This is a genomic window from Cupriavidus sp. SK-4 (genome assembly GCF_000611125.1).
GTDB classification, from domain to species: Bacteria; Pseudomonadota; Gammaproteobacteria; order Burkholderiales; family Burkholderiaceae; genus Cupriavidus; species Cupriavidus necator.
Genome location: NZ_JFJW01000068.1, coordinates 28,060 through 84,638, shown reverse-complemented (window position 1 = coordinate 84,638; position 56,579 = coordinate 28,060). Strand labels below are relative to the sequence as shown.

General features: G+C 65.1%; 58 protein-coding genes and 1 tRNA gene (1 of these 59 running past the window's edge). 6 read left to right on the top strand and 53 right to left on the bottom strand.

The window, feature by feature from the left end; all coding sequences use genetic code 11:
• Positions 1–363: the 3' portion of a glutathione binding-like protein gene (locus CF68_RS14875; protein ID WP_035819997.1), read on the top strand. Its footprint begins 330 nt before the window's first position; 363 of the gene's 693 nt are visible here — the last part of the coding sequence; its start codon lies beyond the left edge, outside the window; it ends in the stop codon at positions 361–363.
• A 50-nt stretch (positions 364–413) separates the two neighbouring features.
• Here CF68_RS14875 and CF68_RS14870 read toward each other — a convergent pair whose 3' ends face one another.
• Positions 414–1,259 (bottom strand): hypothetical protein, encoded by an 846-nt coding sequence (locus CF68_RS14870; RefSeq protein ID WP_035820045.1) that lies wholly within the window; start codon positions 1,257–1,259, stop codon positions 414–416.
• A gap of 302 nt (positions 1,260–1,561) precedes the next feature.
• Here CF68_RS14870 and CF68_RS14860 point away from each other — a divergent pair, with 302 nt between their 5' ends.
• Entirely contained in the window at positions 1,562–1,819 is a 258-nt protein-coding gene (locus CF68_RS14860; protein WP_235205771.1) for a hypothetical protein, read from the top strand.
• Here the strand turns inward: CF68_RS14860 and ureG are convergent.
• The 45 genes from ureG to CF68_RS14635 form a co-directional block, all read right to left on the bottom strand.
• On the bottom strand, positions 1,816–2,445 hold the full coding sequence (gene ureG / locus CF68_RS14855; RefSeq protein WP_013956047.1) for an urease accessory protein UreG: 630 nt from the start codon (positions 2,443–2,445) through the stop codon (positions 1,816–1,818). The genes CF68_RS14860 and ureG overlap by 4 nt on opposite strands.
• A gap of 14 nt (positions 2,446–2,459) precedes the next feature.
• Positions 2,460–3,152, bottom strand: a complete 693-nt coding sequence (locus CF68_RS14850; protein ID WP_035819995.1) for an urease accessory protein UreF — start codon at positions 3,150–3,152, stop codon at positions 2,460–2,462.
• A gap of 9 nt (positions 3,153–3,161) precedes the next feature.
• Positions 3,162–3,785, bottom strand: coding sequence for an urease accessory protein UreE (gene ureE / locus CF68_RS14845; RefSeq protein WP_035819993.1), 624 nt, complete (start codon positions 3,783–3,785; stop codon positions 3,162–3,164).
• 30 nt (positions 3,786–3,815) lie between these two features.
• Positions 3,816–5,534: an urease subunit alpha gene (gene ureC, locus CF68_RS14840; RefSeq protein ID WP_304413116.1), complete on the bottom strand. Its 1,719-nt coding sequence runs from the start codon at positions 5,532–5,534 to the stop codon at positions 3,816–3,818.
• Entirely contained in the window at positions 5,531–5,836 is a 306-nt protein-coding gene (locus CF68_RS14835; RefSeq protein WP_035819990.1) for an urease subunit beta, read from the bottom strand. The genes ureC and CF68_RS14835 overlap by 4 nt, the downstream gene beginning before the upstream one ends.
• 11 nt (positions 5,837–5,847) lie before the next feature.
• Positions 5,848–6,459, bottom strand: coding sequence for a HupE/UreJ family protein (locus CF68_RS14830; protein ID WP_035819989.1), 612 nt, complete (start codon positions 6,457–6,459; stop codon positions 5,848–5,850).
• Positions 6,460–6,513: 54 nt separating this feature from the next.
• On the bottom strand, positions 6,514–6,816 hold the full coding sequence (locus CF68_RS14825; RefSeq protein ID WP_013956041.1) for an urease subunit gamma: 303 nt from the start codon (positions 6,814–6,816) through the stop codon (positions 6,514–6,516).
• Between the two features lie 44 nt (positions 6,817–6,860).
• On the bottom strand, positions 6,861–7,730 hold the full coding sequence (locus CF68_RS14820; protein WP_035819988.1) for an urease accessory protein UreD: 870 nt from the start codon (positions 7,728–7,730) through the stop codon (positions 6,861–6,863).
• Between the two features lie 122 nt (positions 7,731–7,852).
• Positions 7,853–8,545 carry an urea ABC transporter ATP-binding subunit UrtE gene (gene urtE, locus CF68_RS14815; protein WP_035819987.1) on the bottom strand — a complete coding sequence of 231 codons (693 nt, stop codon included), beginning with the start codon at positions 8,543–8,545 and terminating at the stop codon, positions 7,853–7,855.
• Positions 8,546–8,547: 2 nt separating this feature from the next.
• Positions 8,548–9,396, bottom strand: coding sequence for an urea ABC transporter ATP-binding protein UrtD (urtD, locus tag CF68_RS14810; protein WP_010809104.1), 849 nt, complete (start codon positions 9,394–9,396; stop codon positions 8,548–8,550).
• The gene (urtC, locus tag CF68_RS14805) at positions 9,393–10,598 is read right to left on the bottom strand and encodes an urea ABC transporter permease subunit UrtC (protein WP_035819985.1); all 1,206 of its coding nucleotides are present in this window, start codon (positions 10,596–10,598) and stop codon (positions 9,393–9,395) included. The genes urtD and urtC overlap by 4 nt, the downstream gene beginning before the upstream one ends.
• Complete coding sequence (gene urtB / locus CF68_RS14800) at positions 10,598–12,241, bottom strand: urea ABC transporter permease subunit UrtB (protein ID WP_035819983.1); 1,644 nt, start codon at positions 12,239–12,241, stop codon at positions 10,598–10,600. The genes urtC and urtB overlap by 1 nt, the downstream gene beginning before the upstream one ends.
• 151 nt (positions 12,242–12,392) lie before the next feature.
• Positions 12,393–13,649, bottom strand: coding sequence for an urea ABC transporter substrate-binding protein (gene urtA, locus CF68_RS14795; protein ID WP_035819981.1), 1,257 nt, complete (start codon positions 13,647–13,649; stop codon positions 12,393–12,395).
• A 355-nt stretch (positions 13,650–14,004) separates the two neighbouring features.
• Complete coding sequence (gene cyoD / locus CF68_RS14790; protein WP_013956035.1) at positions 14,005–14,373, bottom strand: cytochrome o ubiquinol oxidase subunit IV; 369 nt, start codon at positions 14,371–14,373, stop codon at positions 14,005–14,007.
• Positions 14,373–15,017 (bottom strand): cytochrome o ubiquinol oxidase subunit III, encoded by a 645-nt coding sequence (gene cyoC, locus CF68_RS14785; RefSeq protein WP_035819979.1) that lies wholly within the window; start codon positions 15,015–15,017, stop codon positions 14,373–14,375. The genes cyoD and cyoC overlap by 1 nt, the downstream gene beginning before the upstream one ends.
• Before the next feature lie 5 nt (positions 15,018–15,022).
• Entirely contained in the window at positions 15,023–16,996 is a 1,974-nt protein-coding gene (gene cyoB / locus CF68_RS14780) for a cytochrome o ubiquinol oxidase subunit I (RefSeq protein ID WP_035820039.1), read from the bottom strand.
• A gap of 8 nt (positions 16,997–17,004) precedes the next feature.
• A complete protein-coding gene (gene cyoA / locus CF68_RS14775; protein ID WP_035819977.1) occupies positions 17,005–17,973 on the bottom strand; it encodes a ubiquinol oxidase subunit II in 969 nt (322 codons plus the stop codon).
• Between the two features lie 601 nt (positions 17,974–18,574).
• Positions 18,575–19,051 (bottom strand): MaoC family dehydratase, encoded by a 477-nt coding sequence (locus CF68_RS14770; RefSeq protein WP_010809112.1) that lies wholly within the window; start codon positions 19,049–19,051, stop codon positions 18,575–18,577.
• Between the two features lie 32 nt (positions 19,052–19,083).
• Positions 19,084–19,527 (bottom strand): MaoC family dehydratase, encoded by a 444-nt coding sequence (locus CF68_RS14765; protein WP_035819974.1) that lies wholly within the window; start codon positions 19,525–19,527, stop codon positions 19,084–19,086.
• 166 nt (positions 19,528–19,693) lie between these two features.
• Entirely contained in the window at positions 19,694–20,812 is a 1,119-nt protein-coding gene (locus tag CF68_RS14760; RefSeq protein ID WP_035819972.1) for an acyl-CoA dehydrogenase family protein, read from the bottom strand.
• A 13-nt stretch (positions 20,813–20,825) separates the two neighbouring features.
• On the bottom strand, positions 20,826–22,028 hold the full coding sequence (locus CF68_RS14755) for an acyl-CoA dehydrogenase family protein (RefSeq protein WP_035819970.1): 1,203 nt from the start codon (positions 22,026–22,028) through the stop codon (positions 20,826–20,828).
• A gap of 94 nt (positions 22,029–22,122) precedes the next feature.
• The gene (locus CF68_RS14750) at positions 22,123–22,569 is read right to left on the bottom strand and encodes a DUF1178 family protein (protein ID WP_035819968.1); all 447 of its coding nucleotides are present in this window, start codon (positions 22,567–22,569) and stop codon (positions 22,123–22,125) included.
• 128 nt (positions 22,570–22,697) lie between these two features.
• Complete coding sequence (locus CF68_RS14745; protein ID WP_035819966.1) at positions 22,698–23,333, bottom strand: NUDIX domain-containing protein; 636 nt, start codon at positions 23,331–23,333, stop codon at positions 22,698–22,700.
• A gap of 44 nt (positions 23,334–23,377) precedes the next feature.
• The gene (locus CF68_RS14740; protein WP_013956025.1) at positions 23,378–23,686 is read right to left on the bottom strand and encodes a DUF2818 family protein; all 309 of its coding nucleotides are present in this window, start codon (positions 23,684–23,686) and stop codon (positions 23,378–23,380) included.
• A gap of 13 nt (positions 23,687–23,699) precedes the next feature.
• On the bottom strand, positions 23,700–25,175 hold the full coding sequence (gene nuoN / locus CF68_RS14735; RefSeq protein WP_035819964.1) for an NADH-quinone oxidoreductase subunit NuoN: 1,476 nt from the start codon (positions 25,173–25,175) through the stop codon (positions 23,700–23,702).
• An 18-nt stretch (positions 25,176–25,193) separates the two neighbouring features.
• On the bottom strand, positions 25,194–26,660 hold the full coding sequence (locus CF68_RS14730) for an NADH-quinone oxidoreductase subunit M (protein ID WP_035819962.1): 1,467 nt from the start codon (positions 26,658–26,660) through the stop codon (positions 25,194–25,196).
• A 27-nt stretch (positions 26,661–26,687) separates the two neighbouring features.
• A complete protein-coding gene (nuoL, locus tag CF68_RS14725) occupies positions 26,688–28,775 on the bottom strand; it encodes an NADH-quinone oxidoreductase subunit L (RefSeq protein ID WP_035819960.1) in 2,088 nt (695 codons plus the stop codon).
• Positions 28,776–28,833: 58 nt separating this feature from the next.
• The gene (nuoK, locus tag CF68_RS14720) at positions 28,834–29,139 is read right to left on the bottom strand and encodes an NADH-quinone oxidoreductase subunit NuoK (protein WP_006156828.1); all 306 of its coding nucleotides are present in this window, start codon (positions 29,137–29,139) and stop codon (positions 28,834–28,836) included.
• A gap of 17 nt (positions 29,140–29,156) precedes the next feature.
• Complete coding sequence (locus CF68_RS14715; protein WP_035819957.1) at positions 29,157–29,801, bottom strand: NADH-quinone oxidoreductase subunit J; 645 nt, start codon at positions 29,799–29,801, stop codon at positions 29,157–29,159.
• 185 nt (positions 29,802–29,986) lie between these two features.
• The gene (gene nuoI / locus CF68_RS14710) at positions 29,987–30,478 is read right to left on the bottom strand and encodes an NADH-quinone oxidoreductase subunit NuoI (protein WP_010809124.1); all 492 of its coding nucleotides are present in this window, start codon (positions 30,476–30,478) and stop codon (positions 29,987–29,989) included.
• Between the two features lie 58 nt (positions 30,479–30,536).
• Positions 30,537–31,601 carry an NADH-quinone oxidoreductase subunit NuoH gene (nuoH, locus tag CF68_RS14705; protein ID WP_010809125.1) on the bottom strand — a complete coding sequence of 355 codons (1,065 nt, stop codon included), beginning with the start codon at positions 31,599–31,601 and terminating at the stop codon, positions 30,537–30,539.
• A gap of 21 nt (positions 31,602–31,622) precedes the next feature.
• Entirely contained in the window at positions 31,623–33,989 is a 2,367-nt protein-coding gene (gene nuoG / locus CF68_RS14700) for an NADH-quinone oxidoreductase subunit NuoG (RefSeq protein WP_035819955.1), read from the bottom strand.
• Between the two features lie 12 nt (positions 33,990–34,001).
• The gene (gene nuoF / locus CF68_RS14695; RefSeq protein ID WP_018313199.1) at positions 34,002–35,297 is read right to left on the bottom strand and encodes an NADH-quinone oxidoreductase subunit NuoF; all 1,296 of its coding nucleotides are present in this window, start codon (positions 35,295–35,297) and stop codon (positions 34,002–34,004) included.
• 1 nt (position 35,298) lies between these two features.
• Complete coding sequence (gene nuoE / locus CF68_RS14690; RefSeq protein WP_035820037.1) at positions 35,299–35,796, bottom strand: NADH-quinone oxidoreductase subunit NuoE; 498 nt, start codon at positions 35,794–35,796, stop codon at positions 35,299–35,301.
• 185 nt (positions 35,797–35,981) lie between these two features.
• Positions 35,982–37,235, bottom strand: coding sequence for an NADH-quinone oxidoreductase subunit D (locus tag CF68_RS14685; protein WP_035819953.1), 1,254 nt, complete (start codon positions 37,233–37,235; stop codon positions 35,982–35,984).
• Positions 37,236–37,244: 9 nt separating this feature from the next.
• Positions 37,245–37,841 carry an NADH-quinone oxidoreductase subunit C gene (locus tag CF68_RS14680; RefSeq protein ID WP_013956013.1) on the bottom strand — a complete coding sequence of 199 codons (597 nt, stop codon included), beginning with the start codon at positions 37,839–37,841 and terminating at the stop codon, positions 37,245–37,247.
• Position 37,842: 1 nt separating this feature from the next.
• Positions 37,843–38,325, bottom strand: coding sequence for an NADH-quinone oxidoreductase subunit B family protein (locus CF68_RS14675; protein ID WP_008643342.1), 483 nt, complete (start codon positions 38,323–38,325; stop codon positions 37,843–37,845).
• Positions 38,326–38,331: 6 nt separating this feature from the next.
• On the bottom strand, positions 38,332–38,691 hold the full coding sequence (locus tag CF68_RS14670) for an NADH-quinone oxidoreductase subunit A (RefSeq protein ID WP_010809131.1): 360 nt from the start codon (positions 38,689–38,691) through the stop codon (positions 38,332–38,334).
• A gap of 166 nt (positions 38,692–38,857) precedes the next feature.
• Positions 38,858–38,942 (bottom strand) — tRNA-Leu (locus CF68_RS14665).
• A gap of 187 nt (positions 38,943–39,129) precedes the next feature.
• Positions 39,130–39,504, bottom strand: a complete 375-nt coding sequence (secG, locus tag CF68_RS14660) for a preprotein translocase subunit SecG (RefSeq protein WP_035819951.1) — start codon at positions 39,502–39,504, stop codon at positions 39,130–39,132.
• Positions 39,505–39,565: 61 nt separating this feature from the next.
• A complete protein-coding gene (tpiA, locus tag CF68_RS14655) occupies positions 39,566–40,303 on the bottom strand; it encodes a triose-phosphate isomerase (protein WP_035819950.1) in 738 nt (245 codons plus the stop codon).
• A 113-nt stretch (positions 40,304–40,416) separates the two neighbouring features.
• On the bottom strand, positions 40,417–41,421 hold the full coding sequence (locus tag CF68_RS14650) for an NAD(P)H-quinone oxidoreductase (RefSeq protein ID WP_035819948.1): 1,005 nt from the start codon (positions 41,419–41,421) through the stop codon (positions 40,417–40,419).
• Positions 41,422–41,604: 183 nt separating this feature from the next.
• Complete coding sequence (gene pnp, locus CF68_RS14645; RefSeq protein WP_035819947.1) at positions 41,605–43,776, bottom strand: polyribonucleotide nucleotidyltransferase; 2,172 nt, start codon at positions 43,774–43,776, stop codon at positions 41,605–41,607.
• Between the two features lie 451 nt (positions 43,777–44,227).
• On the bottom strand, positions 44,228–44,497 hold the full coding sequence (gene rpsO / locus CF68_RS14640) for a 30S ribosomal protein S15 (RefSeq protein WP_010809136.1): 270 nt from the start codon (positions 44,495–44,497) through the stop codon (positions 44,228–44,230).
• Positions 44,498–44,670: 173 nt separating this feature from the next.
• Entirely contained in the window at positions 44,671–45,927 is a 1,257-nt protein-coding gene (locus CF68_RS14635) for a branched-chain amino acid ABC transporter substrate-binding protein (RefSeq protein WP_035819945.1), read from the bottom strand.
• A 203-nt stretch (positions 45,928–46,130) separates the two neighbouring features.
• Here CF68_RS14635 and CF68_RS14630 point away from each other — a divergent pair, with 203 nt between their 5' ends.
• Complete coding sequence (locus CF68_RS14630; protein ID WP_035819943.1) at positions 46,131–46,658, top strand: hypothetical protein; 528 nt, start codon at positions 46,131–46,133, stop codon at positions 46,656–46,658.
• A gap of 98 nt (positions 46,659–46,756) precedes the next feature.
• On the opposite strand, the gene CF68_RS14625 is transcribed toward CF68_RS14630, so the two are convergent.
• From CF68_RS14625 to CF68_RS14595, 7 genes are all read right to left on the bottom strand, one after another.
• Positions 46,757–48,298: a 2-isopropylmalate synthase gene (locus CF68_RS14625; RefSeq protein ID WP_013956006.1), complete on the bottom strand. Its 1,542-nt coding sequence runs from the start codon at positions 48,296–48,298 to the stop codon at positions 46,757–46,759.
• Positions 48,299–48,631: 333 nt separating this feature from the next.
• On the bottom strand, positions 48,632–49,135 hold the full coding sequence (gene lysM / locus CF68_RS14620) for a peptidoglycan-binding protein LysM (RefSeq protein ID WP_035819942.1): 504 nt from the start codon (positions 49,133–49,135) through the stop codon (positions 48,632–48,634).
• 124 nt (positions 49,136–49,259) lie between these two features.
• On the bottom strand, positions 49,260–50,159 hold the full coding sequence (gene pssA / locus CF68_RS14615) for a CDP-diacylglycerol--serine O-phosphatidyltransferase (RefSeq protein ID WP_035819940.1): 900 nt from the start codon (positions 50,157–50,159) through the stop codon (positions 49,260–49,262).
• Between the two features lie 25 nt (positions 50,160–50,184).
• Entirely contained in the window at positions 50,185–50,835 is a 651-nt protein-coding gene (locus CF68_RS14610) for a phosphatidylserine decarboxylase (RefSeq protein WP_035819939.1), read from the bottom strand.
• Positions 50,836–51,080: 245 nt separating this feature from the next.
• Entirely contained in the window at positions 51,081–52,097 is a 1,017-nt protein-coding gene (ilvC, locus tag CF68_RS14605) for a ketol-acid reductoisomerase (RefSeq protein ID WP_013956003.1), read from the bottom strand.
• 123 nt (positions 52,098–52,220) lie between these two features.
• A complete protein-coding gene (ilvN, locus tag CF68_RS14600) occupies positions 52,221–52,712 on the bottom strand; it encodes an acetolactate synthase small subunit (protein WP_010809144.1) in 492 nt (163 codons plus the stop codon).
• Positions 52,712–54,475 carry an acetolactate synthase 3 catalytic subunit gene (locus CF68_RS14595; protein ID WP_035819937.1) on the bottom strand — a complete coding sequence of 588 codons (1,764 nt, stop codon included), beginning with the start codon at positions 54,473–54,475 and terminating at the stop codon, positions 52,712–52,714. Before CF68_RS14595 ends, ilvN begins: the two co-directional genes overlap by 1 nt.
• 378 nt (positions 54,476–54,853) lie before the next feature.
• On the opposite strand from CF68_RS14595, the gene CF68_RS14590 reads away from it, so the two are divergent.
• The 3 genes from CF68_RS14590 to CF68_RS14580 all read left to right on the top strand — a co-directional run.
• Entirely contained in the window at positions 54,854–55,420 is a 567-nt protein-coding gene (locus CF68_RS14590) for an RNA polymerase sigma factor (RefSeq protein WP_010809146.1), read from the top strand.
• Complete coding sequence (locus CF68_RS14585) at positions 55,417–55,848, top strand: DUF3619 family protein (protein WP_035819935.1); 432 nt, start codon at positions 55,417–55,419, stop codon at positions 55,846–55,848. Before CF68_RS14590 ends, CF68_RS14585 begins: the two co-directional genes overlap by 4 nt.
• A 1-nt stretch (position 55,849) precedes the next feature.
• Positions 55,850–56,579, top strand: a 730-nt coding sequence (locus tag CF68_RS14580; protein ID WP_035819932.1) for a DUF3106 domain-containing protein, incomplete at its 3' end; no start/stop codon positions are given.

Sequence of the window (56,579 nt, the reverse complement as noted above, 5' to 3'; positions counted from 1 at the left end):
CTGGGCCAGGCGCACCACTTCCGCATGTACGCGCCCGAGAAGATCGAGTACGCGGTCAACCGCTACACCAACGAGGCCAAGCGCCTGTACGGCGTGATCGACACGCAGTTGTCAAGGCACGCCTACCTCGCCGGCGAGCAGTACACCATCGCCGACATCGCCACCTTCCCGTGGCTGCGCAGCTGGCAGAACCAGGGCGTGGACCTGGACGACTACCCGAACCTGAAGCGCTGGTTCAACGAGATCGCCGAGCGCCCCGCGGTCAAGCGCGGCGTGGAAGTGCTGGCCAGCGCGCGCAAGGCGCTGCAGGACGACAAGGCGCGCGAGGTCCTGTTCGGCGCCACGCAATACAAGCGGCACTGAGCACGGCACTGCGGCAGCCGGGGCCCTGGCCCCGGCCGACCCGCCTGGCATCAGGCCGGCGCCAGCGCGTGGCACGCAAGGACATACCCGTCCGCGCGCCGGCCGCCGCGGGCCGCAACACCAATGTCGACGTCATCGCCCGGCCCGAAGCAGCACAGCAGGCCGGTGCCCGGCAACAGCACGTCGAGCCGGCATGACTCGTGCGGGTCCGGCGCGTAGAGCGTGCCGGGCTGCAGGAAGGCCATGTCCCCACCGGCCCGCACCAGCGCGCCATGCCAGTGCAGGCCGATGGCGCCGCGGTAGCACAGCGCCCAGCGCAGCCCGCGCGCCTGCAGCCGCTGCGCCCAGTCATCGCCCGACTGGTCGAGCTGGATGAACTCCGGCCGCATGCCCTGCTCCGGCTGCGGGCCCTCTGCCCGCACCACCTCGGCCGGCAATACGTGCATACCGGCCATCCCCTCTGCGCCATTGGCCTCGACCGCGGCAATGCCGCCCAGCGCGCAGTGCCATCCGCCCGCAGGCAGCGCCACCGGCCGCGAGGCATCGGCCGGCCCTTGCGGCACGGTGCGCACCAGGATGGTGTCGACCATCGCCTGCACCTGCATCGGCACGCCTGGCGCCGGCGCAAACAGCTCGCCGCCGCCCAGCAGCAGGCAGCCGCGCCCGGGCGACCACAGCCGCAGCCCCCCGCGCAGGCAGCCCCACCATTCATGGCGGTCCGCGGCAAATTCAGCCTGGGTCTCGCCGGCGCAGAGAAAGACGTAGTCGCAGGTGCTGCCGAGGCCGGCAGCAGCGGCAAGCAAGCGTGACTGGAACCCGGGAATGAAGTCCGACGGCGCGTGGCGGTCGGCATGGAGGGCGCGCATCCGCGCCTCGAACAGCGTGAAGATCTGCATGGCAATCCCCCTGCAGGGCGACAGGCCGCACGGCGGCTGTCCGCGCACGCGGCGCACGCATGACAGCGTTGCGCGCAGCATTGCGCAGTGGCCCGTTTGGCTCGGCCATGCAGGCCGTCCGGTTGATGCCATCGTGTCGCGCCATTTTGCCTGGCGCACCCCTCAATTTGCGGATCGGACACCGATAGTGAGGATGAGGATATGCAGATGTTGGCGAGCGCCAGGTTGCGCTTGCCGCTTTCGATGCCGCTCAGGTATGAGCGCGACAGTCCGCTTTCAAGGGGCTGGCCGAGACGCTCGCCGTGCCGACCCTGGAGATGCTCGACTTCAGCCGCCATGACGCCAGCCAGCTGCAGGTGGAACAATCCCGCGCGCCCTTCGGCAACCGCCAGCGCGCGGCGATCGAGGCCACCGTGCGCCATATGGCGGAGCTGACCGAGCCCGAGCTGAACCTGGTGGCCGCGGTGGCACGTGCGCTGGCGGGCAAGGGCAGCTTCCGCCCGTCGCTGACTCACGCTCCTAACACCGCCTCCGATGCCAACGGCGACAACGCAGACTAGACGCCCAGCATGCCCTGCCGTTCGATAAAGCGGATCACCTCGTCCAGGCCCTGCCCGGACTTGACGCTGCCCATCACGAACGGCCGGGCGCCGCGCATCTTGCGCGCATCGCTCTCCATCACTTCCAGCGATGCGCCGACGTATGGCGCCAGGTCCGTCTTGTTGATCACCAGCAAGTCGGACTTGGTGATGCCCGGCCCGCCCTTTCTCGGAATCTTCTCACCGCCGGCTACGTCGATGACGTAGATCGTCAAATCAGAAAGTTCTGGGCTGAAGGTGGCGGCGAGGTTGTCGCCGCCGGACTCGATGAAGACCACGTCAGCATCCGGGAAGCGCGCCAGCATGCGGTCCACCGCCTCTAGGTTGATCGAGGCGTCCTCGCGGATCGCGGTGTGCGGGCAGCCGCCTGTTTCCACGCCCATGATGCGTTCCGCCGGCAGCGCGCCGGAGATCGTCAAGAGGCGCTGGTCTTCCTTGGTGTAGATGTCGTTGGTGATGGCAACCAGGTCATAGCGGTCGCGCATCGCCTTGCACAGCATTTCCAGCAGCGTGGTCTTGCCGGAGCCAACCGGGCCGCCGACGCCGACGCGCAGCGGAGGATTCTTCTTGGTACGGGCCTGGGTCATGGTGCGATATGGGTTCAGGATCGGAACAGCCGGGAGTACTGCGTTTCGTGGCGCGCGGAAAGCAGGCCCAGCATCGGGGAAAAGGTGGAGAGTTGCGGCGGCGTGGCTTCGGCGCGGCGCGCGGCTTCATCGACCGTGTCGAGCACCGCGCCGTGCAGGCGCCGCAGCATGTGCTGCCCCGCCACCTGGCCCAGCGGCACCGCCTTGATCGCCGCGGCGACCTGGTTCTCGGACCAGTTGAAGCAATAGGCGGCGAGGCCGTCGCGCGCCTCGACCTGAAGCGCCACGCATGCCGCAGTGAACGCCGTCGGCAGGCACACCGGCGACAGCGCCGCCAGCGTCTCGCGCAGCACGGGCGCGCCCCACTCCATCTGCGCAATCAGCCTGGACAGCGACCAGCCCATCTGCTCGGTCTCAAGCCGCAACTCGGAAGTCTCGCGCGTGGCGCGGAACCAGTCGTTCCACGTCCGTACTTGCCCAGCATCGCCTGCCAGCCAGTGGCGATGCAGCAGCAGCCACAGCGGCGCTTCGCATTGCGCCTGCACATGCAGCAGGTTGTCGCGAATCCATCGTTCCGCGCTCGGCGCATCGTGCACGCTGCCACAATCGATCGCAGCTTCCAGGCCTTGCGAATAGCTGAAGCCGCCGATCGGAAGGGATGGCGATGCCAGATGGAGCAGCGAGATCAGTTGGGGGAGGCCGGTCATGACACGCAATCAATGCTTGTGTCCGCCATGCTCGTCGTGGACATGGTGCGGATCACCGTGATCGTGGGAATGACCATGTCCGTGCGAAGGCCCATGCGAATGCCCGTGGTCGTGCCCATGATGCTCATGAAACACCGCCTGCGCCGCCGCATAGTCCTCCGCAAACGTCGCATCGTGCCCATGCTTGTGCCCACCGCCATAGGCCCCCGCCTCCGGCTCGAACGGCAGCTCGGCACGTTCGGCGCGTACGCCCAGGCGCTGCAGCATGTCGGCCAGCACCGGGTCGTATTCCAGCCGCAGGTAGTCGCGCCCGATCTCCACCGGCGTATGGCGGTTGCCGAGGTGATAGGCCGCACGCATCAGCGCATGCGGGTCTTCCGCGCGCACTTCCAGCACCGCCTCGGTAGCGGCCTGCACTTCCACGAAGCTGCCGTCTTCGGCCACCAACAGGTCTCCGCCGCGCAGTACGGTGCCGCGCGGCAGGAACAGCGCGGCTTCGTCGCCGTTGTCGAGCACCGCGCGCAGGCGGCTCTTGCTGCGTTCGGCGAAGGGCAGGACCAGCTTGGGCGCGCTGCGCACCAGCACGGGCGCGATACCGTGCGGGGCGCTCAGGAGTTTATCGATCTTCAGCATGGGCGATGCGGGGCGCGGGGCCCCGGCCAGTCAAAACAGGAAATAGCGCTGCGCCATGGGCAGCTCGGTGGCGGGCTCGCAGGTCAGCAACTGGCCGTCGGCAACGACCTGGTAGGTCTCCGGATCGACCGTGACATGCGGTTGCCAGTCATTGTGCACCATGTCGCGCTTGCTTACCGTGCGCGTGCCGCGCACCGCCGACAGCGTCTTGGCCAGCCCGTAGCGCTCGCCGATGCCGGCCGCCAGCGCCGCCTGCGACACAAAGGTCAGCGACGAGCGGTGCAGCGCCCCGCCGGCCGAAGCGAACATCGGCCGGTAGTGCACCGGCTGCGGCGTCGGGATCGACGCATTGGGATCGCCCATCGCGGCCGCGGCAATCATGCCGCCCTTCAGGATCAGGCTGGGCTTGACGCCGAAGAACGCCGGACGCCACAACACCAGGTCGGCCCACTTGCCGACTTCGATCGAGCCCACTTCATGGGCGATGCCGTGCGTCAGCGCCGGGTTGATGGTGTACTTGGCGACATAGCGCTTGACGCGGAAGTTGTCGTGCCCGCCGCGCGCATCGTTGGGATCGCCCGGCAGCTTGCCGCGCTGCAGCGCCATCTTGTGCGCGGTCTGCCAGGTGCGGATGATGACCTCGCCGACGCGCCCCATGGCCTGCGAGTCGCTGGAGATCATCGAGAACGCGCCCAGGTCGTGCAGGATGTCTTCGGCGGCGATGGTCTCGCGGCGGATGCGGCTTTCGGCAAAGGCGATGTCCTCGGCAATCGACGGGTCCAGGTGGTGGCACACCATCAGCATGTCGAGGTGCTCGTCCAGCGTGTTGACCGTGTACGGGCGCGTCGGGTTGGTCGACGACGGCAGCACGTTGGCCTCGCCGCACACCTTGATGATGTCGGGCGCATGGCCGCCGCCGGCGCCTTCGGTGTGGTACGTATGGATGGTGCGGCCCTTGAAGGCGGCGATGGTGGTCTCGACAAAGCCGGCTTCGTTGAGCGTGTCGGTATGGATCGCCACCTGGGTGTCGGTCGCGTCCGCCACCGACAGGCAGGTATCGATCGCCGCTGGCGTGGTGCCCCAGTCCTCATGCAGCTTCAGGCCGATCGCGCCCGCTTCCACCTGCTCCAGGAGCGGCCCCTGCTGGCTGGCATTGCCCTTGCCCAGCAGGCCGATATTCATCGGGTAGGCATCGGCCGCCTGCAGCATGCGCTCCATGTACCACGGCCCCGGCGTCACGGTGGTGGCGAAGGTGCCGGTGGCCGGCCCGGTGCCGCCGCCGATCATGGTGGTGACGCCGCTCATCAGCGCCTCTTCGATCTGCTGCGGGCAGATAAAGTGGATATGGCTGTCGATGCCGCCGGCGGTGACGATCATGCCCTCGCCCGCGATCACCTCGGTGCCCGGCCCGACCACGATGGTCACGCCCGGCTGGATATCCGGGTTGCCGGCCTTGCCGATCGCCGCGATACGCCCGCCCTTCAGGCCGATATCGGCCTTGACGATGCCCCAGTGGTCAACGATCAGCGCATTGGTGATGACGGTGTCGACGCAGTCCCTGGCCATGCGCTGGCTCTGCCCCATGCCGTCGCGGATCACCTTGCCGCCGCCGAACTTCACTTCCTCGCCATAGATGGTGAAGTCTTTCTCGACCTCGATGATGAGCCCGGTATCGGCCAGCCGCAGGCGGTCGCCGGTGGTCGGGCCGAACATCTCGGCATAGGCCTGCCTGGAGATCTTTGCCATCACAGCGCTCCCATGATCTTGCCGTTGAAGCCGTAGACGATGCGGTCGCCGTCCAGCGCCACCAGTTCCACGGTGCGCGTCTGGCCGGGCTCGAAGCGCACCGCGGTGCCGGCGGCAATGTTCAGCCGGAAGCCGCGCGCGGCTTCGCGGTCGAACGCGAGCGCGGTGTTGGTCTCGTAGAAATGGAAGTGCGAGCCGACCTGGATCGGCCGGTCGCCGGTATTGGCCACCGTCACGCTGATCGTGGCGCGGCCGGCATTCAGTTCGATCTCGCCGTCGGCGGGCATCAGTTCACCGGGGATCATGGCCATCCTCCTCAGGCCACCAGCAGGCTGGCGCCGTACAGCGCCACGCCGGCACCTGCCGCGCGGGCCAGCCAGCCGGCATGGCGGCGCAGCAGCGTGCCCGCACCAATGCCCAGCAGGTGCAGCGCCATGATGGCGGCGGCAAACCCGCCTACGTATGCAAGTACCGCAGGCAGCGCGCCCGCAGTGGCGGGCAGTTCGGCCCCGTGGGCATAGCCGTGGAACACGGCAAAGCCGCCGACCAGCAGCGTACCGGCCCACGCCGGCAGCTTCGCGCGCAGCGCCAGCAGCAGCCCGATCACCAGCAACGAGGCCGCGATCATCGGTTCGACTGCGGGCAGCGCCCCACCGGACAGGCCGATTGCAGCCCCCACCAGCATCAGCGCCACGAAGGCCAGCGGCAGGCGCAGCGTATCGGCGGCCGAGCGGGCAATCAAGGCGCTCCACACGCCTACCGCCGCCATCGCCAGCAAGTGGTCGGCGCCGGTGAAGGGGTGCGCCAGGCCGGCCCACAAGCTGGCGCTGACGGTGGCGGCATCGTGGCCGGGATGTGCCAGGGCGGCGCCGGCGGCAACGGTCAGGGAAGTGCCCAGGGCAAGGCGCAGGCAGGCGGTACGGTTCATGTCGGCTCTCGGGTTGGTCTTGTTATCGTGGTCAAAAGCGGGGATCGGTCATGTTCAGACAATGGGATGGTGGACGGTCACCAGCTTGGTGCCGTCCGGAAAGGTGGCCTCCACCTGGATCTCGGGGATCATCTCGGCCACGCCATCCATCACGTCCTCGCGGCTCAGCACGGTGGTGCCCTCATGCATCAGCTCGGCCACGGTGCGGCCATCGCGCGCGCCTTCCATGATGGCGGCGGTGATCAGCGCCACCGCTTCCGGGTAGTTCAGCTTCAGCCCGCGTGCCTTGCGCCGCTCGGCCAGCAGCGCGGCGGTGAAGATCAGCAGCTTGTCTTTCTCTCGCGGCGTCAGTTCCATCTCTTGTTCCTGGTTTCTCGGGTTCGGTTGTCTCTGTTGGCGGCCTACGTGGCCCACAGCCGCAGCGGCCGCGCCGCGACACCGTGGATCGGCATGCGCAGCGCCTGCCAGCTGTCGACCATGACGTGGCGCACGGCTTCCATTTGCCGGCCCAGCACGCGCAGCAGCAGCATCGACTGGCCGTTGGCGGCCGGGCAGGTCACGCCGGCGCGCAGCTCCGGCGTATAGGGCAGCTGTTCGGCCAGCGCTTCGGCCAGTTCCTGCGTCGCGCCTTCGCCTACCGCCCACAGCGTGCCCAGCACATTGAGTCCGTCGAGCCCGGCCACCGCGGTGCGCAGTGGCGACGCGGCCTCAAGATGCGATTGTTCGATCCACAGCGCGCGTTCACCGGCGCCAATGCGGGTATCCAGCCACAGCGCGCCGCTGGCCCACTGCTCGCCGGATGCCTGCCGGCCCAGCACCACCGCATCCCAGCCGATCGCGCTGCCGCCGGACGCGACCTCGAGCACGGTCGAAATCCGCGCACGGGCGTCGTCGAAGACGATGTTCTCCTGCGGCAGCCAGTCCAGCCGCGCGCCTGCGCCCACCGTCAGGCGCACATGCTGTGCCGCCTCGCGGCCGAGCGACTTGTACCACTTGGTGGCGCCCGGCGTGGCCAGCACGGCGTGCGCGCCAGCCTCGACCGTCACGTCGATATCCAGGCTGTCGCCGCCTGCCACGCCTGCCGGCGGATGCAGGATCACCGCGTGGCAGATGCCGCCTTCCGGGTACAGCGGCTTCTGCACCAGCAGCGGCCCCTGGTGGCGCCGCTCGGTCAGCGCGGTGCGTTCGCCGCGCTGCGCAAAGCGCAGCCGCAGGGTGGCCTGCCATGCGGCGGGCACGGCGAGGGCGGAAGGAAAATCGGGATGGCGCATGGCAAGGACAGCCGGCGGAGGGGCGCGCGCAATGGCGGGAGTTGCAAGCCATCATAGCGCGCTGCCCGCCTTCGCGGAAGCAGCGCATGGCGCACAAATCCCGGCGCTGCCGCGCGGCCGCCCTACACGGCGATCAGCTCCCGCACGCCGTCCTGCTCCATGCTGGCGCCGGCACCCCGCGCCACCACTTCGCCGCGGCTCATCACTACGTAGTGGTCGGCAATATGCCGCGCGAACTCGTAGTATTGCTCGACCAGCAGCACCGTCATGCCGAACTCGTCGACCAGCAGGCGCAGCGCCCGGCCGATGTCCTGGATGATGGAAGGCTGGATGCCCTCGGTGGGCTCGTCCAGGATCAGCAGGCCCGGTTCGCTCATCAGCGCGCGCCCGATCGCCAGTTGCTGCTGCTGGCCGCCGGACAGGTCGCCGCCGCGGCGCAGCCGCATGGTGCGCAGCACCGGGAACAACTGGTAGATCCGGTCCGGCACGCCGGACAGCCGCGCCCGGCTGGCGGCGCCGATCAGCAGGTTTTCTTCCACCGTCAGCCGCGGGAAGATCTCCCGGCCCTGCGGCACATAGGCCAGCCCGGCCGACACGCGCTCATACGGCGCCTTCTTCTCCAGCGCCTGCCCTTCCCATTGGATGCTGCCGCTGCGCGTGGGCACCACGCCCATCAGACACTTGAGCAGCGTGCTCTTGCCCACGCCGTTGCGGCCCAGCAGCGTGGTCAGCTTGCCGGCGGGCACGTCGAAGCTGACATTGCGCAGGATATGGCTGCCGCCGTAGAACTGGTTCAGTGCATTGACCTGCAGCATGCTTATCTTCCCAGGTAGGATTCGATCACGCGCTCATCGCGCTTGACGCTGTCGAGCGTGCCTTCGGCCAGCACGCTGCCCTCGGCCAGCACCGTGACCTGGCCGGCATCGCCCGCGAGCGCGGCGACGAACTCCATGTCGTGCTCGACCACCATCATCGAGCAGCTGCCGCGCAGGCCGTTGAGCAGCGCCGCCAGCTGCATGGTCTCTTCGTCGGTCATGCCGGCCACCGGCTCGTCCAGCAACAGCAGCTGCGGCTGCTGCATCAGCAGCATGCCGATCTCCAGCCGCTGCTTCTGCCCGTGCGACAGCAGCCCGGCGGGCCGGTAGGCCTCGGCCTCCAGCCCGGTCAGCGCCAGCGTTTCCTCGATGCGCCGATGCCCCTCTGCCGTCAGCCGCGCGCGCAGCGACGACCACCAGCGCTTGTCGGCCTTCATCGCCAGTTCCAGGTTCTCCCACACCGCGTGCTGCTCGAACACCGTCGGCTTCTGGAACTTGCGGCCGATGCCCACCTGCGCGATGCGCGGCTCGGTCATCCGCATCAGATCGATGGTCTGGCCCAGGAACACGCGCCCGCTGACATTGGCATTGCGCGGACCGGTCTTGCCGGTGATGACATCCATCATCGTGGTCTTGCCGGCGCCGTTGGGGCCGATCACGCAGCGCAGCTCGCCATGGTCGATCGACAGCGTCAGCTTGTTCAGCGCGCGGAAGCCGTCGAACTGCACCGTCAGGTCTTCCAGGTACAGGATCGGCCCGTGCGACACATCGATGGTGCCGGGCTCGACGATGCGGCCCAGGCCGGTGGCATCGCCGCTTTCGGCCTGGCCGTGCTGGAGTGCGGCATTCATGCTTCACCTCCTGTACGGCCTGCCACGGCAGGCGCGGAAACAGGGTCTGCAGCGGCTGGTGGTGCGGCCGCGCGCCGCTCGCGCAGCCGGTTCCACAACCCGGTCACGCCATCGGGCAGGTACAAGGTCACCAGCACGAACATCGCGCCCAGCAGGAACAGCCAGTATTCGGCAAAGTGGGCGGTGAACAGGGTCTTGGCGCCATTGACCAGGAACGCACCGATCACCGGCCCGATCAGCGTGCCGCGCCCGCCCACGGCAACCCACACCGCCATCTCGATCGAGTTGCCGGGCGACATCTCCCCGGGGTTGATGATGCCCACTTGCGGCACGTACAGCGCCCCCGCGATGCCGCACAGCACCGCCGAGAAGGTCCACACGAACAGCTTGTAGCCCAGCGGGTTGTAGCCGGAGAACATCACCCGCATCTCGGCATCACGCACCGCGGTGACCACGCGCCCGAGCTTGGACGTGACGATGTAGCGGCAGGCGATGAAGCCCGCCAGCAGCGCCAGGAAGGTCAGCACGAACAGTGCCGTGCGCGTCTGCGGCGCCGCAATAGCAAAGCCGGCAATGCGCTTGAAGTCCGTAAATCCGTTGTTGCCGCCGAAACCGGTCTCGTTGCGGAAGAACAGCAGCATCGCCGCATACGTCATCGCCTGCGTGATGATCGACAGGTACACGCCCTTGATGCGAGAACGGAAGGCAAAGAAGCCGAACAGCCACGCCAGCACGCCCGGCACCAGCACCACCAGCAGCAGCGCGTAGCCGAGGTGCTCGGTGCCCTGCCAGAACCACGGCAGCTCCTTCCAGTCGAGAAACACCATGAAGTCCGGCAGCTCGCTCTTGTACACTCCTTCACGGCCGATCGCCCGCATCAGGTACATGCCCATTGCGTAGCCGCCCAGCGCGAAGAACAGCCCGTGGCCCAGGCTCAGGATGCCGCAGTAGCCCCACACCAGGTCCAGCGCGATCGCGGCCAGCGCAAAGCACATGATCTTGCCGACCAGCGTCAGCGCATAGGCCGACAGGTGCAGCGGATGCCCCTCCGGCAACACCAGCGCACACACCGGCACGCCGATGCCGACGATCACGGTCAGCGCCGCCAGCACCAGCCAGCCGCGCGGTGAGAACAGCGCCTGCCGCTCGGGCACCTCAAGCCGGAACGGGGTAGCGGAAGAATTCGATTGGAATCGCTGCATCATGCCTCCGCGCTGCGCCCCTTGAGCGCGAAAAGTCCCTGCGGCCGCTTCTGGATAAACAGCACGATCAGCACCAGGACAAAGATCTTGGCCAGCACCGCGCCATAGAAGGGCTCGATGAACTTGTTGATGATGCCCAGCCCGAAGGCGCCGACGATGGTGCCCGCCAGCTGCCCCACCCCGCCCAGCACCACCACCATGAAGGAATCGATGATGTAGGCCTGGCCCAGGTCGGGACCGACATTGCCGATCTGCGACAGCGCGCAGCCGCCCAGCCCGGCAATGCCGGCGCCGAAGGCAAAGGCGTAGCTGTCGACCTTCCAGGTGCGCACGCCGACGCAGGCCGCCATGGTGCGGTTCTGCGTGGTGGCGCGCACGAACAGCCCCAGCCGCGTGCGGTTCAGCACCGCCCATGCCACCGCCACCACCGCCAGCGCGAACAGGATGATGACGATGCGGTTGTAGGGGATCACCAGGCCCGGCATCCACTCGATGCCACCGCTCATCCAGGCCGGGTTGGCCACCTCCACGTTCTGCGCGCCGAACAGCGTGCGCACCGCCTGCATCAGCAGCAGGCTGACGCCGAAGGTGGCCAGCAGCGTTTCCAGCGGGCGGCCGTACAGGTGACGCAGCACCAGCCGCTCCAGCACGAAGCCCACTACGGCTGCCGCCAGGAACGAGGCCGGCAGCGCCGCCGGCAGGTACCAGTCGAACGCACCCGGCGCGTAGGCGCGGAACAGCGACTGCACCACGTAGGTGGCATAGGCGCCGATCATCAGGAATTCACCGTGCGCCATGTTGATGACGCCGATCAGGCCATAGGTAATGGCCAGCCCGAGCGCGGCCAGCAGCAGCACGCTGCCCAGGCTCAGCCCGGCGAACAGGTTGCCGACCAGCTCGGCGCGGCGCTGGTCGCTGCGCAGCGTGTCCAGCGCCTGCTGCGCGGCCAGGCGCACGTCGGCATCGGGCTCGCGGTAGTTGCCGGCGCTGTCGCGCTCCACCAGCGGCGCCAGCTTCTGGCGGCTCTGCGGGTTGCTGTCGCTGCCGAGGATGCGGATGGCTTCAAGCCTCGCGTCATGCGCTGCGGGATCGGCCGGCTCGGCCAGCACCAGGTTGGCCCAGATCACGTCCAGGCTGGTGCGCAGGCCGGCATCGGCCTCGTTCTTGCGGGCGGCTTCGACCGCGGCGCGCGAGGCGCTCTCGGGCTGGTCGCGCAGCGTGGCGATGGCCTGCGCGCGCACCGCGATGTCGGTCGACTGCAGCAGCAGGCTGCTGGCGGCGCTGTCGACCAGCGCACGCAGGCTGTTGTTCAGGGTCAGGGATTCGAGCTCGTCGGCTTTCACCGCGACCGGTTTGCCGGTGACGGCATCGACGGTCTTGTCGCCATCCTGGCGCACCATGCCGACCGACGGCGCATATTGCAGCGCGTCGTCCTGCAAGGCCTTCAGGATCGGGCCGGCCTGTTCGGGCGGCGCCTTGGCCAGCGCGGTCAGCGCCGCGGTCTTGGCATCGAAATCGTCTTCGGCCAGCGGCTTCAGCTCGGCCTGCGTCAGCGCCGCGGCCCACGGCGCAGCCGCCAGCAGCAGCGCCGCCAGCAAGGCGCGCAGCCATGGCAGGATGGAAACGGATAAGGAATTGCGCATAGGTGCTGGCGAGTTGCGGAATGAGTGTTTGGGGAGAAGGCAGGTGTCCATGACGAAGCGAGTGCCATCTGGCTGGCAAGCGCCAGCCCTCTCCCCCAGCCCCGCTCCCGCAAGCGGGACAGGGGAGCCAACCGGCAGCAGGTGGCCCGGCTTACATCACCTTGTCCGGCTTGCCTTCGTTACCCGCGATAAACGGGCTCCACGGCTGCGCGCGCACCGCCTTCGGCGTCTTCCACACCACCGAGAACTGGCCGTCGCCCTTCACTTCGCCGATCATCACCGGCTTGTACAGGTGGTGGTTCTCGCCCATGGTCAGCGTGAAGCCGTCCGGTGCCTTGAAGGTCTGGCCGTACATGGCCGCGCGCACCTTGTTGGTGTCGGTGGTGCCGGCCTTCTTCACGGCCTGCGCCCACATATGGATGCCCACGTAGGTGGCTTCCATCGGGTCGTTGGTCACGCGCTTGTCGCCGCCGGGGAGGTTGTTGGCCTTGACCCATGCCGCCCACTGCTTGCGGAAGGCTTCGTTCTCGGGGTTCTTGACCGACATGAAGTAGTTCCATGCGGCCAGGTGGCCCACCAGCGGCTTGGTATCGATGCCGCGCAGTTCCTCTTCACCCACCGAGAACGCCACCACGGGCACGTCCTTGGCCTTCAGCCCGGCATTGCCCAGCTCCTTGTAGAACGGCACGTTGGAGTCGCCGTTGATGGTGGAGATCACCGCGGTCTTGCCGCCCTGCGAGAACTTCTTGATATTGGCGACGATGGTCTGGTAGTCGCTGTGGCCAAACGGGGTGTAGACCTCTTCGATGTCCTTGTCGGCAACGCCCTTGCTCTTCAGGAAGGCGCGCAGGATTTTGTTGGTGGTGCGCGGGTAGACGTAGTCGGTGCCCAGCAGGTAGAAGCGCTTGGCGCCGCCGCCTTCCTTGCTCATCAGGTATTCCACCGCCGGGATCGCCTGCTGGTTGGGCGCCGCACCGGTGTAGAAGACGTTCTTGGACATTTCCTCGCCTTCATACTGCACCGGGTAGAACAGCAGCGAGTTCAGTTCCTCATAGACCGGCAGCACCGACTTGCGCGACACCGAGGTCCAGCAGCCGAAGGTCACCGCGACCTTGTCCTTGGTGATCAGCTGGCGCGCCTTTTCCGCGAACAGCGGCCAGTTCGAGGCTGGGTCCACCACCACCGGCTCCAGCTTGCGCCCCAGCACGCCGCCGCTCTTGTTGATCTCGTCGATGGTCATCAGGGCCACGTCCTTCAGCGACGTCTCCGAAATGGCCATGGTGCCGGACAGCGAGTGCAGGATACCGACCTTGATCGGTTCCTTGGACTGCGCCATGGCCAGCGGGCTGGTACCGATCATTGCCGCGGCGGCTATCGCCGACAGCTTCAGCATGTCACGTCGTTGCATTTGCAGCTCCCGTTTATGGTGTTAGTCAGGGACTACGCTCCCCGGGTGATGCTTCTGCAACTAGCGTGCCATGGAGGCAGGCCGCCTGATACCCACCGCGCCGGCGGCAGATGGCGTGCTGGCGCGGCGCGCAGGCGCTGCCGCCGCCCGCGATCGCGCATCCGCACCAGAGCAGTGCGGGCGGCGCACGCACCACTCCCGTGCATCTGTGCAATTCCGTGCGGGCGGCATGCGCAAGGCACCAGGCGCTGCGCGTCCCCGCACCAAGGCCGGGCGCCATGCCCCAAGGCAGGCGACGGGCAAAAAAAAAGGGGCCCCTTGCAGGGCCCCGCTCTCGATGCCAGGACGTTGGTCCTTACATCACCATCATGTTGGCATTCAGGTTGTGCATGATCCACAGCGAACCCGCCACCACGATCACCAGGATCAGCGCCGTGAACAGCAGCGCGATCACGTTGCTGCGCTGCTCGGACGACGTGTCCAGGTGCAGGAAGTACTTCAGGTGGACCAGCATCTGGACCACGGCCATGCCGAGGATGATCCAGAGGATGGTGCCCTTGTCCATGCTGCCGTCCATCACGAGCTTGAACGGGATCACGGTCAGGATCACCGCCAGGATAAAGCCGATCGCATACGACTTGAAGCTGGCGTGGGTGTCATGACCCGCGTGCGAATCGTGCGAGTCGTGGGCGCCGTGCGCCGCCGGTGCGTTGTGTTGTGCCATCACAGATGTCCCATCAGGTAGACCACGGTAAACACGCCGATCCAGACCACGTCCAGGAAGTGCCAGAACAGCGACAGGCACATCAGGCGCTTGCTCAGGGTCGGGGTGATGCCCTTCTTCGACAGTTGCCACATCAGCACGATCATCCACAGCATGCCGCTGGCGACGTGCAGGCCGTGGGTGCCGACCAGCGTGAAGAACGACGACAGGAACGCGCTGCGGCCCGGGCCGGCGCCTTCGGCGATCAGGTGATGGAATTCGTTGATTTCCATCGCCATGAATGCCGCGCCCAGCAGGAACGTGATGCCGAGCCACACCTGCACGCGGCTGAGGCTGCGGTTCTGCAGCGAGATCATCGCCATGCCGTACGTGATCGAGGAGAACAGCAGGATGAAGGTCTCCACCAGCACGTAGTTGAGCTCGAACAGCTCCTTCGCCGACGGGCCGCCTGCCAGTTCGCCGCGCAGCACGGCGAAGGCCGCGAACAGTCCGGCGAAGATGATGCAGTCGCTCATCAGGTAGATCCAGAAGCCATACACCGTATTGGCACTGGTATCGTGGTGCGCATGGTCATGGCCGTGCGCGTCGGCGTGAGCCGAGGCGCCTGCCTGCGCGGGGATGCGGTCTAGGACTTGAGTCGACATGGTTCTCAGGCTTGCGAAGCAATGCGCTGCAGTTGGCGCGTTTCGATCTGCTCGACCTCGGTGGCCGGCACGTAGTAGTCGATGTGGTCGTCGTTGCTGCGGTGGATGAACGCCCAGATCATGCCCACCAGGCCAACCGCGGCCATCCACCAGATATGCCAGGTCAGGGCAAAGCCGAACACCAGGCTGAAGGCGCCGATGATGAAGCCCGCGCCCGTGTTCTTGGGCATGTGGATCTTCTCGTAGCCTTCGGTCGGCAGGGTCTCGCCACGGGCCTTCATGTCGGCGAACGCGTCCAGGTCACGCACCACCGGGGTGTGCGCGAAGTTGTAGAACGGCGGCGGCGACGAGGTGGCCCACTCCAGGGTACGGCCGCCCCACGGGTCGCCGGTCACGTCGGCCAGCTTCTTGCGGTCGCGGATCGACACCACGATCTGCAGCACCTGGAAGAAGATGCCCAGCGCCACGAACACCACGCCGACCACGGCCAGGTACAGCCACGGCGTCCAGGCCGGGTTGTCGGTGTGGTTCAGGCGGCGGGTCATGCCCATCAGGCCCAGCACGTACAGCGGCATGAAGGCGAAGTAGAAGCCGACCAGCCAGCACCAGAAGGCGCACTTGCCCAGGCGCTCGTTCAGCTTGAAGCCGAACGCCTTCGGCCACCAGTAGGTGATGCCGGCCAGGTAGCCGAACAGCACGCCGCCGATGATCACGTTGTGGAAGTGGGCGATCAGGAACAGGCTGTTGTGCAGCACGAAGTCGGCAGCCGGCACGGCCATCAGCACGCCGGTCATGCCACCGATCACGAAGGTGATCATGAAGCCCAGCGTCCACAGCACCGGCGAGGTCATCTGGACCCGGCCGCGGTACATGGTGAACAGCCAGTTGAAGATCTTCACCCCGGTCGGGATGGAGATGATCATGGTGGTGATGCCGAAGAACGCGTTGACGTTGGCGCCCGAGCCCATCGTGAAGAAGTGGTGCAGCCACACGATGAACGACAGCACCATGATCGCGGCGGTCGCGTACACCATGCCCTTGTAGCCGAACAGCTTCTTGCCCGAGAACGTGGCGATCACTTCAGAGAAGATGCCGAACGCCGGCAGGATCAGGATGTACACCTCGGGGTGGCCCCAGATCCAGATCAGGTTCACGTACATCATGGCGTTGCCGCCACCATCGTTCGTGAAGAAGTGCGTACCGACGTAGCGGTCCAGGCCCAGCAGCGCCAGGGTCACGGTCAGCACCGGGAAGGCGGCCACGATCAGCACGTTGGTGCACAGCGCGGTCCAGGTGAACACCGGCATGCGCATCAGCGTCATGCCCGGCGCGCGCATGCGCAGGATCGTCACCAGGAAGTTCACGCCGGTCAGCAAGGTGCCCAGGCCCGAGATCTGCAAGCTCCAGAGGTAGTAGTCCACCCCCACGCCCGGGCTGAAGTCCAGTCCCGACAGCGGCGGATAGGCCAGCCAGCCGGTCTTGGCGAATTCACCGACGCCCAGCGAGACATTGACCAGCATGGCGCCCGACACGAACAGCCAGAAGGAGAGCGTGTTCAGGAACGGGAAGGCCACGTCGCGCGCGCCGATCTGCAGCGGCACGACCAGGTTCATCAGGCCGGTCATCAGCGGCATGGCCACGAAGAAGATCATGATCACGCCGTGGGCGGTGAAGATCTGGTCGTAGTGCTCAGGCGGCAGGACGCCGGTCGCGCCATTGGTGGCGAGCGCCAGCTGGGTGCGCATCATGACCGCGTCGGCGAAGCCGCGCAGCAGCATGATCAGCGCGACCAGGCAGTACATCACGCCGATCTTCTTGTGGTCGACCGAGGTGAACCACTCGTTCCAGAGGTAGCCCCACTTCTTGAAATAGGTGATCGCGCCTAGCAGCGCGGCCCCGCCCAGGGCGACGCCGGCCAGAACGACCATGATGATCGGCTCATGAAACGGAATCGCCGACAAACTCAACTTGCCAAACATCATTGCTCCTAGGATTGCGCGCCCAGCGCCAGCTTGGCCGGCGTGGTCATCGACAGCTGCTCTTCACCGAGGGTGTTGCGCGACGTGCAGATCGGGCCGCCCTTGAACCCGTCGGCGGCGACAGCCGTGCCGCTGTGGTCCATGTACTTGTGCAGGATGTTGCGGAAGAGCTGGTCTTCCACCTTGCCGTAGTACGTGACCGGCTCCTTCTCGCTGGGTTGTGCCAGCGTCTTGTAGCCTTCAACGCCCAGTTCGGTGGACGAGGCGCGAACCTTGGCGACCCACTCATCGAACTCGTAGTTCGACATGGCGACCGCCTTGAACTTCATGCCCGAAAAGCCGCCGCCGCTGTAGTTGGCGGACACGCCATCGTAAGAGCCGGCTTCGTTGGCGATCAGGTGCAGCTTGGTCTCCATCCCTGCCATGGCGTACACCTGGCTGCCCAGTTGCGGGATGAAGAACGAATTCATGATCGAATCCGAGGTGATCTTGAAGTTCACCGGGGTGTCGACCGGGAAGGCGATCTGGTTGACCGTGGCGATCTTCAGTTCCGGATAGATGAACAGCCATTTCCAGTTCAGCGCCACCACCTCGACGGTGACCGGCTTCTTGCTGGATTCGAGCGGCTTGTACGGGTCCAGGTCGTGCGAGGACTTCCAGGTGATGATGCCCAGCGCAATGATGATCAGGCAGGGGATCAGCCATACCACCACTTCGATCGCGGTGGAGTGCGACCAGTCCGGCTCATAGCGCGCCGAGGTATTGGACGCGCGGTACTTCCAGGCGAACACCAGCGTCAGCACGATCACCGGCAGCACCACCAGCAGCATGAGCCAGGTTGCGATCAGGATGATGTTCTTGATGTCGACGCCGACCTGCCCTTTCGGGTCGAGCAGCGTCATGTTGCAGCCGGCGAGCAGGAGCAGGCCAAGGCAAGGCAGGAACCGCGTCCAACGCGGCAGTATGGGTTTCTTCATGTCACGACTGGTTTGGTTACACCGCGCTTCGGGCAAAAGCGTGGCTAAACCGCCTGATGCTCGCGCAAGAGGCGTGGGGCTGAGGGAAAACCGGAAGGACGTGTCCTTAGCTGGCGTTGCGGTCGGGCGGCGAATCGAGCGCCGGGGGACCATGCGGCCTTGCAACGCCATGAACACGGAAGGACAACTGACTGCGTGCGCTGCAGGCCCTGTAGGACCTTGCCGGCGCTGCGGCACCTGGCCGAAACCGCGAACGGTCCCGGCTCAGTACAGCGGCCGGGTAGCGTTGGAATACGAGGCTTTTGCACTTCCCGACAGACTTGCCTTCATGGCAAGCGCGGTTTTCGGCCGGGGAGCGCAACACGTAAAACATCGTGGGCGCGACTGTACCGCAACGCAACATTAGGGGTAAACCCAACGGCACAGAACACACTGTTCGGTAAAGCGGACAATCGACGCACAAGACTGCAAAGCAGCATTTGACCGGCATCAATGTCACAAATCGGTCCCTAAAAATGCAGAAAGCCGCGCATTACGCGGCCTCCAGGGTGCGACATGCCTGTGTGGCATATTGTCGCACCGCGTCAAACCTGCGTATCCTTCACCCGTAGCGGCGCGTGATCGACTCGGCAACGCAGACCGGACGGTCGCTGCCCTCGCGCTCCACCGTCACTTCCCAGGTTGACTGTGCGCCCACCAGTTCGGGTGACTTCGGCAGCGGATCGAGCCGCTCGACCTTCAGCAACTTGATCCGTGCGCGCAGCTTGCTGCCTACGGGAACAGGTGCCGTGAAGCGCACACGGTTCAGGCCGTAGTTGACGCCGATCTTCGAGGGCATGTGCAGCGCGTTGTGCATGAACTTGGGCAGCAGCGACAGCGTCAGGAAGCCGTGGGCGATCGGGCCGCCATAGGGCGACTCCTTCTTCGCGCGCTCCACGTCGATGTGGATCCACTGGTGGTCGCCGGTGGCATCGGCAAACTGGTTGACCTGCTGCTGGGTCACCTCGATCCAGTCGCTGACCGCGACTTCCTGGCCCTGCAGGCCTTCCAGTTCTTCAAGCGATGCGATGGTACGCATGTCGATAGTCTCCTCGTGACGATAAAGTGTTCTTAAGCAGGTCGGCGGCCGTACATGCCCATGCCCTTGACGGTGCAGACCAGTTCACCGCGCTGGTTGGTGGCTTCCCACTGGGTGTGGACCACGCCGCGGTCCGGCTTGGACTGCGACGGCCGGGTATCGAGCACATTCAGCACGACGGTGAGCGTGTCGCCGGCATAGACGGGCTTGAGCCAGCGGATCTCGTCCACGCCGGGCGAGCCCATGCTGGCCGACTTGCCGGTGGTGCTCAGCACCAGCAGCCGCATCATGATCGAGCACGTCATCCAGCCGCTCGAGATCACGCCGCCATAGATGCTCTTGGCAGCGGCTTCCTTGTCGATATGGAACGGCTGCGGATCGTACTGGCGGGCAAAGGCCAGGATCTCTTCCTCGGTGACGAGGTACGAACCCAGTTCGCGGCGGCTGCCGACTTCAAAGTCCTCGAAATACAGCATCGGTTGTCTCTCTGTAGTGATTGGCGCCAGGGCACTAAGTTTGCTCAGGCAATGATCGCATGGCCGCCGGGGGCTGGCGTCCGTATTTGCCGAACCCGCCCCTAACGGTCCCCAAAGAAAAAAACCGCGCCTGGACTACAGCGCGGTTTTGACTGGACAGGCAGGATCAGGCAGCTTCCTGGAACCCCGGCTGGGCAGCAAACCTGCCCAGGTGGTGATCCACGTCACCGAAGGTGGTGTTGATCAGCGTCAGCCGCTTGAACATGTGCGCGGCCGGCAGTTCGTTGGTCACGCCCATGCCGCCGTGGATCTGCACGGCCTCCTGGCCGACCGTGCGCGCTGCCTGCCCCACGCGCGCCTTGGCGGCGGAGACATAGCGGCGGCGCTCTTCCGGCGTTACTTCTTCGAAGCGGGCAGCGGCCAGCAGCGTGATCGAACGCGACTGCTCGGCATGGATGAACATCTCGACCATGCGGTGCTGCAGCGCTTGGAAGCGCGCGATCGGCACGCCGAACTGCTGGCGCGTCTTGGCATATTCCAGCGTGGCGGCATTGAGCGTATCCATCACGCCCACGGCCTCGGCGCACAGCAGCACGGCAGCGTAGTCGGCCACTTGCTCGATCACCGGGAAGGCCTTGCCGGCTTCGCCCAGCAGTTGCGCGGGGGCATCCTGGAAGGTGATGTCGGCCGCGCGCAGGTTGTCGATGGTGCGGTAGTCCTTGATGCTGACGCCGGCGCCCCTGGCATCCACCAGGAACAGCGAGATGCCGTCCTGGTCGGCTTCGGCGCCGCTGCTGCGGGCCGACACGATCAGCTTGTCGGCCTGGCCGCCGTGCAGCACCACGACCTTGCGGCCGCTGAGCTTGCCGTCGCGGGCGCTGACGCGCACGTCGTTCAGTTCATAGCGCGCCTGCGGCTCGTTGAAGGCCACGGCCAGCTTCAGTTCGCCACCGGCGACCTGCTCCAGCAGTGCATCCTGGCCACCGGCCAGGCCCAGTGCGTAGGCGCCCGCCACCGTGGCCAGGTACGGCTCCACGATCAGGCCGCGGCCCAGTTCCTGCTGGACCACCATCATGTCCAGGGCCTTGCCCGCGAATCCGCCCTGCGCTTCCGGCACCGGCAGCGCGGTCAGGCCGAGCTCGACCAGCGAGCCCCAGGCGGCGTCGCCGTAGCCGGCGGCGCTTTCGTAGTTCTTCTTGCGGGACTCGAAGCCGTAGTCCTTGTCGATGAAACGGCGGACGGCGTCGGCCAGCTGCTTCTGTTCGTCGCTGAGATTGAAGTTCATGTTGCGTGTCTCCTCACAGCCCCAGAATCATCTGGCTGATGATGTTCTTCTGAATTTCGTTGGACCCGCCATAGATGGAGGTCTTGCGATAGTTGAAGTAGTACGCGGCCAGCGGCGCGGCGTCGTCGTAGCCGGTCACCGCGTGCTCGGTCTCGCACTCCAGGTAGGCGGTGTCGAACGGCTGGGCGTACGGGCCGACGGCCTCGACCATCAGCTCGGTCAGCAGCTGCTGGATCTCGGTGCCCTTGATCTTGAGCATCGAGGCCTCGGGGCCGGGGCCCTTGCCTGCCGCTTCGCTCGATACCACGCGCAGCACGGTGATCTCCAGCGCCATCAGTTCGATTTCCAGCGCGGCCACCTTGGCGCCGAACACCGGGTCTTCCAGCAGCGGCTTGCCGTTCTTCTGCTGCTGGCGCGCCACGCGCTTGAGGAAGCCCAGCTCGCGCTTGGAGTTGCCCACGCGGGCAATGCCGGTGCGCTCGTGGCCGAGCAGGTACTTGGCGTAGGTCCAGCCCTTGTTCTCTTCGCCGACGCGGTTCTCGATCGGCACCTTGACGTTGTCGAAGAAGACTTCGTTCACTTCATGCTCTTCGTCGAGCATGATGATCGGGCGCACGGTAATGCCCGGGGTCTTCATGTCGATCAGCAGGAACGAGATGCCCTCTTGCTTCTTGGCTTCAGGATCGGTGCGCACCAGGCAGAAGATCATGTCGGCGTGCTGGCCGAGCGTGGTCCAGGTCTTCTGGCCGTTGACGATGTAGTGCTTGCCGTCCGAAGTCAGCTCGGCACGGGTCTTCAGCGAGGCCAGGTCCGAACCCGAGCCCGGCTCCGAATAGCCCTGGCACCACCAGTCGGTGCAGTCCAGGATGCGCGGCAGGTAGTACGACTTTTGCTCTTCGCTGCCGTACTTCATGATCACGGGCGCGACCATCGCCACGCCGAACGGCAGCACGCCGGGCGCGCCGACGCGGGCATTCTCTTCATCCCAGATATGGCGCTGGGTGGCGTTCCAGCCAGTGCCGCCGTACTGGACGGGCCAGTGCGGTGCCGACCAGCCCTTGCCGGCCAGGGTCTTGTGCCAGCGCACTAGGTCGTCGCGGTTCGGACGGCGGTGGTTGAGAATCTTGCTGCGGATGTCCGCCGGCAAGTTGGCTTCGAGCCAGCTACGCACTTCCTCGCGGAAGGCGTTGTCGGACGCCGAGTAGTTGAGATCCATGCCCGTCTCCAGTGGTGCCGGCTTGGCGTGGGGCCGCCGGCGGTTGTTCTGCCTGCACGTCAATGCGCCGACAGCAACGGGCACAAGACGCAATTCAGTGAGCCGTCTGCTTCAGCGCATCCGGCACCACGAGCGGGAAAGTCTCGATGCCCTCTTCGGCCAGCGCCTGCACCTCCTCCGCCGAGGCCGAACCGCGAATGCCGCGTTCCGGCGCCTCGTCATAGTGCATGCGCCTTGCCTCTTCGGCAAAGCGCTCGCCAACGTCCTCGGTCTGTGCCAGCACCTGCTTCACTGCCTTCATATAGAGCGCTTGCAGTGTCACCGGTGCGGCAGCCGGCTGCGCCGGCCTGGCGCTGCCTTCGCGCGCGGTCGCGCCCGACAGGTTCAGGCGCGGCGCGCTGGGCAGCCGCGTCACGGCGTGGTCGCCACAGACCGGGCATTGGACGAGGTCACGCGAGATTTGCGACTGCGCATCTTCTTCCGAGGCAAACCAGCCCTCGAAACCGTGGTCATGCGCGCAGCGCAGGTCGAGCACCTTCATGATCTTTCCAGCCCGTCAAAAGCTATATTATCCGCGAATCGAAATTTTGTGAACGGTCGTGCTAAATTTTTTAGAACGACCGTTCGTGAACAACCGCATGGCGCAGAATCCACGCGGCTCACTACTCACTATACGGCGTAATGCGGCAGCGGCTGTTCGCCCGGTTGCCAGGCACCCGAGATCACTTTTTCCAGCCAGAACGCGCCGATGATGGTTTTTACGTCGGTGATGCGGCCGCTGCGGACCCAGTCGATCACCTGCCCCACCGGCGTAATGAAGGTTTCCAGGAATTCGCCGTCGTCAAGCTGCGCCTCGCCGTGCGTCAGGTCGCGCGCCAGGAAGACGTCGATGAACTCGGTGGAATACGAGATGACCGGATGGATGCGCGTCAGGTAGTCCCAGCGCGCCGCGCTGTAGCCGGTCTCCTCCAGCAGCTCGCGTTCGCCGCAGCGCTGCGCGCCCTCTTCCGGATCGAGCTTGCCGGCTGGGAATTCCAGCATCACTTCGCCCACCGGATAGCGGAACTGGCGCTCCATCAACACGGTGCCGTCATTGAACAGCGGGATCATCATCACCGCGCCCGGATGGACCACGTACTCGCGCCCGGTCTGCTTGCCGTCCGGCAGCCTGACGATGTCTTGCTTGAGGGTAAGGAACTTGCCGCGATGGACCGTGGCCGAGGCGACGCACACTTCCTTCAGTGCGTCGTCGTTTCCGGTGGGTTCGGCGGTAGACGGGGTGCCGCGTTGGATCTTGTCGGTCATGGACGCTCCGGATCAGGCAGGGCCCGGCGCCGACAAGACCGGCTTCAGGCCGTGCGGTGTTTGACGAGGTATTGCCAGGTGAAGCCCGGGAAGGCAAACACCAGCATCATGCACGCGGTGATGGCGTAGAACTGCCAGCCCTGCGGGAAGGCATTGCCAAGGCTGGCCTCCACCGCAAAGCCGGCGGCGCCCGCCACCGCGAACCATACGATCAGTTCCAGCAGGCGCAGCCACAGCGGCTTGCGCGCCTGCCGCAGCGGGATCAGCGCGAACAGGCGCTGGTTCACAAACGGCAGGTTCGCACTGATCAGTGCCAGCAGGATGACAAACCAGCCGCTTGCGGATGCGCTCATGGCGTGTGGCGGGTCAGGAACCCAGGGTCGAGCGGATGGCCTGGTAGCACAGGTTCATCAGCGCGGCCGGGAAAATACCCAGCAGGATCACCGCGGCACCGTTCACGCTCAGCATCGAGCGCAGGCCGAAAGTCGCTTCCAGTTGCTCTTCGCCGGCAGGCTGGTCGAAGTACATCAGCTTGACGATGCGCAGGTAGTAGAACGCGCCGATCAGCGAGAACAGCACCGCCACCACGGCCAGCCAGGTCATGCCGGCCTTGATCACCGCATCCAGCACGGCCAGCTTGGCGTAGAAGCCCACGGTCGGCGGAATCCCGGCCAGCGAGAACATCATCACCAGCATCAGGAAGGCAAACCACGGGTTTCGGCGCGACATGCCCTTCAGGTCTTCCAGGGTCTCGGCCTCGAAGCCCTTGCTGGTGCGCAGCAGGATGATGCCGAAGGTGCCCAGCGTGGTCAGCAGGTAGGTCACCGAGTAGAACATCGCCGAGCTGTACGCATCGGCAGCGCCGTCAGCCTTGTTGGCGACCACGCCCGACAGCAGGCCCAGCAGCACGAAGCCCATGTGCGAGATGGTCGAATACGCCAGCATCCGCTTCAGGTTGCTCTGCACGATGGCGGTCAGGTTGCCAATGGCCAGCGAGATGATCGACAGCACCACCAGCATCATCTGCCAGTCGCTGGCCAGGGGCAGCAGGCCTTCCACCAGCACGCGGATGAACAGCGCAAAGGCAGCAACCTTCGGGCCGCCGGCGATCAGCAGCGTCACCGCGGTCGGCGAACCCTGGTAGATGTCCGGGATCCACATGTGGAACGGCGCAGCACCCAGCTTGAACGACAGGCCGGCAACGATAAAGACCACGCCAAAGGCCAGCATGGTGGTGTTGACGCGGCCCGACTCGACCACGCGGAACACTTCGCCCAGGTTCAGCGAACCGGTGGCGCCATACATCATCGAGATGCCGTACAGCAGGAAGCCCGAAGCCAGCGCGCCCAGTACGAAGTACTTCATCGCCGATTCCGAGGTCACGCGCGATTCGCGGCGCAGTGCCACCAGTGCGTACGACGACAGCGACAGCAGTTCCAGGCCCAGGTACAGCGTCAGGAAGTTATTGCCGGTGATCATCACGATCTGGCCGCCCAGCGTGAACAGCGCGAGCTGGTAGAACTCGCCGGCAAACATGTCGCGATCCGCCAGATAGCGGCGCGTGTAGACCAGCGTCACGAACAGGCCGGCAGAGCAGAACGCGGACAGCACGTTTGCCATCGGATCGATCACGACCAGGTTGGCGAACGCGTAGTGCGTCTCGCCGGCGGCGGCATTCAGGCCGAACCAGACGGTCAGCACCAGCGTGGCCAGCAGCGACAGCGGATATGCCACGCTTTGCTTGCCCTTGCCACGTGCAAGGTCGATCCAGTTGACCGCGCCGATGGCGATCGCCAGGAAAATAATCGGCGCCACGGGGGCGAGTGTCGAGGACGTTTGCATGTTGATTTCTCTCCCCGATTACAGCTTGGACTGTGCCGCGTGGGACAGCAGGTTCACCACGGACGCGTGCATCACGTCGGTAAAGGGCTTCGGGTGCAGGCCCATGTACAGCGTCATGATGGCCAGCAGGCCGAGCATGACGAACTCACGCTTGTTCAGGTCGACCAGCTCGCGCACGTGCTGGTGGACGATGTCGCCGAAGATCACGCGCTTGACCATCCACAGCGAGTAGGCGGCGCCGAAGATCAGCGCGGTGGCAGCCAGCAGGCCGATCCAGAAGTCGAACTTGACCGCGCCCAGGATCACCATGAACTCGCCAACGAAACCCGAGGTGGCCGGCAGGCCGCAGTTTGCCATGGCGAAGAACACCGCCAGCGCGGCGAACTTGGGCATGGTGTTGACCACGCCGCCGTAGTCGGCGATCTGGCGCGAGTGCACGCGGTCGTACAGCACGCCGATGCAAAGGAACATCGCGCCGGAGATAAAGCCGTGCGAGATCATCTGCACGATGCCGCCTTCCACGCCGATGTCGCTGAAGATGAAGAAGCCCAGCGTGACGAAGCCCATGTGAGCGATCGACGAGTACGCCACCAGCTTCTTCATGTCGGCCTGCACCAGGGCCACCAGGCCGATGTAGATCACCGCGATCAGCGAGATGGTGATGATGAACGGGGCCAGGTAGTGGCTGGCGTCAGGCGCGATCGGCAGCGAGAACCGCAGGAAACCGTAGGCGCCCAGCTTCAGCATGATGGCGGCCAGCACCACCGAACCGCCGGTCGGCGCTTCCACGTGGGCGTCGGGCAGCCAGGTATGTACCGGCCACATCGGCACCTTGACCGCGAAGGCGACGAAGAAGGCAATGAACAGCGCGATCTGCTCGTTCATCGACAGCTTGGCCTGGTGCCATTGCAGGATGTCGAAGGTACCGGTCTTGTTGTACAGGTACAGCAGCGCGATCAGCGTCAGCAGCGAGCCCGCCAGCGTGTACAGGAAGAACTTGAACGCGGCATAGACGCGGTTCGGGCCGCCCCAGACACCGATGATGATGTACATCGGGATCAGCGTGGCTTCGAAGAACACGTAGAACAGCATGCCGTCCAGCGTGCAGAACACGCCGACCATCAGGCCCGACAGGATCAGGAACGAGGCCATGTATTCGGCCACACGCTCGGTGATCACTTCCCAGGCCGAGATCACCACGATCACCGTGATGAAGGCGGTCAGCACCACGAACCACATCGAGATGCCGTCAACACCCAGCAGGTAGTTGATATTGAAGCGTTCGATCCAGCTCGCCTTTTCGACGAACTGCATGGCCGCGCTGGCGCGGTCGAAGTGGAATACCAGCGGCAGCGTGACGATAAAGCTGGCGATCGAGCCGAACAGAGACATCCACCGCACGAAGCCGGGGCTGCGGTCCGAGCCGAAGGCCAGGATCAGCAGGCCGAAAAAGACAGGCAGCCAGATTGAGAAAGACAGAACCATTTCTATGTTTTCCTTACTTGGTGCCTATCACTTGGTGCCGATCACGCCCGTGACCGTCAGCGTCAGCAGCACCAGCATGCCGACGATCATCGCGAATGCGTAGTGGTAGATATAGCCCGACTGCAGGTAGCGGCTTGCCGAAGCAAACGAAGCCACCAGGCGCGCCGCGCCGTTGACGAACAGGCCGTCGATCAGGCTCTGGTCGCCGCCCTTCCACAGGCCGGTACCGAGCAGGCGTGCGCCGCGGGCGAACACGGCCTGGTTGATGGCGTCCATGTAGTACTTGTTGTCGAGCAGCGTGTACAGGCCCGAGAAGCGGTTCTTGATGGCCTCGGGGATGTCCGGGCGCTTCATGTAGAAGAACCACGACAGCACGACACCGGCGATGGCCAGCCACAGCACGGGCGTGGTCAGCGAGTGCAGCGCCATCGGCACCCAGCCGTGGAAGGCTTCCTTCAGCTCGGCCATGGCGTGGTGGTTCTCGCCGACGAAGATCACGTCCTTGAAGGCGATGCCGTTCTTGAAGAAGTTGCCGAACAGCATCGGCTCGATCGCGATCGCACCGATGATCACCGACGGGATCGCCAGCAGCACCAGCGGCAGGGTCACCACCCACGGCGACTCGTGCGGCTTCTCGCCGGCGGCCAGGCCATGGTGGTGGTCGAGCGTGACTTCCTCGTCCTCGTGGTCGCCCTCATGGTGCTGGTGGGCATGGTTCTGGCCCCACCGCTCCTTGCCGTGGAAGACCATGAAGTACATCCGGAACGAGTAGAACGCGGTGACGAACACGCCGGCCAGCACCGCGTAGTAGGCAAAGCTCGAACCGGCGATATGCGATTCGGCCACAGCCTCGATGATCGAGTCCTTGGAGTAGAAGCCCGCGAAGAACGGTGTGCCGATCAGCGCCAGCGAACCCACCAGCGAGGTGATCCAGGTGATCGGCATGTACTTGCGCAGGCCGCCCATATTGCGGATGTCCTGGTCGTGGTGCATGCCGATGATGACCGAACCGGCGCCCAGGAACAGCAGTGCCTTGAAGAACGCGTGCGTCATCAGGTGGAACACGGCCACCGAGTAGGCCGAAGCGCCCAGCGCCACGGTCATGTAGCCCAGCTGCGACAGGGTCGAGTAAGCGACCACGCGCTTGATGTCGTTCTGGATGATGCCCAGGAAGCCCATGAACAGCGCCGTGATGGCACCGATCACCAGCACGAAGGACAGCGCCGTATCCGACAGCTCGAACAGCGGCGACATGCGCGCCACCATGAAGATGCCGGCGGTCACCATGGTGGCCGCGTGGATCAGTGCCGAGATCGGGGTCGGGCCTTCCATCGAGTCAGGCAGCCAGACGTGCAGCGGGAACTGCGCCGACTTGCCCATCGCGCCGATGAACAGGCAGATGCAGGCCACGGTGATCATCAGCCAGTCGGTGCCCGGGAAGATCACGGTTGCCAGCTGGTCGCGGGCGGCGAACACTTCGGTGTAGTTCATGCTGCCGGCGTAGGCCAGCAGCAGGCCGATGCCCAGGATAAAGCCGAAGTCGCCGACGCGGTTGACCAGGAACGCCTTCAGGTTGGCGAAAATGGCCGTCGGGCGGGTGTACCAGAAGCCGATCAGCAGGTACGACACCAGGCCCACCGCTTCCCAGCCGAAGAACAGCTGCAGGAAGTTGTTGCTCATCACCAGCATCAGCATCGAGAAGGTGAACAGCGAGATGTAGGCGAAGAAGCGGTTGTAGCCGGGGTCCCCGTCCATGTAGCCGACGGTATAGATGTGCACCATCAGCGAGACGAAGGTCACCACCACCATCATCATCGCGGTCAGCGAGTCGACCAGGAAGCCGACCTCCATCTTCAGGCTGCCGATGGCCATCCACTCGTAGACGGTGCCGTTGTAGCCGGCGCCGTTCATCACGTCGAGCAGCACCATCACCGACAGCACGAAGGAAATGGCAACGCCCAGGATCGTGGCGGTATGCGCCACGATCCGGCCGCCGCGCGACTCCGAGGAAAACAGGTCGAAGAACTTGGTACCGAACAGGCCGGCGATAGCGGAGCCGACTAGCGGCGCCAGCGCAATCGCGAGCAGCAGGTTGGGGTTGAGCGTGGTTGCCATAGGACGCTTAGTGGTGTGCGGTCGGTGAGTCTTGGGTATCTGCGTAGTGCGCCACGGATCAGCCCTTGAGGGTATCCATGTCGTCCACGTTGATCGTATCCAGGTTGCGGAACAGCACAACCAGGATGGCGAGACCGATTGCCGACTCGGCGGCGGCCACCGTGAGGATGAAGAAAACGAAAACCTGACCAGCCAGGTCGCCCAGGTAATGCGAGAAGGCGACGAAGTTCATGTTCACCGCAAGCAGCATCAGTTCGATCGCCATCAGCAGCACGATCACGTTCTTGCGGTTCAGGAAGATGCCGACGATGCTGATCGCAAACAGGATCGCACCGAGCACGAGGAAATGAGCGAGAGAGAGCACAGCGATTTCTCCGGGCTTTAGTTCTTATTGGCGGCAGCCGCGGCTTCCGTCTGCTGGGTCTGACCTTCGGACTGCATCGGCACCAGGCGCACGCGGTCGTCGCGGCGGGTGCGCAGCTGCGCCGACACGTCCTGGGCCTTGACGTCCTTGCGGCGGCGCAGGGTCAACGCCACGGCGGCGATGATCGCCACCAGCAGGATGATGCCGGCCACTTCGAAGGCGTAGATATAGTCGGTGTAGATCACCTTGCCGAGCGCGGCGCTGTTCGAGTAGCCCGGCTCCTGCGAACCGTTGGCGACCACCGGCGTGGTGGTGCCGATGAAGTTGCGCACCAGCACGATCGCCATCTCGGCGATGATCAGCGCGCCCACCACCGAGGCCATCGGCACGTAGGTCCAGAAGTCCCGCCGCAGGTGCTCGATGTCGATATCGATCATCATCACCACGAACAGGAACAGCACCATCACCGCGCCGACATAGACCAGCACCAGCAGGATGGCGAGGAATTCCGCCTTGAGCAGCATCCAGATCGCCGCCGCCGTGAAGAACGACAGCACGAGGAACAGTGCGGAATGCACCGGGTTCTTCGCAGTGATGACTTTCAGTGCGGAGAGCACCAGCACCAGCGCAAAGACGTAGAAGATGGTGGTCGTGAGTTCCATGGTCCCTATCGGATCCTCTCTGGGCCGTCCGGCACAAGCCGCCCCTTCGGGTGGCCCGCTCCTGCGGCATCCTTGCATTGGCCCCTTGCATTGCAGGGACCGCATTCAAATTCGGTGGCGGCGGCTGCCAGGTCTGCTGCTTGCGGCAGCCGCGAACCGGTCGTTACTTCTGTCGCTGCTTCTGCTTAGCGATACTTCGCGTCGGCAGCCTTGGCTGCGGCGATCTGCGGCTCGTAGCGGTCGCCCACTGCCAGCAGCATGTCCTTGGTGAAGTACAGGTCGCCGCGCTTCTCGCCGTGGTACTCCAGGATCTGCGTTTCGACGATGGCGTCGACCGGGCAGGCCTCTTCGCAGAAACCGCAGAAGATGCACTTGGTCAGGTCGATGTCATAGCGGGTCGTGCGGCGCGTGCCGTCGGCGCGCGCGTCGGACTCGATCGTGATGGCCAGCGCCGGGCACACCGCCTCGCACAGCTTGCAGGCGATGCAGCGCTCTTCCCCGTTGGGGTAGCGGCGCAGCGCGTGCAGGCCACGGAAGCGCGGCGAGATCGGCGTTTTCTCTTCCGGGAACTGGACGGTGATCTTGCGCGCGAAGAGATAGCGGCCGGTCAGGGCCATGCCCTTGAAGAGTTCCTTCAGGAGCAGGCTGTTGAAGAAGTCCTTGATGGCGAGCAGCATGATGCTTCCTAGTATTTCCACACGGTGCGCGCCCCGGCGCGCACCGTCGTTTGGCCGTTCAGTGCCAGATGTTCCAGGGCGACTTGATCCAGATCGCCACGATGATCAGCCACGCCACCGTCAGGGGGATGAACACCTTCCAGCCCAGGCGCATGATCTGGTCATAGCGGTAGCGCGGGAACGAGGCACGGATCCAGATGAAGACGGACAGCAGCAGGAATACCTTGATCACCAGCCAGAAGAAGCCCGGGATCGCGTTGGTCAGCACACTATCGATCGGGGGCGCCCAGCCGCCCAGGAACATCAGCGCGGTCATCGTCGAGATGATGATCATGTTGATGTACTCGGCCAGGAAGAACAGCGCGAAGCCCATGCCCGAATACTCGATCATGTGGCCGGCCACGATTTCCGACTCGCCTTCCACCACGTCGAACGGGTGGCGGTTGGTTTCGGCCACGCCCGAGATGAAGTAGACGCCGAACATTGGCAGCAGCGGCAGCCAGTTCCACGACAGGATGTTGATGCCCATGTCGGCAAAGTAGCCGGTGTTCTGGCCGTTGACGATGGCCGACAGGTTCAGGCTGCCGGCAACCATCAGCACCGTCACCAGCGCAAAGCCCATGGCGATTTCATACGACACCATCTGGGCCGCGGCACGCATGGCGCCGATGAAGGCGTACTTGGAGTTCGAGGCCCAGCCGGCCAGGATCACGCCGTACACGCCCACCGAGCTGATCGCCATCACGTACAGCAGGCCGGCGTTCACATCCGCCAGCACCACTTCAGCCTGGAACGGAATCACGGCCCAGACCGCCACGGCGGGCATCAGCACCATCAGCGGGGCAATCAGGTACATGCCCCGGCTGACCTGCGTGGGCATCATGACTTCCTTGAGCAGCAGCTTCAGCACGTCGGCAATCGGCTGCAGCAGGCCCAGCGGACCAACGCGGTTCGGGCCGATACGGACATGCATCCAGCCGATCAGCTTGCGCTCCCACAGGATCAGGTAAGCCACGCACAGCAGCAGCGGCACCACGATGATCACGGCGCGAATCAGGATCCACAGCGGCGTCCAGTAGGCACCCAGCAGGCCCTGTCCTTGCGAGGTAATCCAGTCAATCATGTCTTGTTCTCGCTCTTGTTCTTACGCCGTGGCCACGGTGCCGGTGGCCGGCGCCAGGTCAATGGCCTTCTCTACGGTGACCGTGCCGTACATCGCGCCCAGGCTCATGGCCGCCGGCGTCGCCGCCGGCACGCGCACGGTGTTGGCCGGGAGCGTGGCTTCGAGCACGGCCGGCAGCACCACGCTGCCCTGCCCTTGCGTGACCCGCACCGGATCGCCGGACTGGATGCCAAGGCTGGCGAACAGGTCGGCCGGCAGCGCGATCTGCATGGCGCGGCGTGCGGCAGCGCTCAGCTGCAGCGACTCGGCGCGGCGCACGATCGGGTCGGCGTGGTAGATCGGCACATCGGCAATGCGTTCGATGCCGTTGGCGGCAGCGGCGGCCACGCGGATCGGCGCATCGGTGGCGTTGTCCAGCTGCGCGTCGACCGGGGCCGACAGCACTTCGGCACGCACCGATTCGGCGGTTTCGTAGTCGAAGCCGGCCACGTCCAGCAGGTTGCCCAGCACGCGCAGCACCTTCCAGCCCGGACGCGATTCGCCCAGCGCGCGCACCACGCCGTTGAAGCTCTGCGGCTTGCCTTCGCAGTTGACGAAGGTGCCGGCGGTTTCCGTGAACGGCGTCACCGGCAGGATCACGTCGGCGTACTGCATGGCCGCTTCCGAACGGAACGGCGACAGCACCACCACAGTGCCGGCCTGGGCCAGCGCGGCCAGCGCCTTGCGCGGGTCGGCGGCGTCGAACTCGGGTTCGGTGTTCAGCAGGATGTAGGCCTTGCGCGGCGTGTCCAGCATCGCCTGCGCATTGGCGCCGGCCTGCCTGGGCAGCGCGCCGGCGACATAGCCGCCGACGGTGTTGGCGGCTTCGGTCAGGAAGCCCAGCGTCGCGCCGGTTTCGGTGGCGATCCACTGCGCCAGCGCGTGCAGCGCCGAGAACTGCGGATGGCGCACCGCCTCGTTGCCGAGGAACACCGCGCGGCGCTCGCCCGACAGCAGCGCTTCGGCCACCTTGCCAGCGGCCTGGGCGCCGTCGAAACCTTCGGTGCCGGCCGGGGCAGCAACGCCCTTAGCGGCGGCCACGGCACGGGCCACGCCGGCGAGCGCGGCGGTCCAGCCGGACGGCGCCACGTCGATGCGGGCGGCCACGGGCATCAGCAGGTCTTCACCGCCGGCACCCAGCACGGCCACGCGGGCACCCTTCTTGGTGGCCTGGCGCAGGCGCGAGGCCAGCAACGGATGATCCTTGCGCAGCGACGAGCCGATCACCAGCACGCGTTGCAGCGTGGTCACGTCGGCCACCGGCATGCCGAGCCACGGCGTGCCCTTCAGCGGGGCCGAGAAGTCGGACTGGCGCAGGCGGAAGTCGACGTTGTCGCTGCCCAGGCCGCGCACCAGCTTGCCCAGCAGGAACAGCTCTTCCAGCGTGCTGTGCGGGCTGGCCAGCGCAGCGATCTGGTCGGCGCCATGATCGCGCTTGATGCTGGCGAGGCCGTTGGCCACATATTCCAGCGCGGTCTGCCAGTCGGTTTCCATCCATTCGCCGCCCTGCTTCAGCAGCGGGCGGGTCAGGCGGTCGGCGCTGTTCAGGCCTTCATACGAGAAGCGGTCCTTGTCGGAAATCCAGCACTCGTTGATATCTTCGTTTTCCAGCGGCAGCACGCGCATCACGCGCTGGTTCTTGGTCTGCACCACCAGGTTCGCGCCCAGGCCGTCGTGCGGCGAAACCGACTTGCGGCGGGCCAGTTCCCAGGTACGGGCCGAGTAGCGGAACGGCTTGCTGGTGAGCGCGCCGACCGGGCACAGGTCGATCATGTTGCCCGACAGTTCCGAGTCGACGGTCTTGCCGACGAAGGTGGTGATTTCCGAGTGCTCGCCGCGGCCCAGCATGCCCAGCTCCATCACGCCGGCCACTTCCTGGCCGAAACGCACGCAGCGGGTGCAGTGGATGCAGCGGGTCATCTCCTCCATGGAGATCAGCGGGCCCACGTTCTTGTGGAACACCACGCGCTTCTCTTCCTTGTAGCGCGACTCCGAGGCACCGTAGCCCACGGCCAGATCCTGCAGCTGGCATTCGCCGCCCTGATCGCAGATCGGGCAGTCGAGCGGGTGGTTGATCAGCAGGAATTCCATCACGGACTTCTGCGCCTTGACCGCCTTCTCCGAATTGGTGAAGACCTTCATGCCAGGGGTCACCGGCGTGGCGCAGGCGGGCAGCGCCTTGGGCGCTTTCTCGACCTCGACCAGGCACATGCGGCAGTTGGCCGCGATGGACAGTTTGCGGTGGTAGCAAAAGTGCGGGATGTAGGTGCCCAGCTTGCGGGCTGCTTCCATCACCAGGCTGCCTTCAGCAACCTCAACCTTCTTGCCGTCGATCTCTAGTTCAACCATGTTCTGCCACGCTTAGATGTAGGCCGGAACCATGCACTGCTTGTGTTCGACGTGATACTCGAACTCTTTCCAGTAGTGCTTGAGCATGCCGCGGACCGGCATCGCCGCGGCATCACCGAGCGCGCAGATGGTGCGGCCCATGATGTTTTCCGCGACGTTGTTGAGCAGGTCCAGGTCTTCCTGGCGCCCCTCTCCGTGTTCGATGCGATTGACCATGCGGTAGAGCCAGCCGGTGCCTTCGCGGCACGGCGTGCACTGGCCGCACGATTCCTCAAAATAGAAGTACGACAGGCGCAGCAGCGAGCGGACCATGCAGCGCGTCTCGTCCATCACGATCACCGCGCCCGAGCCCAGCATCGAGCCGGCCTTGGCGATCGAGTCGTAGTCCATGTCGGACGCCATCATCAGGTCGCCCGGCACCACCGGCGCGGACGAACCGCCCGGGATCACCGCCTTGATGCGCTTGCCGCCGCGCATGCCGCCGGCCAGTTCCAGCAGCTTGGCGAACGGCGTGCCCAGCGGGATCTCGTAGTTGCCGGGACGCTCGACGTCGCCCGAGATCGAGAAGATCTTGGTGCCGCCGTTGTTCGGCTTGCCCATCTTCAGGTAGTTCTCGGGGCCGACGGCCAGCAGGAACGGCACCGCGGCAAACGTTTCCGTGTTGTTGATGGTGGTCGGCTTGCCGTACAGGCCGAAGCTGGCCGGGAATGGCGGCTTGAAGCGCGGCTGGCCTTTCTTGCCTTCCAGCGACTCGAGCAGCGCGGTTTCCTCGCCACAGATGTAGGCGCCGTAGCCATGGTGCGCGTGCAGCTGGAAATCAAAGCCCGAACCCAGGATGTTGTCACCCAGGAAGCCGGCAGCGCGCGCCTCTTCGAGGGCTTCCTCGAAGATCTTGTACTCGTTCCAGATCTCGCCGTGGATGTAGTTGTAGCCCACGGTGATGCCCATCGCATACGCGCCGATGGCCATGCCTTCGATCAGCGAGTGCGGGTTGTAGCGGATGATGTCGCGGTCCTTGAACGTGCCGGGCTCGCCTTCATCGGTGTTGCAGACCAGGTATTTCTGACCCGGGAAGGTGCGCGGCATGAAGCTCCACTTCAGGCCGGTCGGGAAGCCAGCACCGCCACGGCCGCGCAGGCCGGAGGCCTTGACGTCGGCGATCACCTGCTCCGGCGGGATCTTCTCGGTCAGGATGCGCTTGAGTTGCTGGTAGCCGCCACGCTTGACGTAGTCTTCCAGGTGCCAATTCTTGCCGTCCAGGCCGGCCAGGATCAGCGGCTGGATATGGCGGTCGTGCAGACTGGTCATGTTACTTGCCCCCCTTGGCAGCTTCGGCTTTCAGCTCGTCCACGAGCGCGTCGAGCTTGTCGTCGCTCATGAAGCTGCACATACGGGTGTTGTTGACGATCATCACCGGCGCGTCGCCGCAAGCGCCCATGCACTCGCCCTCTTTCAGGGTGAAGCAGCCGTCAGCGGTGGTCTCGTTGTAGTCGATCCCGAGCTTGCGCTTCAGGTAGTCGCCGGCCCGCTCGCCGCCCGACAGGGCGCACGGCAGGTTGGTGCAGACGGCGAGCTTGAATTTGCCCACCGGCTTGGTGTCATACATGTTGTAGAAGGTCGCCACCTCTTCCACCCACACGGGCGGCATCTCGAGATAGCTGGCGACGAACTGCATGACTTCGGGGGAAACCCAGCCCACCTCGCCCTGCGCCACGGCAAGCGCCGCCATCACGGCCGACTGCTTCTGGTCGGCCGGATACTTCGCGATCGCGCGATCGATTTCCTTGAGAGCTTCTGCTGATAGCATGGTCATTGCAGTAAAACGGCGTCAGGCAGCGCCACTGGGCGTTCCCTTCCGCAGGTTTGCAGCCGTCGCTGCCCGTTCCGCCGGCAGGCCTGAGGCCCTACCGGTCCGCCGCGGGTCCTCCGCCCGCTCCCTTGGGGAGCGCCGCGGAAAGCGCCCGGATCGTCGTCCGGGCCGGCGGTCCGTGATTAGCGGTCGATCTCGCCGAAGACGATGTCTTGGGTGCCGATGATCGTTACCGCGTCAGCAATCATGTGTCCCTTGGCCATTTCGTCGAGCGCGGCCAGGTGAGGGAAACCAGGTGCACGGATCTTCAGGCGGTATGGCTTGTTTGCCCCGTCCGAGATCGCGTAGATGCCAAATTCGCCCTTCGGGTGCTCCACCGCTGCATACGCTTCGCCTTCCGGCACGTGCATGCCTTCGGTGAACAGCTTGAAGTGGTGGATCAGTTCTTCCATGTTGGACTTCATGTCCACGCGCGAGGGCGGCGCCACCTTGTGGTTCTCGGTGATCACCGGGCCCGGGTTGCGACGCAGCCATTCCACGCACTGCTTGATGATGCGGTTGGACTGGCGCATCTCTTCCACGCGCACCAGGTAGCGCGCGTAGCAGTCGCCGCCCACGCCCACCGGGATGTCGAAGTCCAGCTTGTCGTACACCTCGTACGGCTGCTTCTTGCGCAGGTCCCACTCGATGCCGGAGCCGCGCAGCATCGGGCCGGTAAAGCCCATCTGCAGCGCACGTTCCGGACTGACCACGCCGATATCCACCAGGCGCTGCTTCCAGATCCGGTTGTCGGTCAGCAGTGTCTCGTATTCGTCGACGTGCTTCGGGAACCGGTTGGTGAAGTCCTCGATGAAGTCCAGCAGCGAGCCCGAACGCGCCTCGTTCATGGCCTTGATGGCGCGCTCGTTGTGTACCTTGGACGCACGATATTGCGGCATCGTGTCAGGCAGGTCGCGATACACGCCGCCCGGACGATAGTAGGCCGCGTGCATGCGCGCGCCCGACACCGCCTCGTACATGTCGAACATGTCCTCGCGCTCGCGGAAGGCGTACAGGAACACCGCCATCGCGCCCACGTCCAGCGCGTGCGAGCCGATCCACATCAGGTGGTTCAGCAGGCGGGTGATCTCGTCGAACATCACGCGGATGTACTGCGCGCGCACCGGCACTTCCAGGCCCAGCAGGCGCTCGATTGCCATCACGTAGGCGTGCTCGTTGACCATCATCGACACATAGTCGAGGCGGTCCATGTACGGCACGTTCTGGATCCAGGTCTTTTGCTCGGCCAGCTTTTCGGTGGCACGGTGCAGCAGGCCGATATGGGGGTCGGCGCGCTGGATGACTTCGCCGTCCAGCTCCAGCACCAGGCGCAGCACGCCGTGCGCTGCCGGGTGTTGCGGGCCGAAGTTCAGGGTGTAGTTCTTGATGTCTGCCATGGCGCGTTATCAGTGCAAGCCGCCGTAGTTGTCCTCGCGGATCACGCGCGGGGTGATTTCGCGCGGCTCGATCGTGACCGGCTGGTAGATGACCCGCTTCTGCTCCGGGTCGTAGCGCATCTCGACGAAGCCCGAAACCGGGAAATCCTTGCGGAACGGATGGCCGACGAAACCGTAGTCGGTCAGGATGCGGCGCAGGTCCGGATGGCCGTCGAAGACGATGCCGTAGAAATCGAAGGCTTCACGCTCGAACCAGTTGACGCCGTTCCACACGTCGATCACCGACGGCAGCACCGGGAAATCATCGTCCGGGGCGAACACGCGCACGCGCAGGCGCCAGTTGTGGGTAATCGACAGCAGCTGCGAGACCGCGGCAAAGCGCAGGCCGTCCCAGGCACCGTCGCCGTACTCGGAATAGTCCACGCCGCACAGGTCGATCAGCTGCTCGAAGCGCAGCGACGGATCGTCGCGCAGGATGCGGGCAACTTCGAGGTAGTCGTCGGCCTTGACGATCAGCGTCAGTTCGCCGGTCGCCTCGATCAGATTCTGCACGCGCTTGCCGAGAGCTTTCTCGAGCGCGGCCTTCAGGATGTCAAGCTTCGCCATTTCAGCCCTTGCGCGCGATGGTGTTGGTGCGCTTGATCTTGTTCTGCAGCTGGATCACGCCGTAGATCAGCGCTTCGGCCGTCGGCGGGCAGCCCGGCACGTAGATATCCACCGGCACGATGCGGTCGCAGCCACGCACCACCGAGTACGAGTAGTGGTAGTAGCCGCCGCCATTGGCGCACGAGCCCATCGAGATCACCCAGCGCGGTTCCGCCATCTGGTCGTAGACCTTGCGCAGCGCGGGGGCCATCTTGTTGCACAGCGTACCGGCCACGATCATCACGTCCGACTGGCGCGGCGACGGGCGGAAGATCACGCCGAAGCGGTCCATGTCGTAGCGCGCGGCGCCGGCATGCATCATTTCCACGGCACAGCAGGCCAGGCCGAAAGTCATCGGCCACAGCGACCCGGTGCGGGTCCAGTTGATCAGCTTGTCAGCGGTAGTCGTGACGAAGCCTTCATTGAGAACGCCTTCGATTGCCATTTCACATCACTCCCAATCGAGCGCGCCCTTTTTCCAGATGTAGACGAAGCCCACGATGAATTCCAGCAGAAACACGCCCATGGCGATGAAACCCGGCCAGCCGATATCCCGCAGGGCAACACCCCACGGAAACAGGAAGGCGGTTTCGAGGTCGAACAGGATAAACAGGATGGCGATGAGGTAGTAGCGCACATCGAACTTCATGCGCGCGTCCTCGAACGCTTCGAAGCCGCACTCGTACGGCGACAGCTTCGCGGGATCGGGCTTGTTCGGACCGAGGATCCGACCGATCGACATCAGCGCCACGCCAAGCACGACACCGAAGATGATGAAGATGAGAACGGGGAAGTAGGCTTCGAGATTCAAGGTACGGCCAGCCTTATCTGGAATGTTGTCAACAGCACCAGCTGAAGCGGCGTCCTGTTGCCCACCCCAGGCGCTAAGCCATGAGCCTCATGGCGCGCCGCCTTGCGGACTGCCGGAGCCCCACGCTCGGGTGCATTGCCCGGCCAGGGACTCCGATCAAGTTGTTTGGTGCCGACGGCGAGACTCGAACTCGCACAGCTTTCGCCACTACCCCCTCAAGATAGCGTGTCTACCAATTTCACCACGTCGGCTGGGGGAGAAACAATATTGCCTGGCGCCGGGTTTTCAGGCCCTTCAGGTCCGTTGCAGAGGCCTTCGTCTTTGCTCGGAACCCATCGCTGGGGAATCGTTTCAAGCCTTGCATTCTAACCCAGATTTCTTGCTTTGTTCAACGCACAACTGCAAAAAAACTCAGGAATCCGCCGCAAGGCTTACGGATTATTTCGGAACAGCGGGAGCTGCCGGCGCCGATGCATCAGCGGCCGCGGCCGGGGCTGCAGCGGAAGCCGAAGCACCTGCCACTGCGGGCGCCGAAGCCGGCGCCGCACCCATCACGCCCAGCGATGCAGCCGGCTTGTAATTGCCCAGCAGCGTCAGCGCCAGCGTGCAGACGAAGAACAGCGTGGCCAGCACGGCGGTGGTGCGCGACAGGAAGTTTGCCGAGCCGGTGGCACCGAACAGGCTGCCCGAGGCGCCCGAACCGAATGCCGCGCCGACATCGGCGCCCTTGCCATGCTGGATCAACACCAGGCCAATCACGCCCAGCGCCGACAACACCTGCAGCACCACCAACAAAGTCTTGAAGATTGCCATTTGATTTTGAAGCCTTACTGGCTCGTTACTTGCCTGATCGGTCGATCGGAACGGCCGGCATTCAGGCGTTGCCGATCGCGAGAAAATCTTCCGACTTCAGCGAGGCGCCGCCAATCAGGCCCCCGTCGATATCGGTCATGGAAAACAGTTCGGCCGCATTGTCCGGCTTGACGCTGCCACCGTACAGGATGGCCATGCGAGCGGCCAGGCCCGCATCGCGCGCGACAACCTGGCCGCGCAGGAACGCGTGCACCGCCTGCGCCTGCTCACTGGTGGCGGTCTTGCCGGTGCCGATCGCCCAGACCGGCTCATAGGCCAGCACCACGCGGCTCAGCTGCTCCACCGTCAGCGCGTCCAGCACGGCCTGCAGCTGCCTGCCGACCACCGCCTCGGTTTCGCCCGCCTCGCGTTGGGCCAGCGTTTCACCCACGCAGACCACCGGGACGATGCCGAATTCCAGCGCGCGCAGCGCCTTGGCCGCGACAGTCTGGTCGGTTTCGCCATGATAGGTGCGGCGCTCCGAGTGGCCGACCAGCACATACGTGCAGCCAAACTCACCCACCATCGATGCCGCGACTTCGCCGGTGAAGGCGCCGCGCGCCTCTGCCGACACATCTTGTGCACCCCAGGCCACTTGTGAGCCATTCAGCAACGCCTGGCATTGTGCAAGATAGGGGAACGGCGCGCAGACCGCCAGCGTCGCCTTGGCCGCGCCAGCCTTGATGCCCTCCAGCAGCGCCGCGTTTGCAGCCAGGCTGCCATGCATCTTCCAATTGCCGATGACGAGCTTTTGTCTCACGAAGTGCCCCTCCCAAATCAAACCCGCTATTGTAGCTTGTGGCGGGGGCACGGCGCTACCGCCGCCCGATGGCGGGGGCGGCAGCATTGGCCACATGCAACGGTCGATGTGCCTTACCAGGTCAGCACGATCTTGCCGATATGCTCGCTCGACTCCATCAGGCGATGCGCATCGGCCGCCTGCGCGGCCGGGAACACCTGGTGGATCACCGGCTTGATCTTGCCGGCGGCCAGCAGCGGCCACACTTGCTCATGCAGTGCCGCGGCGATCTTGCCCTTGAACGATGCCGGGCGCGGGCGCAGCGTGGAGCCGGTCACGGTGATGCGCCGGCGCAGGATATCGCCCAGCGGGATCTCGGCCTTGGCACCGCCCAGCAGCGCAATGATGACGATGCGGCCATCGTCGGCGATGCACTTCAGCTCGCGCGCCAGGTACGGGCCGGCAACCATGTCGAGGATCACGTCGACACCCTTGCCGCCGGTCAGCGCGGCCACCTCGGCGACGAAGTCCTGCGTCTTGTAGTTGATCGCGCGATCGGCGCCCAGGTCTTCGCAGGCCTTGCATTTCTCATCGGTGCCGGCGGTGACGAACACCTTGTAGCCCAGCGCCTTGGCGATCTGAATCGCGGTCGTGCCGATGCCGCTGGAGCCGCCCTGGATCAGCAGGGTCTCATCCTTGCCGCGCGGGCCCTGGCCCAGGTAGCCGCGGTCGAACACATTGCTCCAGACGGTGAAGAAGGTCTCGGGCAGCGCCGCGGCCTCGATATCGCTCAGGCCTTGCGGCGCGGGCAGGACCTGCGCCAGCGGCGCCGTGCACAGCTGCGCGTAGCCGCCGCCCTGCACCAGCGCGCAGACGCGGTCGCCCACCTTCAGGCCGAAGCGGTTGTCGGCATGCGACAGGTCGCCGCCCACCACCACGCCCGCCACTTCCAGGCCGGGCAGGTCCGAAGCGCCCGGCGGCACCGGGTAGTTGCCGGTGCGCTGGAATACGTCCGGACGGTTGACGCCGGCGGCAGCCACGCGGATCAGGACCTCGCCCGCACCCGCGACCGGGTCGGGACGCTCGGTCAGCTGGAGGACTTCGGGGGCACCGTATTCGCGGATCTCGATGGCTTGCATGCTGCTCTGCTCCTTGTACTTGTCTTGGCGCGGCTCGACGATGGGTCGCGCCAGGTCGGTGTGAGCCTTGGCTCGATAGGGTTGCCGGCAGTGTAAACAAAAAAACGGCTGGACATCGTCCAGCCGTTTTTTCGGCGGCGCCACCTTGCGGCGGCACCCGCGGGCAATCCTGCCCCGCTGACTTTACTGCTGTTCCGAGCCTTCGGCCGGAGCGGCCGGCGCGGCGGCTTCGCCAGCGTTGATCGGGCTGATGCTGCCGCCCTCTTCGGCCAGCGCGGCCTTCAGTGACAGGCGCAGGCGGCCCTTCTCGTCAGCCTGGATCAGCTTGACGCGGACATGCTGGCCTTCCTTCAGCCAGTCCTTGATGTCCTTGACACGCTCGTTGACAATTTCCGAGATGTGCAGCAGACCATCCTTGCCCGGCAGGATGTTGACGATGGCACCGAAGTCCAGCAGCTTCAGCACGGTACCGGCGTAGATCTTGCCCACTTCGGCTTCCGCGGTGATGCCCTCGATGCGGCGCTTGGCTTCGGCCATGCCGTCGGTCGAGGTCGACGCGATCGTGATGGTGCCGTCTTCCTGGATGTCGATGGTGGTGCCGGTTTCCTTGGTCAGCGCCTGGATGGTCGAGCCGCCCTTGCCGATCACTTCGCGGATCTTGTCCGGATGGATCTTCATGGTGATCATGCGCGGAGCGTGCGCCGACAGTTCGGTGCGGGCGTGGCCCATCGCTTCCTGCATCTTGTGCAGGATGTGCAGGCGGCCTTCACGGGCCTGCGCCAGCGCGACCTGCATGATCTCCTTGGTGATGCCCTGGACCTTGATGTCCATCTGCAGCGCGGTGATGCCGTTGTCGGTACCCGCCACCTTGAAGTCCATGTCGCCCAGGTGGTCCTCGTCACCCAGGATGTCGGTCAGCACGGCGAACTTGTTGCCTTCCAGGATCAGGCCCATGGCCACGCCGGCCACGTGCGCCTTGACCGGAACGCCGGCGTCCATCAGCGCCAGGCAGCCGCCGCAGACCGAAGCCATCGACGACGAGCCGTTGGATTCGGTGATTTCCGAAACCAGGCGGATGGTGTAGGCGAATTCATCGTCCTTCGGCAGCACCGGGATCAGTGCGCGCTTGGCCAGGCGGCCGTGGCCGATTTCGCGGCGCTTCGGGCTGCCCACGCGGCCAGTTTCACCGGTGGCGAACGGGGGCATGTTGTAGTGGAGCATGAAGCGGTCGCGGTATTCGCCGGCCAGCGCGTCGATGATCTGCTCGTCGCTCTTGGTGCCGAGCGTGGCCACCACCAGCGCCTGCGTTTCACCACGGGTGAACAGCGCCGAACCGTGCGCGCGCGGCAGCACCGACGAGCGGATCTCGATCGGGCGCACCGTGCGGGTGTCGCGGCCGTCGATACGCGGCTCGCCAGCCAGCACCTGGCCGCGCACGATCTTGGCTTCCAGGTCGAACATGATGTTGCCGACTTCCACCTTGTCGGCTTCCACGCCGGCGGCTGCCAGCGCGGCCGCCACGTTGGCGTTCACTTCCTTCAGCTTCTGGCTGCGGGCCGACTTCTGGCGCAGTTGATAGGCTTCCTGCAGCAGCGGCAGTGCCACTTCGGTGACCTTGGCGATCAGCGGCTCGTTCTTGGCGGCCGGGGCCCAGTCCCACTCGGGCTTGCCAGCTTCGCGCACCAGCTCATGGATGGCGTTGATCGCGATCTGCATTTGCTCGTGGCCATAGACCACGGCGCCCAGCATGACGTCTTCCGACAGCTGGTTGGCTTCCGATTCCACCATCAGCACGGCGCGCTCGGTACCGGCGACCACCAGGTCCAGGTCCGAGGTGGCGAGCTGCGAGCGGGTCGGGTTGAGCAGGTACTGGCCATCCTTGTAGCCCACGCGCGCGGCGCCCACCGGGCCGCTGAACGGGATGCCCGACACGGCCAGCGCGGCCGACGCGCCGATCAGCGCGGGAATGTCAGCGGGCACTTCCGGGTTCAGCGACACCACGTGGATCACCACCTGGACTTCGTTGTAGAAGCCTTCCGGGAACAGCGGGCGCAGCGGACGGTCGATCAGGCGCGAGGTCAGGGTCTCGTTTTCCGACGGACGGCCTTCACGCTTGAAGAAGCCGCCGGGGATCTTGCCGGCCGCGTAGGTCTTCTCGATGTAGTCGACGGTCAGCGGGAAGAAGTCCTGGCCCGGCTTCGGGTTCTTGGCGGCGACCACGGTCGCCAGCACCACGGTGTCTTCCACATCGACCAGCACGGCACCGCCGGCCTGGCGGGCGATTTCGCCGGTTTCCATGCGGACCGTGTGCTGGCCCCACTGGAATTCCTTGACGACCTTGTTGAACATGGACATGTGCATTCCTTGGCTTGCGTGCAGGCCGCGCAATCACGCAATAACACGCGCACGGCCTGCGACGCCTGCGTTCTCAGCCGCAGGCAAACTGCCGGGTTGCCGGTCGCAGTCGCAGGGAAGTGCTATGCCATTCCAGCGCGGCACTGGCGTTGCCGATGCCGCGCTGGAATGACACAAAGCCCTGTTTCCTTGGCCGGTCCGGGGTATTGAAAACAGAAAAAAGAACAACTTACTCCGTTGCGCAGCTTGCTGCAACGGGCGCCCGGGGAATCGGATTGTCCGCCGGGCGGCGTGAAGCGAAAATCACTCCATCAACTGCCTGCATCCCTGGGCAAAGCGGATTCACCCCGCCAGAAATGCAAAATGCCTGCCCCAGCATTGCTGAAGCAGGCATCGAGGCCTCACGCGAAACCGTGCAAACCCTGGAATCGCGCTGCCATCGGGCGCAACCTTACTTGCGCAGGCCCAGCTTTTCGATCAGGGCGCGGTAACGGTCGGCGTCGTTGGACTTGAGGTAGTCCAGCAGGCGGCGACGGCGGCTCACCATGCGCAGCAGACCGCGGCGGCTGTGGTGATCCTTCATGTTGGCCTTGAAGTGCGGGGTCAGTTCGTTGATGCGGGTGGTCAGCAGGGCCACTTGCACTTCGGGGCTGCCAGTGTCGTTGGCGCCACGTGCGAACTGCTTGATGACTTCGGACTTGTTGATATCGGCAACTGCCATGATGATTTCCTTTCACTTGCGAACGCTACAGCGCGGGATGCGCCGCATGCGTCGTGCCATGTTTTGACTGGCTACCGCCGCCACCCGGCCAACGGCCAGGCAACGACAGCCGCGGATTATAGCCGAAAAGCCGCGGCAGGAGTACCGGGCGGCCTGGGCCAGCGCGCTGGCGCTCAGGGGCGCTCCATCCGGCACGTGGTCGGCAGCGTGGTCTGCGCGGCCTTGAGCTTGCGCACGGTACGGAAGCCATAACCCGAGCCCTCGTTGTCGAAGCGCACTGCCCCGCCCTGGCGCTCCATCACCGACACGTACAGCGGCTGCAGCACCTGGTGGTCGTCGGCGCGCACGGTGGCCTCATGGAACTGGTTGACGTAGCGCATGTTCTCCAGCGCGCGCGCCACCTTGACCGCATCGGTGGAACCGGCCTGCTCGATCGCGCGCGCCAGCATTTCCACCAACATCTGCATGCGCAGGTGCACGTAGTCGTCCTTCGGCTCCGGATAACGCGCGCGGAACTGCTGGTAGAAGGCGTCCGATGCCGCGCCGCCCACGTTGGGGTGCCACTCGGCCACCGCCAGCACGCGGCCCACGCCGGCATCGCCCATCGCCGCGGGCGCGCCCAGGCCATTGCCGTAGAAGGTGTAGAACTTGGCCTGCAGGCCGCCTTCGCGCGCGGCCTTGACCATCAGCGTCAGGTCGTTGCCCCAGTTGCCGGTGATGACCGCGTCCGCCCCGCTCGCCTTGATCTTGGCGATATAAGGCGCAAAGTCCTTGATCTTGCCGATCGGGTGGAACTCGTCGCCCACGATCTGGATATCCGGCCGGCGCGCCGCCAGCATCTCGCGCGCCGAGCGCGACACCTGGTGGCCGAAGCTGTAGTCCTGGTCGATCAGGTAGACCTTGCGTACGGCCTGGTCCTGGCGGATGACCTCGGTCAGCGCCTGCATGCGCATGTCCGCGCTGGCGTCGAAGCGGAAATGCCAGAAGCTGCAGTTCTCGTTGGTCAGGCTGGGATCGACCGCCGAGTAGTTCAGGAACAGCACGCGCGCGTCGGGCTGGCGCGCGTTGTGGCGGTTGATGGCCGACACCAGCGCGCCAGCCACGGCCGAGCTGTTGCCCTGCAGGACAAAGGGAATGCGCTTGTCGGTCAGGGCCCGCAACTGGATCAGGCTCTCGTCGACATTGCCCTTGCTGTCGAAGGTGACCAGCTCCATGGGCCGCGCACCCTCTGCGGTCTTCACGCCGCCGCGCGCGTTGATGCGCTCGATCGCCAGGCGCAGGTTGCGCGTCACGGCTTCGCCCGCGTTGGCAAACGGGCCGGACAGCCCGTCGATCATGCCCAGCCGGATTGGCTCCTGTGCCGACGCGCCCGCCGCTGCCGCCAGCAACAACCCGCCCAGCCATCCACGCCACCGTGCCGCAACCTTCATGTTCTCTCCCGGAAAGCGCTGGATAGTACGGCAGCGACCGGTTGCGGGCAAATGCCACCGCCCCCAATCATTGGCCGCCGTTTCCGCGAGGAAACCGCCAGGTTGCGGGAAGATCCACCGAAAAGCAGCGCCCGGCGCACACAAGCACGGAGGCCGCACTACACTTGCGGTATTCACCATCCACGCATCGACCGAGGTTTGCCATGAATTCTGTCATCGCCAACGGCGCGCGCCGGCTCATGCTGGCGCTGGGCGTCGCCATGCTGTCTGCCTGCACCACGCTGATGCCGGTACCGGAAGGCACCAAGCTTGTGGGCCAGCCGCAAGCCGCGGTACAGGCCGCGTTCGGGCCGCCCACCGATGTGTTCCAGCTGCGCGACGGCACCTCGCGCTGGATCTACACCAAGCAGCCGCTGGGCCAGTACGCCTATGGCGCCGACTTCGACCGCAACGGCAACCTGACCCGCTTCAGCAATGTGCTGTCCACGCTGGAACTGTACAAGGCGCAGGTCGGCACCTGGACCAAGCAGGATGTGGCCGAGCATTTCGGCATGACGCGCCTGCCGGTCGACTACTACCCGCTGATGCGGCGCGAGGTCTGGTCCTACCGCTTCCGCCATGAAGACGTGTGGCCGTCGCTGTACCACTTCTATTTCGACGACGCCGGCATCCTGCGCCAGACCCAGATCACGCCCGACCCGATGTACGACCCCGACGAGCGCCGCCGCTGAGCCATGAAAAAAGCCCGCCATTCCCCGGTCGGGAATGGCGGGCCTGGGCCGGACGCTCAGGCCGGGTAAGCCTTCCGCCGTCTACGCAGGGGCCTGGGTCAGATCTGCGGATTGATCTTTTGCACAGCCTTGTCGTGCAGCTTGTTCAGCGCGGCCAGGTAGGCCTTGGCCGAGGCGGCGACGATATCCGGGTCGGTGCCCACGCCGTTGACGATGCGGCCGGCCTTGGACAGGCGCACGGTGACTTCGCCCTGGGCCTCGGTGCCGCCGGTGATGGCGTTCACCGAATAGAGCACCATCTCGGCGCCGCTGGACACGCGTGATTCAATCGCATGCAGGGTGGCGTCGACCGGGCCGTTGCCCTCGCCCTCGCCGCTCTGCTCCTGGCCGTCCATGCTGAACACCACGCGCGCATGCGGGCGCTCGCCGGTCTCGGAGCGCTGCGACAGCGAGATAAAGCGGAAGTGCTCGTTGGCATCGTGCTGGGCTTCGTTCGAGACGATGGCGACGATGTCCTCGTCGAAGATCTCGGCCTTCTGGTCGGCCAGTTCCTTGAAGCGGGTGAAGGCGGCATTGACTTCGGTCTCGCTCTCGAGCTCGATGCCCAGTTCCTGCAGGCGCTGCTTGAAGGCATTGCGGCCCGACAGCTTGCCCAGCACGATCTTGTTGGCGCTCCAGCCCACATCTTCCGCACGCATGATCTCGTAGGTGTCGCGCGCCTTGAGCACGCCATCCTGGTGGATGCCCGACGCATGCGCGAAGGCGTTGGCGCCCACCACGGCCTTGTTCGGCTGCACCACGAAACCGGTGATCTGCGACACCAGCTTCGAGGCCGGCACGATCTGCGTGGTATCCACGCCGACATCCAGGTCGAAATAGTCGCGGCGGGTCTTCACCGCCATCACCACTTCTTCCAGGCTGGTGTTGCCGGCGCGCTCGCCCAGGCCGTTGATGGTGCATTCGATCTGGCGCGCGCCGGCCATCTTGACGGCGGCCAGCGAGTTGGCCACGGCCATGCCCAGGTCGTTATGGCAGTGCACCGACCAGATCGCCTTGTCCGAGTTGGGAATGCGCTCGCGCACCGAGCGGATCAGCGCGGCGTAGCCTTCCGGCACGGCATAGCCCACGGTATCCGGCAGGTTGATGGTGGTCGCGCCCTCGGCGATCACGCCTTCCAGCACGCGGCACAGGAAGTCCATGTCCGAGCGGCTGCCGTCTTCCGGCGAGAACTCGATATCGTCGGTGAACTGGCGCGCAAAGCGCACCGCCAGGCGGGCCTGCTGGTAAACCTCGTCCGGCGTCATGCGCAGCTTCTTCTCCATGTGCAGCGCGGACGTGGCGATGAAGGTGTGGATGCGGAACGAGTTGGCGGGCTTGAGCGCCTCGGCGGCGCGGGCAATGTCCTTGTCGTTGGCACGGGCCAGCGAGCAGATGGTCGAGTCCTTTACCACCTGCGCGATCGAGCGTATCGCCTCGAAGTCGCCGTTGGAGCTCGCCGCGAAACCGGCCTCGATCACATCGACCTTCAGGCGTTCCAGCTGGCGTGCGATGCGGATCTTTTCCTCGCGGGTCATCGAGGCGCCGGGCGACTGCTCGCCGTCACGCAAGGTGGTGTCGAAAATGATGAGTTTGTCAGACATTTTGTGGAGCTCCTGATTGCTTATCGTGTGCTGTCCCCAGCATGCTGCGTCCGGGGCCTACCGCCTGTTCCGCGCTCCACGGCTGTGGAATGCAAAACGCCCCGGCGTGCATGGAGCAGGCCGGGGCGTTGGAAAATTCCTTGCGGATTTCGCGCTAAGGGTAAGTCCGTCCTTAGCGCGCGCGCGTCCCGACCTGATGGCCTAGTAGGCCACCTAGGGTGGTGCGGGCGATTAGGACTTGGCGCGAAATCATGGCACCGACTATAGCCGAGTTGGCGCGCCCATGCAATACAGGGTTTAGCCCATTTTGCCCGGGCGCGCCAGCGGCACGGATCATCCCTTGGGCGGAATGCGCAGCTTCTGGCCCGGGTAGATCTTGTCCGGGTGGCTCAGCATCGGCTTGTTGGCCTCGAAGATCTTGTTGTACTCGGCGCCGTTGCCGTAAGCAGCCTGGGCGACCGCCCACAGCGTGTCGCCCTTGACCACGGTATGCCAGGTCGATTCCGCGGACTCGACGTTGACGGACATCTTGTCCTCGACCTTGTCCACGCCCTCGACATTGCCGGCGCACAGGATGATCTTCTCGCGCGTGGCCTGGTTGGGCGCCACGCCGAACACGGTGACCAGCCCCTGCGAGCCGTCCACCTGCACCATCAGCCCGGTGGCATCCAGGCCCATCTTCCTGATGTAGCCCTCGATCGCATCGCCCGCGGCGCGATTGGCGGCATCGACCTTCTCCGCCGACGCATCCGCCGCGGCGGCCTCTTGCGCGGCCTTGGCCTCGCCCGTGCCGAACAGCTTTTCTCCCGCTTCCTTGATGAAGTCGAACATGCCCATGACATCCTCCTGACGGTGAGTGGAAAACACTGCAGAGTGCCACGCCTTGATGGCCGCGGCATGAAAACAATTGTGAATCCGGAAATGCATGAAGGGCGCCTGAGCGCCCTTCTGCCTGAAACGTCTACGAAGCCTTGCCGCCGTTCTCGCGCTGCTTCTTCTCGATGGCCGGCTTGCCGTGCATCGCCCGCCAGGCCCATAGCACATAGCCCGAGATCGCATAGGCCACGAACAGGCCGAACAGCGCCACCGGCGGATCGGTGGACACCACCACGAACAGCACCAGGACCAGCACCATCATGCCGAACGGCACGCGGTAGCGCACGTCCAGCGCCTTGCCACTGTAGAACGGCGCGTTGGACACCATCGACAGGCCGGCATACAGCGTAATACCGAACGCCACCCACGGCATCCACAGCTCCTTGACCGGCAGCTTGTTGTCGATCACCAGCCAGACGAAGCCTGCGACCAGCGCGGCGGCGGCCGGGCTGGGCAGGCCCTGGAAGAAGCGTTTGTCTACCACGCCGATGTTGGCGTTGAAACGCGCCAGGCGCAGCGCCGCGCAGGTGCAGTAGACAAAGGCTGCTATCCAGCCCCACTTGCCCAGGTCATGCAGGATCCACTCATACATCACCAGCGCCGGCGCAACCCCAAAAGAAGTCATGTCCGACAGCGAATCGTACTGCTCGCCAAACGCACTCTGCGTATTGGTAATACGCGCCACGCGCCCGTCCATGCCGTCCAGCACCATCGCCGCAAAGATGGCGATGGCCGCCGCATCGAAGCGCATGTTCATGGCCTGGACGATGGCGAAGAAGCCCGCGAACAGCGCCGCGGTGGTGAACGCGTTGGGCAGCAGGTAGATGCCGCGCCGGCGCGGACGCTGGTAGACGATGTCGTGGTCGTCGGCGGCTTCGTCGTCGAAGTCGTCTTCGGCACCGCGCAGCTGGTTATGGCGGAACGGCCGCAGGTGGGTCACGTTGCCGCTGCTGCTGCGCTTGTTACGTCGATGGAAGGCAACCATCACAGTCCTCCGGTCAGGCTGTCGCTCACTTCACGTCGAGTTCGGCGAGGATGGTCGACGAGGCCGACACCTTCTCGCCGATGGTCACGCGCGGGCGCGCGTCGAGCGGCAGGTAGACGTCCACGCGCGAGCCGAAGCGGATAAAGCCGTAGCGCTGGCCGCGCGAGAGGTTGTCGCCCACCTTGGTGTAGCACAGGATGCGGCGGGCCACCAGGCCGGCCACCTGCACCAGCGTCACCAGCTGGCCGTCCGCAGCGCGCCGGATCAGCACGGCGTTGCGCTCGTTCTCGACCGAGGCCTTGTCCAGGTCGGCGTTGACGAACTTGCCGGGGAAATATTCGACCTTCTCGACCGCGCCGTCGACCGAGACCCGGTTCGAGTGCACGTTGAAGACGTTCATGAAGACGCTGATCTTCAGCGCCTCGCGGCCGGCGTACGGATCCTGGGTTTTTTCGACCACGACGATGCGGCCGTCGGCGGGGGCCAGCACCGCGTTGGGCTGCGACGGGATCGGGCGCGGCGGATCGCGGAAGAACTGGAGCACGAATACCGTGATGATCCACAACGGCAACGCCAACCAGAAGCCCGCGCTGGCGTGCACCAGCAGCGAGATGACAAAGGCGCCGGCCAGGAACGGCCAGCCTTCACGGGCGATCAGCGGATGAGGATAGTTCATGCAGTACAGGTGTCGGTGGATACAAGACCATGGCAAGGCGGCGCGGCGGCGGCGATAGCCGCCATCGGGCGGCGCCCCGTGGTCGCGGGGCAGGATAATGCACGCCTTGCCCAAAGTCTGACAAGCATAACAAAAAGCCGTTCAGGTCCCGCGACTCCCCTCTGATGATAGAAGGGCGTGGCACGGAACGCTGAACGGCTTCGGCCCGCCGCCGTGCGGCGCGGGCCATCAGACAGCGATGCAGCTTAGTTCTTCGACTGGTCGACCATCTTGTTCTTGGCGATCCACGGCATCATCGCGCGCAGCTTGGCACCCACTTCCTCGATCTGGTGCTCGGCCGTCAGGCGGCGGCGCGAGATCAGCGTCGGGGCGCCGGCTTTGTTCTCCAGCAGGAAGCTCTTGGCGTATTCACCAGTCTGGATGTCGGTCAGGCACTGCTTCATCGCCTTCTTGGTCTCTTCGGTCACCACGCGCGGGCCGGTGACGTATTCACCATATTCCGCGTTGTTGGAGATCGAGTAGTTCATGTTGGCGATGCCGCCTTCGTAGATCAGGTCGACGATCAGCTTCAGTTCGTGCAGGCACTCGAAGTAGGCCATTTCCGGCGCGTAGCCGGCTTCCACCAGGGTCTCGAAGCCGGCCTTGATCAGCTCGACGGTACCGCCGCACAGCACGGCCTGCTCGCCGAACAGGTCGGTTTCGGTTTCTTCGCGGAAGTTGGTCTCGATGATGCCGGCACGGCCGCCGCCGTTGGCGGTGGCGTACGACAGCGCGATGTCACGGGCGGCGCCGGACTTGTTCTGGTGCACGGCGATCAGGTGCGGCACGCCGCCGCCTTGGGCGTAGGTGGCGCGCACGGTGTGGCCCGGGGCCTTCGGCGCGATCATGATCACGTCCAGGTCGGCGCGCGGGATCACGGCACCGTAGTGCACGTTGAAGCCGTGGGCGAAGGCCAGCGCTGCGCCTTCCTTGATGTTGGCGTGCACTTCGTTGTTGTACACGTCGGCGATCTGCTCGTCCGGCAGCAGGATCATGACCACGTCGGCACCCTTGACGGCCTCGGCCACTTCCTTCACTTGCAGGCCGGCGTTGACGGCCTTGTTCCACGACGCGCCGCTCTTGCGCAGGCCGACCGTCACATTGACGCCCGAATCCTTCAGGTTCAGCGCGTGGGCATGGCCCTGCGAGCCATAGCCGATGATGGTGACGTTCTTGCCCTTGATCAGGGAGAGGTCGGCGTCCTTGTCGTAAAACACTTTCATGATGATTCCTTCAATCTCTGTCTTTTGTATGAGGGGGGCGGCATCCTCGGACGCATCGTGTGCGTCCGGATCGCGCCGCCCCGGGGATACTGCGTGAAGCCGTGTGGGTGAGCCGGGGCCCGGTCAGACCTTCAGGATGCGCTCGCCGCGGCCGATGCCCGAGCCGCCAGTACGGACGGTCTCCAGGATGGCGGTGCGGTCGATGGCGTCCAGGAACGCATCGAGCTTGACGCCGTTGCCGGTCAGCTCGATGGTGTAGGTCTTCTCGGTGACATCGATGATGCGGCCGCGGAAGATGTCGGCGGTGCGCTTCATTTCCTCGCGCTCCTTGCCCACCGCGCGCACCTTGACGAGCATCAGCTCGCGTTCGATGTGCGCGCCTTCGGTCAGGTCGACCACCTTGACCACTTCCACCAGGCGGTTCAGGTGCTTGGTGATCTGTTCGATCACGTCATCCGAGCCGGAGGTGACAATGGTCATGCGCGACAGCGAGGCATCCTCGGTGGGTGCCACGGTCAGCGTCTCGATGTTATAGCCGCGGGCCGAGAACAGGCCCACCACGCGCGACAGCGCGCCCGGTTCGTTTTCCAGCAGGACCGAAATGATGTGACGCATTACAGGTCCTCCGCGCCGAGCAGCATTTCGGAAATGCCCTTGCCCGCCTGGACCATCGGCCAGACGTTTTCGGTGGGATCGGTCTGGAAGTCCAGGAACACGGTACGGTCCTTCAGGCGGAACGCCTCGCGCAGCGCCGGCTCGACGTCAGCCGTCTTCTCGACGCGCATGCCGACGTGCCCGTAGGCCTCGGCCAGCTTGACGAAATCGGGCAGCGCGTCCATGTAGGAGTGCGAGTAGCGGTTGTCGTACTCGATCTCCTGCCACTGGCGCACCATGCCCAGGTAGCCATTGTTGAGCGAGCAGATCTTCACCGGGGTGTCGTACTGCAGGCAGGTCGACAGTTCCTGGATGCACATCTGGATCGAGCCTTCACCGGTGATGGTGACGACTTCCTTCTCCGGGAACGCCTTCTTGATGCCCATCGCGTACGGCAGGCCCACGCCCATCGTGCCCAGGCCGCCGGAGTTGATCCAGCGGCGCGGCTCGTCGAACTTGTAGAACTGCGCGGCCCACATCTGGTGCTGGCCGACGTCGGAGCAGATGAAGGCGTCGCCCTTGGTCAGCTCCCAGATCTTTTCCACCACATATTGCGGCTTGATGATCTCGGAGCTGCGGTCGTACTTCAGGCAGTCCACCGAACGCCATTGCTCGATCTGCTCCCACCATTTGGCGAGCGCCTCGCGCTTGGGCTTGATGTCGCTGGCCTTGATCTGGGCGATCAGTTCCTGCAGCACGTCCTTGACGTTGCCGACGATGGGGATGTCGACCTTGACGCGCTTGGAGATCGACGACGGGTCGATGTCGATATGGATGATCTTGCGCGCCTGCGAGGTGAAGTGCGCCGGGTTGCCGATCACGCGGTCGTCGAAGCGGGCACCGATAGCGATCAGCACGTCGCAGTTCTGCATGGCCATGTTGGCTTCATACGTGCCGTGCATGCCAAGCATGCCGACGAACTGCTTGTGGGTGCCGGGGAACGCGCCCAGGCCCATCAGCGTGTTGGTCACCGGGTGGCCGGTCAGGGCCGCCAGCTGGCGCAGCTCGTCGCTGGCATTGGCAAGCACCACGCCGCCGCCGGTGTAGATATACGGACGCTCGGCGCCTTGCAGCAGCGCCACGGCCTTGCGGATCTGGCCCGAGTGTCCCTTGTTCACCGGGTTGTACGAGCGCATGTCGATCGACTTGGGGTACTCGTACTTGCAGGCATTGCGCGAGACATCCTTGGGGATGTCCACCACCACCGGGCCCGGACGGCCGGTCGCGGCAATGAAGAACGCCTTCTTGATGGTCGAGGCGAGATCACGCACGTCCTTCACCAGGAAGTTGTGCTTGACGATCGGGCGGGTAATGCCGACGGTGTCGCACTCCTGGAAGGCGTCCTGGCCAATGGCGTGGGTCGGCACGTTGCCGGTGATCACCACCATCGGGATCGAGTCGAGGTACGCAGTGGCAATGCCGGTGACGGCATTGGTCACGCCGGGACCGGAGGTCACCAGTGCCACGCCCACCTTGCCGGTTGCCCGTGCATAGCCATCTGCGGCATGGACCGCGGCCTGCTCGTGGCGCACCAGGATGTGCTCGAACTTGGTTTGCTTGTGGAGCTCGTCGTAGATATACAGCACTGCGCCGCCGGGGTAGCCCCAGACGTACTCGACGCCTTCTTCGGCAAGTGCGTGAACGAGAATTTCCGCCCCGATCATTTCGGGTGCGGCAGATGAATTGCTGTCTGCGTGGGAGAATTCCGCGCTGGGCATGTTCATTTCAGTCCTTTGCAATTTTCGGCAAAAAATTGTTTGGATGCTCTCTGCCGGGCTTGTGGCTCGGGTTCAAGCGTTGCGCGTCTGCATGGAAGACCGCCTCATAAGCGGCCGGATGAGACAACCACTGATGTCGTGTGAACCGGCAATGATACTGCAATGCACCAGCGCGGTCTACGGTTGTTTTTGGCCTGCGCATGAGGGATTTTCCCGAGTGCGGCGGATCATTTGCGCGCCGCAATGTATTTCCAGCAATACAAAGTGGTACAGGGGGTCGTTTTTTTGCTAGCATCGCAGCACCTTGAATGTGCCACGGGCCGTACGCAGCACATTCACCAGAACCGGGCATTTGTCCCGCAGCAACGAGCCGCAACCGCCTGAATGGCCACCGACCAGGAACTGTCCGATTTTCTTGCCAGCGTCGAGCGCCGCGCCTTCAAGCAGGCCGTATTTGCGGTCCGCGACGACGACGCCGCGCTGGATATTGTCCAGGACGCCATGATCAAGCTGGCCGAGAAGTACGGCGACAAGGGCGCCGCCGAGCTGGCGCCGCTGTTCCAGCGCATCCTGCAGAACACCATCCACGACTGGTTCCGCCGCCAGAAGGTGCGCAACACCTGGGTCTCGCTGTTTTCCAGCCTGCGCGACGACCGCGACGGCGACGACAATGACCTGCTGGAGACGCTGGAGGCACAGGCCGGCTCTGAATCGGCCGAAAGCAGCGCCGACAAGGTCGAGCGCGCCCAGGTCATGCACATCATCGAGCAGGAAATCCAGCGCCTGCCGACGCGTCAACGCGAGGCGTTCCTGATGCGTTACTGGGAAGATATGGACGTCGCCGAAACCGCCGCCGTAATGGGGTGCTCCGAAGGCAGCGTCAAGACGCACTGTTCCCGTGCCACGCATACACTTGCGCAGGCCCTGCGCGCACGGGGGGTCCGACTATGAGCAGAAACGACAAAGAAATCCGCGAACGCCGGTTTGCGCAAGAGATTCGGGCGACACTTGATGCCGGCACCGACGACCTGCCGGCCGACATCACCGAACGGCTCGCCGCTGCGCGCCGGATGGCGGTCGCCCGCAAGAAGGCCGAGGCGCCCGTGCTGGTCCCGCAACTGGCCATGCCTGGCATGCACGCCCCGCTGTTTGATGAAGACAGCTCGCCGCTGCACCGCGCCGGCGCCTGGCTGCGCCGCCTTGGCCTGATCTGGACGCTGGTGGCGCTGGCCGCCGGCCTGATGGGCATCTATCACTGGCAGGAGCAGAAGCGCATCGAGGAACTGGCCGATATCGACGCCGCCATGCTGCTCGACGACCTGCCGCCCACGGCCTACGCCGACGAGGGCTTCCACGTGTTCCTGAAGCGCGAGCAATAGCATGGCGCGCGCAATGTTCCACCCCGACGCCTTGCGCCGCCGGCTGGCCGCGCTGCTGGCCGGCGCCGGCGCAGCCGCCTGCTGGGGCCTGCTGCCGCCCCCTGCGCATGCGCAGGGGGCTTCGGCGGTGACGGCGCCTGCGGCCGCGCAGGCAACCAATGCCCGGCCGGCCTGGGCCGACCTGAGCCCGGTCAACCAGCGCATCCTGGCCCCGCTGCAGCCGCTGTGGGACAGCCTGCCGGAACTGAACCGCCACAAATGGCTGCGCATCGCCGAGCGCTACCCCAAGTTCTCGCCGGCCGAGCAGGCCCGGCTGCAGGCGCGCATGGCGGAATGGGTCAAGATGACCCCGCAGCAACGCCGGCTGGCGCGCGAGAACTACCAGATCACCCGCTCGCTGCCTGCCGAGAAAAAGGCCGAGGCCTGGGACAAGTACCAGCAGCTGCCTGAAGAGCAGAAAAAGAAGCTGGCCGCCACCGACCACGTGCCGCGCCGCCCCGGCGCTGTCAGCGCGCTGCCCAGCGGCAAGCGCCTGCCCAGCGACACCAGCCGCCAGCTCCACCGCGAGCCGAAAACGGCCAGCGCCGCAGCGGGCCACAGTGGCCACGCTGCCGGCAAGCCCGCCAGCGAAGCGCAGGCGCAGCCTGCCTCCGCGCCCGCTGCCGTGACCGCCGCCTCGGCGCCGGCCGCCTCGGCACCGGCAGCGCTCGCCGCGCCGGCATCCGCAGCCG

Bases quoted from the DNA above. Each gene is read 5' to 3' on its own strand.
- CF68_RS14870 (WP_035820045.1), bottom strand. From the start codon at position 1,259: ATGCAGATCTTCACGCTGTTCGAGGCGCGGATGCGCGCCCTCCATGCC.
- ureG (WP_013956047.1), bottom strand. From the start codon at position 2,445: ATGACCCAGGCCCGTACCAAGAAGAATCCTCCGCTGCGCGTCGGCGTC.
- CF68_RS14850 (WP_035819995.1), bottom strand. From the start codon at position 3,152: ATGACCGGCCTCCCCCAACTGATCTCGCTGCTCCATCTGGCATCGCCA.
- ureE (WP_035819993.1), bottom strand. From the start codon at position 3,785: ATGCTGAAGATCGATAAACTCCTGAGCGCCCCGCACGGTATCGCGCCC.
- CF68_RS14835 (WP_035819990.1), bottom strand. From the start codon at position 5,836: ATGATCCCCGGTGAACTGATGCCCGCCGACGGCGAGATCGAACTGAAT.
- CF68_RS14830 (WP_035819989.1), bottom strand. From the start codon at position 6,459: ATGAACCGTACCGCCTGCCTGCGCCTTGCCCTGGGCACTTCCCTGACC.
- CF68_RS14825 (WP_013956041.1), bottom strand. From the start codon at position 6,816: ATGGAACTGACGCCGCGAGAGAAAGACAAGCTGCTGATCTTCACCGCC.
- CF68_RS14820 (WP_035819988.1), bottom strand. From the start codon at position 7,730: ATGCGCCATCCCGATTTTCCTTCCGCCCTCGCCGTGCCCGCCGCATGG.
- urtE (WP_035819987.1), bottom strand. From the start codon at position 8,545: ATGCTGCAGGTCAATGCACTGAACCAGTTCTACGGCGGCAGCCATATC.
- urtD (WP_010809104.1), bottom strand. From the start codon at position 9,396: ATGAATGCCGCACTCCAGCACGGCCAGGCCGAAAGCGGCGATGCCACC.
- urtC (WP_035819985.1), bottom strand. From the start codon at position 10,598: ATGCAGCGATTCCAATCGAATTCTTCCGCTACCCCGTTCCGGCTTGAG.
- urtB (WP_035819983.1), bottom strand. From the start codon at position 12,241: ATGCGCAATTCCTTATCCGTTTCCATCCTGCCATGGCTGCGCGCCTTG.
- urtA (WP_035819981.1), bottom strand. From the start codon at position 13,649: ATGCAACGACGTGACATGCTGAAGCTGTCGGCGATAGCCGCCGCGGCA.
- cyoD (WP_013956035.1), bottom strand. From the start codon at position 14,373: ATGGCACAACACAACGCACCGGCGGCGCACGGCGCCCACGACTCGCAC.
- cyoC (WP_035819979.1), bottom strand. From the start codon at position 15,017: ATGTCGACTCAAGTCCTAGACCGCATCCCCGCGCAGGCAGGCGCCTCG.
- cyoB (WP_035820039.1), bottom strand. From the start codon at position 16,996: ATGTTTGGCAAGTTGAGTTTGTCGGCGATTCCGTTTCATGAGCCGATC.
- cyoA (WP_035819977.1), bottom strand. From the start codon at position 17,973: ATGAAGAAACCCATACTGCCGCGTTGGACGCGGTTCCTGCCTTGCCTT.
- CF68_RS14770 (WP_010809112.1), bottom strand. From the start codon at position 19,051: ATGCGTACCATCGCATCGCTTGAAGAACTGGAAGGCCTGCAGGGCCAG.
- CF68_RS14765 (WP_035819974.1), bottom strand. From the start codon at position 19,527: ATGCTGTATTTCGAGGACTTTGAAGTCGGCAGCCGCCGCGAACTGGGT.
- CF68_RS14760 (WP_035819972.1), bottom strand. From the start codon at position 20,812: ATGAACTTCAATCTCAGCGACGAACAGAAGCAGCTGGCCGACGCCGTC.
- CF68_RS14755 (WP_035819970.1), bottom strand. From the start codon at position 22,028: ATGGATCTCAACTACTCGGCGTCCGACAACGCCTTCCGCGAGGAAGTG.
- CF68_RS14750 (WP_035819968.1), bottom strand. From the start codon at position 22,569: ATGAAGGTGCTCGACCTGCGCTGCGCGCATGACCACGGTTTCGAGGGC.
- CF68_RS14745 (WP_035819966.1), bottom strand. From the start codon at position 23,333: ATGACCGACAAGATCCAACGCGGCACCCCGTCTACCGCCGAACCCACC.
- CF68_RS14740 (WP_013956025.1), bottom strand. From the start codon at position 23,686: ATGAGCGCATCCGCAAGCGGCTGGTTTGTCATCCTGCTGGCACTGATC.
- nuoN (WP_035819964.1), bottom strand. From the start codon at position 25,175: ATGCAAACGTCCTCGACACTCGCCCCCGTGGCGCCGATTATTTTCCTG.
- CF68_RS14730 (WP_035819962.1), bottom strand. From the start codon at position 26,660: ATGGTTCTGTCTTTCTCAATCTGGCTGCCTGTCTTTTTCGGCCTGCTG.
- nuoL (WP_035819960.1), bottom strand. From the start codon at position 28,775: ATGGCAACCACGCTCAACCCCAACCTGCTGCTCGCGATTGCGCTGGCG.
- CF68_RS14715 (WP_035819957.1), bottom strand. From the start codon at position 29,801: ATGGAACTCACGACCACCATCTTCTACGTCTTTGCGCTGGTGCTGGTG.
- nuoI (WP_010809124.1), bottom strand. From the start codon at position 30,478: ATGCTGCTCGCCATCAAGGACTTCTTCAACAGCCTGCTCCTGAAGGAA.
- nuoH (WP_010809125.1), bottom strand. From the start codon at position 31,601: ATGATTGACTGGATTACCTCGCAAGGACAGGGCCTGCTGGGTGCCTAC.
- nuoG (WP_035819955.1), bottom strand. From the start codon at position 33,989: ATGGTTGAACTAGAGATCGACGGCAAGAAGGTTGAGGTTGCTGAAGGC.
- nuoF (WP_018313199.1), bottom strand. From the start codon at position 35,297: ATGACCAGTCTGCACGACCGCCATATCCAGCCGCTGATCCTGGCCGGC.
- nuoE (WP_035820037.1), bottom strand. From the start codon at position 35,796: ATGCTATCAGCAGAAGCTCTCAAGGAAATCGATCGCGCGATCGCGAAG.
- CF68_RS14685 (WP_035819953.1), bottom strand. From the start codon at position 37,235: ATGGCAGACATCAAGAACTACACCCTGAACTTCGGCCCGCAACACCCG.
- CF68_RS14680 (WP_013956013.1), bottom strand. From the start codon at position 37,841: ATGGCGAAGCTTGACATCCTGAAGGCCGCGCTCGAGAAAGCTCTCGGC.
- CF68_RS14675 (WP_008643342.1), bottom strand. From the start codon at position 38,325: ATGGCAATCGAAGGCGTTCTCAATGAAGGCTTCGTCACGACTACCGCT.
- secG (WP_035819951.1), bottom strand. From the start codon at position 39,504: ATGGCAATCTTCAAGACTTTGTTGGTGGTGCTGCAGGTGTTGTCGGCG.
- CF68_RS14650 (WP_035819948.1), bottom strand. From the start codon at position 41,421: ATGCAAGCCATCGAGATCCGCGAATACGGTGCCCCCGAAGTCCTCCAG.
- pnp (WP_035819947.1), bottom strand. From the start codon at position 43,776: ATGTCCATGTTCAACAAGGTCGTCAAGGAATTCCAGTGGGGCCAGCAC.
- rpsO (WP_010809136.1), bottom strand. From the start codon at position 44,497: ATGGCAGTTGCCGATATCAACAAGTCCGAAGTCATCAAGCAGTTCGCA.
- CF68_RS14635 (WP_035819945.1), bottom strand. From the start codon at position 45,927: ATGAAGGTTGCGGCACGGTGGCGTGGATGGCTGGGCGGGTTGTTGCTG.
- CF68_RS14630 (WP_035819943.1), top strand. From the start codon at position 46,131: ATGAATTCTGTCATCGCCAACGGCGCGCGCCGGCTCATGCTGGCGCTG.
- CF68_RS14625 (WP_013956006.1), bottom strand. From the start codon at position 48,298: ATGTCTGACAAACTCATCATTTTCGACACCACCTTGCGTGACGGCGAG.
- lysM (WP_035819942.1), bottom strand. From the start codon at position 49,135: ATGGGCATGTTCGACTTCATCAAGGAAGCGGGAGAAAAGCTGTTCGGC.
- pssA (WP_035819940.1), bottom strand. From the start codon at position 50,159: ATGGTTGCCTTCCATCGACGTAACAAGCGCAGCAGCAGCGGCAACGTG.
- CF68_RS14610 (WP_035819939.1), bottom strand. From the start codon at position 50,835: ATGAACTATCCTCATCCGCTGATCGCCCGTGAAGGCTGGCCGTTCCTG.
- ilvC (WP_013956003.1), bottom strand. From the start codon at position 52,097: ATGAAAGTGTTTTACGACAAGGACGCCGACCTCTCCCTGATCAAGGGC.
- ilvN (WP_010809144.1), bottom strand. From the start codon at position 52,712: ATGCGTCACATCATTTCGGTCCTGCTGGAAAACGAACCGGGCGCGCTG.
- CF68_RS14595 (WP_035819937.1), bottom strand. From the start codon at position 54,475: ATGAACATGCCCAGCGCGGAATTCTCCCACGCAGACAGCAATTCATCT.
- CF68_RS14590 (WP_010809146.1), top strand. From the start codon at position 54,854: ATGGCCACCGACCAGGAACTGTCCGATTTTCTTGCCAGCGTCGAGCGC.
- CF68_RS14585 (WP_035819935.1), top strand. From the start codon at position 55,417: ATGAGCAGAAACGACAAAGAAATCCGCGAACGCCGGTTTGCGCAAGAG.